We start from the raw sequence: 57,671 nt of genomic DNA, 5'->3' as shown, positions 1-57,671 counted from the left end.
TCCAGCTGATACCGTTGAATCGGCTAGTTGTCCTTGCTTTTTATCAAATCGGTAACCAAACCAGTGCTGAATGACTGGGAGTAATCCCAGTAATACTGCAACAACCATTAAACTCAGGGTGAGTGGACGCTCCCAAAGAAAGCTTAAGCTGCCATCACTGATCAGTAATGCTCGGCGCAGATTATTTTCTAGCATACCACCAAGAATAAACCCTAGTAGTAAAGGCGCCATTGGAAAGTTAAGCCTTCTTAAGCCAATTGCTGCTGCAGCAAATAGTGTCATGATTAAAATATCTACACTATTAAAACTCACTAAATAAACACCGGCTAAAGAGAAAAAGACAATTAAAGGAATTAACAACTGTTGTGGTATTGTTAATAAGCGAGCTAAATAAGGAATTAACGGTAAATTGAGTATTAATAATACGATATTACCCAGATACATTGAGACAATGACCGACCAAAAGACTTCTGGGTTATCTAGGAACAGTCGCGGCCCTGGTTGAATGCCATAGGAAATTAATGCACCTAGCATAATAGCGGTCGTTCCTGAACCTGGTATACCCAGGGTGAGAAGGGGAACGAATGAGCCGGTTGATGCTGCATTATTAGCGGCCTCAGGTGCAGCCAGTCCTTTAATACTGCCTTTGCCAAATTCTTCTCTGGCTGTTTTTTTAGCCAGATTACGTTCGGTACCATAAGCCATAAATGCAGCAATAGTAGCGCCAGCTCCTGGTAAAACTCCAATTAAAAACCCCAAAATAGATGATCTACCCACAACGGGAGCAACAGACTTAACTTCTTGTTTTGTCAGCGCCATATCTTTTAAAGTTGGCTTTTTAGTCAAGACAGATTGGTTTGCTAGGGGATTTTTTTTGTATTGCTGGGCTGCAATTAACGCCTCTGCTAGAGCAAAAGTTGCCATCGCTAACAATAAGAAGCTTAAACCATCAATCAAATCAAGACGGCCAAAGGTAAAGCGCTGAATACCAGAAGACTGATCAGTACCAATGGTTGATAGCATTAATCCAAGTACCACCATCATACAAGATTTTAAAAACTGTCCTTTGCCTGCAAAAGCGGCGATAGCTGTCAGGCCAACCACCATTAAGGCGAAATAGTCACTGGATTGAAAGCTCAAAGATACAGAAGCAAGCATGGGTGCTGCTACCAGCAAAATGAGGGCAGCTAAAGTGCCACCAATAAATGAAGAGTAGGCTGCCAATGCTAAGGCTTTACCTGCCTGGCCCTTTTGGGCTAAAGGATAACCGTCAAAAGCAGTAACAACAGTAGCTGAACAGCCAGGAGCATTGATCAAAATTGAAGAAGTAGAGCCTCCAAAAATTGCACCGTAATAAACCCCTGCCATTAAAATGATACCGCTTGCTGGATCTACGCCATAGGTTATTGGAATCATCAGCGCAATCGCGGAAATAGGCCCTAGGCCAGGTAACATACCAATCAGTGTGCCGACGAAGCAGCCAACAATAACCATCAAGATATTGGTTAGACTGGTTGCGGTACTAAACCCTAATACAATGCCATCCCACATTGATTTATCCCCCTAATCCATCAAACAACCGACCAGATGCTAGGTATACATCTAGTGCTTGGGTGAGAAACAGCCAAAAAGCAATAACAACAGGTATAGAAGCAAGTGATAAAACTTTGAGTCGTTTTTCTCCAAGGATGCGATAGCCGGTAATTAAAAATAAAATAGTGGCTAAAATAAAACCAATCCAGTCCACTATAAGACCATAAACGGCCATTGCTAGTAGTAAAGCAAGAGTCGTATACCAGTTAAATGGCTGAGTGTGTTTCTTATCGTTATTTTGAGCAGGGACAACAAGTAAGCAAAAAGCAACAATACAGCCTAGTACACTAAGAATATAAGGGAAGGTTTTTGCTGTCACTGGCTCAAACTCTGAGCCAGGATAGTCTGGAATCAAAGTGGTACAATAACCATAGCCCAGCGACAATGCTAAAAATACCATTCCGCCAATTCGATCGGTGGTGAGCATGGGGGATTCCTACATGTTATTATTATGAGAAGCTATACGGCTCTGGTTGATTGAGTGGTATAGCTTCTGAAAATTAACTTATTTTTTTAGAAAACCAAGTGTTTGCATGAGGGTGCGCATGGTTTTTTCTTGGTCATTAAGAAATGCAATAAAGTCATCATTGGCTTTATAGTTATCAATCCAGCCATAGCGATCACGGGTTTTATTCCAAGCAGGGGTTTGCTGCATATCTGCAAGTAATTTTGCCAGTGCTTCTGCTTTGTTTTTGGCAATATTAGGCGCTGCGAAAAAACCACGCCAGTTAGCAAATACAGTTGGATTGCCCATTTCTTTTAGGGTGGGAACATCGGGTGCTGCTTTCAAGCGCTCTGGTGCAGTAATCGCTAATATTCTCACTTGGCCTGATTTCGCTAGTTCCAATGCTTCACCAAAACCTGTAGAAAGAACTTGGGTTTCCCCAGAGAGTAATGACGCCATGGCCTTGGCTCCAGCATCATAAGGTACATAACGCAGTTGACGTGGGTTTAGTCCCTCATTTTGGACTGCCGCCGCTGCAATTAAATGGTCCATGCTACCACGGGTAGAACCACCAGCGAATTTCACTTTAGCAGGTGATTTTTGGTATTCTGAAATTAGGTGTTTCCAGTCCTTGTAAGGGGCATCATTTTTAACGATAAATGCACCATAGTCGGCAATAGTGGCTGCAATAGGGGTTAAATCTCTAAATGTTTGGGGAAATACGCCAGCCAATGAGCGAATCACAATAGGCGTAGAATTAACCATTAATGTGTTTTGCTGTTTTCTGGCTGTTTCTATTAGATAAGCAATGGCTTTGCCGCCGCCTCCACCTGAAAGGTTTTGATAGGACACTTTATTGATTAAACCGGCTTCTTTAAGCGTTGTGCCTGTGGCTCGGGCTGTTGAGTCCCAACCACCGCCAGCACCACCTGGAACAAGAAAGTGAACATCGGTTATTTTTTCCGCATAACTATTAACGCTTAAAGCCAGCGCTACAGCACAGAGAGAAGCTTTGAGTTGGTTAAAGCGACAGCGGAAAGATTGAGAAATAATTGGCATAGTGACTCCTTGCGTTTAATATTTATTTTTCAGCACTACAGTTGACACATTACCAACCAATGAGTAAATGAAAAGGTTATGTGCTTAAAGAGTGTTTTGTTCATAAAGTTCATAGGGCTCATAAAAAGCCAAGTTAGTTGACTAGGGCGTTAAATTAAGAGGGGTGGATACTATCAGAGGATGCATAACAATTTGAACGTTTATATTAAAATGTTACTTTGAGTCGTATAATGATTTAGGATACGCTGTTGTGCAAAATTTAATCTTTTATTTGTACGTCAGGTGTAGAGTGTGAATTAGAGAGCTAGATTTTTGACTTTATATACCTAATGCAAAAGGTATAGCTAAAATAAAAGGTGTAACCTTGTTGAGAAAGCGAGAGACTAATAATGAAGAAGATGTTTGTTGTACTGCTTCTGTTGTTTATTCAACCAGCATTAAGTTTTGCGAATATTAAAGTTTTGCGGGCCGATTTTCGTGAACGACCACCACTGATGTTTTTAGAAAATAGTCAATTGGCTGGTCCTATGGTGGATATACTTGAGTTGCTGGCTAAGCAGCTAAATTATCGACTAGTATGGCGCAAAGTCCCTTTTCAAAAAAGTATGACTGATGCCCGTAGAGGTCTGATTGATATTATTCCAAGGGTATCTTATTCCAAAGAAAGAGAGTCGATTGTTCACTTTTTAAAGCCTCTTGGATACCGGCAAAAAGATACACTTTTTATCGTTTTGCAAGATAGCCCAATAATGGTGAGCCAGCTTGAAACCTTAAAACGATTTAAATTGGGTGTTAAACTTGAAACATCCTATTTTGAAGCCTTAGATCAGTCAGCAGAAATCAGTAAAACGGCCTACCGTAGTTTTTCGGCGATGGTAGCCGGTTTAGCAAGTAAGGAAGTAAATATTATTGCTGTTTTAGAACAAGATAAAGATCAAATTGAACAACCTATAAACGAGTTAAGTTTACCTTATCGTTATTTAGATTATAAACATGAAAGCAAAATTCCAAATTATTTTGCAATTGCCAAGCGCTCTCCACATTATGTGGATAGGGATAAATTTGATTCAGCATTAAAGTTATTGATTAAGTCAGGAGAAGTTAAGCGAATATTTGATGAATACAAAGCACCCATCGTATTTTAGGTGTCAGTTTGGTCTGAACGAGTTGATGGTGCTTTAGCTAACTCTCCTGCGATAAGCCATAGTAGTTTGGCCAGTTGAGCACTGTTCAGCTCATTAGACTTTGTATTAGCAGGGGAAAAGTCCTGACTAGAAGCCGGAGAGTGATTATTTATGATATCAGCATGTAGAGAGGGATGGGGAGGGCGTATGTTCATTGCTTTGGCTCTTAGCTGCTGGTCTGCTAGTGTTGTTATTGATAGTTCAAAGTAGCACGAATCCTAATTCGTAATTATTAACTCATTTAACTGTGTGGCTTTGTTACAATCATAACGGTATTACTAGTCACTAAAAATAATAACTTGTTTGATTGAACTCACATTTTATTGGTTAGGATCACTAAAAGTGGTGGGGCAGTGCGAAGCTGGTCACAGGATTGATTGAGACAGAAAAAATTTGCAAGGTGCGTGGACTATTCCACTCACCTTACATCTATACTCTGCGCGAATGATTTTTATACCTAAAAATGATCCATGATAGGTATACCCTTCATGAATGATTTCTAGGTTTTGTTATCTTAACTCCTCGCCCCAATCACCTATTATTTATAGACTCATGGGGCCTCGTCATTCGATGGCCGCACCTAAAAACCAATTCGTATTGGGTATATATTAGGTTAAACCCTAAGCGTATGATTAAAGTTAACGTGCAGAATCTACGCAATGACCCAGCACTTCGTTATATTCGGTGCTACCTGGACAGTTACAGACACTTGGATTACCGAAGCGATTGATGTCGCGGGTACAAGCAGCAACAGAAGATGCTTTAATTGAGCAAGCGCTTCTAATTCCTCTTTTATCTACCCCAGCTACAGTAGCACTTTCTTTATCTGTAATGATGCAATAGCCAACAGCTGCATCATACTTATACCCATCAGGGCAACTACAGATACTTGAATTACCACACTGGTTGTAATCCATTGTACAGATACCATTTGGCTTGACGACAGCAGCTACATTTTCTTGTGCAGTAGCTGGCGTCATCTGTAACAATAGTTGTAATGCAATAAAGCAAGTGCCAATAGCTTTAACAATAGTTGATATTTTAGCCATACTTTTCTCCTTGAGTGAATGTTGGCTTAGGAACGCACTGATTTTCTTGAGAAGAAAATGCCTAATACTTGGCTGGCATGGTTACATTTTTCACTAAAGATAAACGACAATATTATCTTTAGTGAAAAAACTATATTTATTTGGGAGTTAACCCTTTATTGTGAGTTTATACCGCTTAATTTATATACCTATAAATGATTCATAATAGATATATAAATGAGTTGTTTATGGTAGTATTGGAAATATTTGATCTATCACATAGCTTGTTTCTTCATCTGCAATGCGAGGATCATCATCAATATAAACACTTGTTGGGTTGCCGTGACGTGAATTAAATTCAACATTAATCTTATGAGCATTTTTATTGGCTTTTACTAGGTCAACAAAAAGTCCATCAATGGTACTAAACATACTCATAAAGGATTCAGGCACTTCTTGGTTAGTATCTGTATAGGTGACTTTTTTAACTTTATTATCTCTTACATCAACCGTAAATGACTTACCTGCTTCTGCACAGAAGCAAAAATAGCGGTAAATATAAGTATAATCGTTGTAATTGTTCTTATACCATTTAGCTAAGTAAGTAGCGACTTCTGGCTTAAAGTCTTTAGTGAAGTCTTCACTCCAGGGATCAATGGAATTAGCTGAAACGGAAGCAGATAACGCCGTTGTTAGTGCAAGTGCCAACATTTTTTTTAGTGCCATAATTGAACCTCCTATGTTCAACTCCTGATTGAGTTGCACGAAGTTGTTATAATAATAGTCAATACATTTGTATAGCTATTTGATATTCATCGCGGCACTTTATAAAGTATCTTGACAAAATTTACAATATTAAATTTTCTATTGTTCGTGTTTTTAGAAGCAAATGTCGTATGGTTGACATAAAGCAATAAATATAAAAGATGAACATGAATTTTTAAAATAAAGTAAGTGATAACTTAAGTATGTTTTAAGCTGTTGCTAATGATCGATGGCGTTATATTCTTTGCGAGCTATTTATATAATTAGCTTTCTGAAATTTATCTTTGGCCAACTAACACTGCTCCAGTTTGATCCACGCAAATTGGTTTTATGATTGTCACCCCGTCCACTATTATTTACAGGGTTATGGGTACCGAAAGAGCTATGGATAGCTACTTAAATTGCTAAAAATATGCTACACACAAGCACTGATCATTTGGGGGGGGCACCTATAAAAGCTTCTCCATTGGGTATATATTTAAGAAACTTATAGCGAGATATAAGTACTTACTTTTTTGATAACGTGCTGTTTTGTCGTAATCACTGCTTGTAACTATCCATTATTTTAAAAGTTAGTCATTCAGTATTACACTCAGTAGCATTTGCTACACAGAGTTTTGGGGTTCTGCTATGGATGACTTTTGGTTACAGGTAGATGAGTGCAAAAAACTCAAAGCTCAAGGATTGACACAAAAGCAAATTGCCAGCCAGCTAGGGGTGTCCAGGTCGGAAATATCTCATTGGTCAAGATTTGCTACATTAAATCCGATGGTAAAAGCACTGCTTAAAGTCCATCGATTTAAATCTTCTTATATCAGGCATATTGTGACTTTAAAAGAGCCACAAATGCAGATGCAACTGATTCGCCTCGCTGCTCAAAATCATTGGTCAGTGAGAAAACTGGAAATAGAAGTTAAGCACTTAAAGGAAAAAAAGGATGGCTTATTCAGCGTTATTGATAAATCGTATCAAGATATTGGTAAAGCCGTTAATCAAAAGACTGGGTTGATGGTAGTGGTAAAGGAGCGTCCTGGCCATAAGGAGGAAGGACTAGTGGCAATTGTTTTCAAAAGCAAAGTTGAATTAGCTAGTATTTTAGAAAAACTAGCATACCATTAAAAGAACAATATTAAAGGGTAAGCTTTAAGAATAAGTTTTGTTTAGTTAATGCCTGAGAGACTTTAAATACTTATCAAATATTTTTTTGGATACCCCTTGATGCTGTAAAATTAAAATAGCTTGGTTAAGCTCTGTGAGTATTTTATGAGCACGTGGAGATGTTTTTGCAATATGGATATGGTAGTCAATGTTATCAACATTGACTAATGGGGCACTGGCAATATTACTAGGTAAGGTGTATTTACCTAACAGTACAGCGCCATATATAGGTTCAAGACTATTTTCAAAAATATCACAACGGTTATTCGCAATCATTGTGAGTACAGAAAAAATATTATTAGCGCCGGTATTAATGGTTTTGTTCTTATTAAGCCCATATTTTGTGTATAAGTATTCGTAATTGTAACCTAGTACTCCACAGAGTTTGAAGTTATTAAGGTCAGATGGCTGATTAATGACAGGGCCATCGGGGAACTTATCTTTTGAATAAAATATTCCACTGTGTAACTGATAGATTGAAGTTGTTGCATAGTACTTTTTCGCACGTTCCATGCTAAAGCTTGCATTGGTGAGTGCTTCAAAGTTACCTCGTTTTCCAAAATGATTTACTTCATCAAGGCAGCGCTGCCAAGGAAGTAGGTGCAAACTATAAGAGAAACTGGTTAGCTTGAACGCTGCATCAATCAGCTCAACAGAGGCTCCAGTGAGTTTACTTTTGTCTGGTTTACCATTAACTCTTTGGTAGTAAATAAAAGGAGGCCATTCCCCATCATCATCACAGATTTTGACAGTTTCATTTGCATAAAGATTGTGGCAAAAGATAATCGGCAGTATATGACAAATGGTAAAAAGTTTAGTCGCTTGGCAGAACCGTTGGGGAGTCGTGGAGGACAATGGCAGACATTTCCTTCAGAGGTTGGGCATTTATAAAATTATAGGCCAAGATTATTCTGGTGAAATAAGGAATCAGATAAGTAATAGGTAATGATATGAAACAAAGTGAGCTAACCCAGTTCCGCAATATAGGAAAAACAGTTGCCAAACGGCTAGCCAGTATCAATATTAAGACCTTTGACGATTTAGCAAAAGTGGGCTCAGCCACTGCTTACCAAATGTTATCTGCAGATACTGGACAGCGTTTGCCGGTCTGCTATTACTTGTACTCTCTAGAAGGTGCTTTGCAAGACCGGCATTGGGATGATTTTTCGGAAGAAGAAAAATATCAGTTACGAGTAGCTGCAGGGGTAGTAAGCTAACCTTATTTTTATGACGATTTTGTTACCAGTTGATAATGTGTTTGTGAGCTGGGGCTGACCAGATAATATATTAACCCTCCGGTTAGTGAGCCAGTAAACCAGCCATAGTCGTAAAACCAAGGTATGACATTGTACATGATGGCAACAAACGTGATGAGCGTGGGTATTATCAAGGCAATAAAGCCTGCTTTGTTAAATCGAGGATAATGACCATCCGTGGTATACAGTGAGCGAATATCGAGCCGTTGTTGCTTAATGATAAAATAGTCAACGATCATAATACCGGCGATTGGGCCTAATAAACAGGAGTAACCAATCAGCCAATTGGAATATAGGCTTTCTACACTTACTGTTGAGGCAATCAAGCCCAGCTTTTTTAATAACTCCCAGCTCATTAGAACTACCCCAATCAACCCCGTTAGTAGTACGCCTGTGGTTTGGTTGATATATTTGGGGGCAATATTTTGAATATCATTGGTGGGAGAAACCACATTAGCGGCTGTATTGGTAGAAAGTGTTGCAATAATTAAAATGCTCATAGAAACTGCAACAATCAGAGGGTTTTCTATTTTTCCAATTAAATGGATCGGATCTGCAATGGTTTCTCCGACCAGTGTGGGAGACGCAGCTGTCATGACAACACCCAGTGCAGCAAAGAAAAACATTGTCAATGGCAGCCCTATGATTTGGCCGGTAATTTGTGCTTTTTGGCTTTGGGCATAACGGCTAAAATCAGGAATATTTAACGATAGGGTAGCCCAAAAGCCAACCATCGCGGTTAACCCTGCAAAAAAGTAGTGCCAAACACTATCTGTTGCTGGACGTTTAGCAGGCTCTTCGAGTAATTGTTCCATTGAGATGTGGGGCATTGCCCAAGCCATTAACCCGATACCTACGAGTAATAACAGTGGTGCTGAAAGGGTTTCTAGCCACTTAATGGCGTTGGCACCTTTAATCACAACAATTAGGTTTAATATTAAAAAAATAAAGAAGCCAATGACTTCTCCTACTGATGCCAAACTTGCCCAGCCGTCAAAAAAAGTAGATAGCAGGATATGGATAGCTAGCCCCCCAAATAAAGTTTGAATTCCAAACCAGCCGCAGGCAACCAGCGCGCGAATTAAACAAGGTATATTAGAACCGACTATGCCAAATGAAGAGCGTAATACGACAGGAAATGGAATGCCATACTGAGTGCCAGGGCAAGCATTTAGCGTTAATGGAATAAGAATGACAATATTGGCGAGCAATATAGTTATTAATGCCTCGCCTACGCTTAAACCAAAGTAACTTGTGAGAACGCCACCTAGCATATAGGTGGGTACACAAATGGCCATGCCTACCCAAAGCGCAGCAATATGCCACTTTGTCCAGGTACGTTGGCAAGGCAAGGTAGGAGCAATATCAGGATTGTAGTAAGCGCTGTCATGTAAAGCCAAATGTTCTATGGTTGAAGTTGATTGGGAGTGGTTCGGTGACAAGTGAGAAGTGGCTGTCATGTCCGTTAGTCTCTATTTATGCTTGTTATTTTTCAGTGCATGAAGCGGTTAAGCTTACCCGGCATTATACTTAGATATCAACAAGGATGCATGGGATAGAACACGATGAAAAAACGACTTAAATATCTGACATCCGTTGTACTCATTTTGTCGGGAGTAATGATGACAGTGATTTCAGCAGTAATGAACAGCTATCTGGTAACAGAGAATAATGACAAAATTAAATCGCTTCACGACCAAGCTGAGTCAATAGAGCAAACTATTATGCAACTTTGGCAGGATTACCAGTTGTTTGAGCTGAAAAAAGATACGGCAATTTTATTAGTTGCTCAGGAAACCCCACAAAAGTATCTTATTAACTTTATTTCAGATGTGTTAAACACTATTAATGTTGCTATTCCCCCTAAAATTGAAGACAATAGTGAACAATTATATACTTTGTTTTTAAAGGGTGTTGCTCAGTATAAGCAACATACTACTGATCAAATTAATAGGATTTATGGTGAAAAACTAGACTTTTTAACTCAGGCTAGAGAACTAGAACAGAAAAATAATGATTTGAGTAATATTGCGTTATTTTTTCAAATAATGGGGTTGATTTTGGTGCTGTCAAAGCATTTTTTTGATTAGCGTTACTTTGAGTTTTGATATAAAAGTCGAATGATAAACTCAGCCATTTCAGATAGTTTGACAACAGCACTAACCGCCTTTCTTGATAAGGCAGCCTCTGGCATACCATATACGATAGCGCTGGGTTGATCTTGAATTATAGTATAACCATTTGCTTGGTGAATGGCCTCCATTCCAATAGCACCATCGTCTCCCATGCCTGTTAATAAGATGGCAATAGCATGTTGACCACAACAGACCGCAATAGAGTTGAACAGGTAGTTCACAGAAGGTCTGATCCCCTTAACTGGAGGGGCATCAATAAGTTGACAATATAAACGATTATTTTTTTTAATGACGGTCAAATGGCAATGGTCAGGTGCAAAATAAATATAACCTGGCTCAATTTTTTCACCATCTACAGCCTTTAATACAGAGAGTGCTGTGTAGCAATTTAACCATTCAATTAAACCATCGACAAAACCAGGAGAGATATGTTGAGTAATGAGGATAGGTAATTGAAAGTTCACAGGTAGCTTTTTTAACAGCTGAATAAGTGCAATTGGCCCTCCAGTAGAGCATCCAATGGCAATAAGTTCATAATGTTCAACTTTTAATGTTGCTAATTCCACTGGTTGGTAATGTGGACTGTTTATGAGTGACTTTAAATGCAAGTGGTGATGAATAACTTTTACTTCAGCCATTGCATGTAACGTATCTAGTAATTCCCGATTAATGGATTGATAAGCATTATTAGATGATAGCTGCGGCTTTTCGATAACGGATAAAGCACCAGCTTCTAAAGCTTTAAACGTTATTTGTAAATCTGAAGTGTTAACACTAGCACTCACAACGACGATAGGTGTCGGCTGTTCAGCCATGATAAGACGAGTCGCCTCAAACCCATTCATCACTGGCATACGAATATCCATAGTAATGATATCGGGTTTTAGTTGTTTTGCCAGAGCAACGGCTTCTTTGCCATTAAAAGCCTTGCCGACTACTTGGAAATCATTTGTGCTTTCTAAAATAGCTGTTAATAGCTCGACTATTACCTGAGAATCATCACAAATCAGTACCTTAATCATTGGTAAGGACTCTATTTATAAAAAAACATGATTATATGGCAAATGATTAGGCTGCTTGATATCCATAAGTTGTTAAAACCCTAGATACCGTTTCTAGTAATACTTTAGTTTCAAACTGGCCTTTAACGATATAAGCATCTGCACCAACAGCTAAGCCTCGACGTTGATCTTCCTCGTTGGCTAACGAGCTGACAATAATAACGGGTATAGAGGCATATTTCTCATTAGATTTAATCTTTTCAGTTAGCTGAAACCCATTCATTTCTGGCATCTCAACGTCGGCAACGATGAGATCAAATGACTCTTGCTGAACCAGTTTCCAGGCTTGCAAACCATCTACCGTTACACTGACTTTATAGCCTACACTTTCCAAGATATTTTGTTCTAATGTGCGTGTGGTAATGGAGTCATCGACAACTAAAATACGTGCTTGCTTTTTTTTCTCTTGAGTGATGGGCTTGGTAATGTGAGAAATGTGTATGATGGAATTTAAAGCCGAATCTACCAAATCAGCAGGGTTTAATACCATGACGATATTACCACTACCCATAAAGGCACCTCCAATGATATTTTTGACAGACATTAAAGGAGGTTGCAAGGGTTTAATAATAATTTCCCGTTCACCAATAACTTCATCTACCATGAGTGCGACCATGCTCCAACCTTTAGCGATAATGACAACTGAGTAATGATTGTCGTCTTGAGCTGTATTTTTTTCGGGTAAGTTTAAAATTGTTGTGAGTTTGCGTAAGGGAACCGCTTTATTTTCATATAAAATTGCAAGGCAAGCTTCTACTTGTATAATTTGGTGTTCGTCAATTTCTCTAACTCGCTCAACAGCCGTCGTGGGAATAGCAAAAATGGTTTCACTGGTTCGAATTAATAACCCATGCTCTGTAGCAAGAGTTACGGGTAAGTGTAATGTAAAACTTGTTCCTTTATTTTTTTCTGTTGAAACTAAAATATTGCCTTTTAAATTTTTTATGTTTTCCCGAACGATGTCAAGTCCAACACCACGACCAGAGATTTTTGTGATGGTTTCTTTGGTGGAAAATCCTGGACAGAAAATTAAGTCTATCACTTCATCATCGCTTAATTTTTCTAATGCTTTTTCAGAAATGATTTTATTTTTTAAAGCAACTTTAGCAATTTGAGGTACATTGAGCCCGGTGCCATCATCTTTAATGATAATAATGATTTCACTTCCATGGCTTTGGATGGTGACAGTTAATTGGCCTGCTTTAGATTTTCCTGTTTGTAGTCGATCAGCGGGTAGCTCTATACCATGATCAATAGCATTACGTAGTAAGTGGACTACAGGGTCATGAATACCTTCTAATACACTCCGATCAATTTCAATTTCATCCCCTGTTACAGATAAATTGATTTCTTTGCCAAGCTCTTTAGCGATATCTCGTACTGTTCTTGTTAAAGGCGTGAATAGGGTTGCAGCAGGAACTAACCGCATAATTCGTACATTACCTTGGAGTGCTGTTGAAAGGACACCTAATTGATTACTGGTAGAACGAAAATTTTTATATAAGGTTGATGTGATGTTATTAATCGTTGAAACAGTTTTATTACCATCGCAAAGTAATTGAGATATCTCCACGGGTAACTTCTCAGTGGCCATTCTACACCAAGCAGGCTGTGCTTTTTTCCAGATTGATAGAAAATCCCTTACGATTACTTGAAAATTGTTTAGTAATACAAGATTATTCTCCATTTCAATTTTAGTAACTTGTAATTCTTCAGATAATGCATCTATTTTTGTTAGTTTATCTAAGTTGATTTTTACAATTTCATTTTTTTTGAAAATAGGTGCTGTAGCACTACTCTTTGCCAAACTATTGGTTGGTTTTTCCGTAAGTTCTGGTGTTGGCTGGCGAGCGGTTGGTGGCTCCGCCGACAATGAGTTACCCGGCTCTTGTGTTGGTTGAACTGTATCCATTGCAGATTTTGTTGATAAAGCATCTGCTGATATTTTATGTTGAGCTAGCTGTTCAATAAGTGGTTTAACATTATCAGGGAAATCAATATTTTGCTGTTTTGCAGATAAAATGCTTTTCATTCCATCAAGCGATTTAAGGAATAAGTCAATTGTGTCAGATTGAGGCGGTTGTTTATTTTCTTTAAGCTGGCTAATGATTGATTCGATATGGTGAGCAATATCGGCTAATTCTTGTAGCTCTATACCCGTTGCAGCGCCTTTTATGTTATGCGCTGAGCGAAAAATAGTATTGTAATTATTATTCAGCTCTTCTTCGTTGCATGAATTTTGCTCGGTGAACAGCAGTTTATCTGTAATTATTTGGCATTGCTCTTCAAGTTCAACGGCAAAGGTGACAAGTAAACGTTGGATAAGGTCTTTATCTAGTGGCATAAAGCTACCTTAAAGCTTAAAAGCGCTTACATTTTGCCCGAGCTGTTCTGCCAGTTCCATTAACTTACTGGTAGCCTGTTTGGTTTGCTCTGTATCGCTGACAAACTGACTAGTGACTTCCTTTATTTCTCTCATTGCAATGGTGACTTGATCAATTCCTGCTACCTCTTGGCCAACAGCTGCAACGATTTGTTGGCTTGCCATTGTGGTTTCACGAATCACTTCGCCTAGCTTCTGCATGGTTTCTCCTGATTGAGCAACCAGTTCAACCCCTTGATCAACCCCTTTGCTTCCTTCTTCAGTGGCCATTACTGCTCGATCTGTTGCATGGCGAATATCTTGAAGGATTTTTTGTACTTGGGCTGTTGACTGTTGTGATTGCTCAGCAAGCTCTTTAACTTCAGAAGCAACTACGCCAAACCCTTTGCCTGATTCACCGGCTTTAGCTGCTTCAATTGATGCATTAAGCGCTAGCATTTTCAGTTGTTGTGCTAACCCGGTAACTGCTGCCGTAATATCACCAATTTGTTGGGTTTGTTCGCTAAGCGCTAAAATAGTATGCGCAATTCCTTCTACTCGCTCACGGATAGCATTCATACCTTCAACACAGCGTTTTACCGCTTCCAGACCTTGCTCGCTTTCCTCATGAGTGCGCTCTGCCATTTTTCCAAGCAGTTTTGCTTTTTCCAGCGTTTGACTAGAAGTTGCTTTTATTTCTTGCAGTGTTGCAGTGGTTTGAATAACGGCAGCAGCTTGCTCAGATGCACCTGAAGACTGGGAAGTAATGGCACCTTTGACTTGATTAAGAGTTTCAATAATTGCTTGACTAGCATCTTTGGTTTGACCTGCCATTGTAGCAAGTTTAGCTGTCATATTATTAAGGTTTTGCCCTAACAGAGCGACTTCATCATCGCCATTGATTGTAATGCGATCTTTTAAGTTTCCAGCAGCAACTTTGCCTATAAATGAGCCATATTTTTTAACATGGGTTTCTATATGTATTTTAGATTTGCTAAGATCAGCTATTAAATTATAGGTATAAGCATCCATCACGAGTTGTAAGTCAAGGCAGAATATTTTTCCTACCGCACTCATTGCCTGTTGGCGTAATTTAGATCGGAAGTGATACTTTTCTTCGATGATGTGATGAAAATGGTGAAGGTAAATTGGCATACTGCCGATGAACCAGCGGGGGGTAACGCCAATTTGACTATGTATGGAACCCATACGACAGCGGCTTTCAAAATAGCTAGCAGAATAGTTGCCTTGAAACATTTCAAGCAAATATTTGCGCATGGATTGTCTTAGCCGATCAATACTAGAGTCTGCATTAGTAATTATATTGTCCAGTTCAGGATAGCGTTGAAAGTTTTGATAGAAGTCATCAACAATTATCTCAAGTCGGTTTTTTACCTCTGGTAACATATCTAATAGTATATTTTCGTCTGCTTCTGAAAAGCTCATAAACTGCTTTCGAGCAAGCTGCTGCTTTGTATCTATTCCCATTTGTTCATTGAGAGACTGCACCCTCGTATCCATTACTACTACCTCAAAATAGTGATGATAATCTTATTGATTGACCTCTAAAGCTTTATCACTAAAGATAGCAGTAAGATCAATAATGGTGATAGTTCCTTTATAGATACCTTTAACATAGTCAATGTTGGTTACTCGTTCAGATGAAATAGGGGGAGCGAGCATATTAGGAGAGTACGTATTATTTTCTTCTATTTCACTGACCAGAATACCAGCAGTAATACTGCTTGCTGTAACAATGATTACTCGACTATCATCAGTTACCTCACTCGCTTCTATATTAAAAAAAATAGCTAGATTTAGCACGGCTAGTAAGCTGCCTCGCCAGTTAATGACGCCTGCGATGTGAGAGGGCACGCAAGGTACCTTTGATATGTTATTGGCATAAGTGATTTCCTCTAAATAATGATATGGAATTCCATACTGCTCGCTTTGGCCAAGTTTAAATCGGATATACTCTTCTTGATTAGTGCTTTTTAAGGCGAGTTCAGTTTTTGTTTCAGCAAGTTCAGTTGCTCTTTTGTTGAGAATACTCTTTTGCTTATCATCAACAGGTAATAATTCATTGGCACTGATATAAGGTTGTTGTGGGGGAGAAGAGGGGGAAGGACTATCACTATTATTAGTGTTTTTAGACATAACTACTTTTTTCATGCTGACTTTCAATGAATAACACTTATACTGCTTCTAATAGTCATTATAGCGGTAGGAATCATGTTATATTGATAAAATGATGCTTATCTAATTAAGGCTAGGCAATGGTTGAAGGAGATTCAACAAATTTAAGCTAGATATTTCTTCAATTCATTGAGTTCTGGCATGTAGGTTGATGGAGTCCATGCGAGCCATTCAATTAACTTTTAGCTACCTTATCAAGTGACTGATACATACTAATTTCTTCTTTGATAGTATGCGCAAGATGCTCGTAGGTTTCATCTACGGTATTATGGACGATATAATGCGCATTTTGCTGATTCACCAAGTTAGCTGCACATTCTAATATTTCAATGCCTTGCTTTATCTTCCCTAACCGAATTTGTAGTAGGCCGTAGTGGTAATAGGCTTCTAAAAATTTACTATCGATATAAATAGCTTTTTTAAGGTAGTCAACAGCATGTTGATACTCACCTTGTTCAATTAATATCAAGCTATAAATTAAATAGCCATGTTTATCAAGAGGTTTAGATTTTATATAAACTAAACATAAATTGCTGGCTTCATCAAGTTTACCAATATTTGCTAAAGCCTTTGCTTTATACTGTATTGCAACCGGGTACAGTGAGGAATTATTAAGTAATTGATCACATAGTTTTGAAGCTTCAACCCAATGCCCGGATGTCATCATGGTTTGAATTGTTACCAGCAACGTCTGATTATTATTTTCTTGTTGAGTCGAAGGTGGTTCTTTAGTGGTGGATTCTGAAGGGTAGTTGCTAGCGGAGCTGGGAAAGGCGTCATTGATGAAATCTTGTGTTAAGTCAGGCTGCTTTATTTTGACAAAAAACTCTCTATTTAAAAACTGGTATTTTGTTAACCACGGAGAGTGGTAATTAATTAGGTCAGACGCACTAAATATTAGTATGCCATTAAGTTTTAGGCAGTTTATAAATTTTTCAATTATTTTTGGCTTAGCCAGTTTGCTTAAGTAAATAAAGACATTTCGACACAGAATTAAATCTAGATTATTGGTTTCACTCCATATATTGGGGAACTGATCCTGAGATAAGTTTATAAAACTAAACTTGACTAAACTCCTTAGTTGGTCATTTATTTGATAAATTTTTTCGGTAGATAATGTATTTACATGAAAGAATTGATTGATGATAGCTTCTGGTGTAGAACGCATGGACCAAGCATTGTACTGTCCTTTAATAGCATCACTTAAATTAGTTTGATTGATATCTGTGGCTAGTAGATGAATATTCCAACTCTCTATATCCGGTAACAGTTTATGTAAAATAATAGCGATGCTGTATATTTCTTGTCCTTTAGCGCACCCCGCGCTCCAGATACGTAAACTTAGCTGCTGGCTTTCTCTATGTTGCCGAATGATACGAGGTAATAATTCTTCTTCTAATAACTGGTTTTGCTCAGTATCTCGAAAAAAGTAGCTCTCACTAATGGTAATCGCATTGATCAAGTGAGAAAGCTCAGGGGCGTCGTAATCGGCATTACTTAAGTCTAAGAGGTATTCAGTAGGGGATTGGTAGTTAAACTTTTCGCAAGCACTGCTTATAGCATCATGTAAATAAGGAATCTGATATGACTGTAAGTGAATACCGAACCTATTAGCAATAAAGTCAGTAACCGCCTGTTCTGTTAGATCTGTAATTTTCATAGTGAATATGAGGTTGTTAGAGAATAATGATATTACCTTATAAAATATGGCTATTTACATCTCAGTAATACCCTTATTTGTGAGTTACTTATTGATATTTAAATTGTTTCACAGCTTTGTGCTAAGTATTTGACATCCAGTATAAATGAAATGGTTTTATTAAAATTTACGGTGCCAATAAAGGGAGAATGTTTGCTTTCGATATACTGTAAGTTTTCTGAACCAAGAATATCAATATCCATCACCTGTCCAACGGCTATACCAAATAAATGTTTATTATAACGGCAAATAATAATGGTTGTTTCAATACTATAGGGTTTCGGTGTACCAAGTTGTAAATACATACAAGGATCAATAATTGGAATAGCCTGTCCATGTAGGTTTAACATTCCTACCATGTAAGAAGGGGCTTTTGGGGTTTTAAATAAGTCAGCTAAAGTAATAATGCGTTTAATATGATCAACAGGTAAACAACACTGTACATCTGCAACCATAAAATGAAGAACATATCTACCTTCAACGAGGGTTGCTAATGTTTTTTGTTCTGGTGCAGCAGGTTGGTGAGTAGTAATCATAATAATCGGCTTATGAGGAATTGATGATCTTTTGATACCAACTAGAAATACCTAGTTTCATTACCTTTTCTGTTAATTCGCAACTTTTTGATAAAGTAATTGACTCTTTGGGCATTTGAAATAATTTTGGTTCTGCTTTTAATAGAGCAATGAACTCTTTTACTAATTTGGCATCTCTTAATCCTTTTTTGGACTCCTCTTTTAAAATCTTAATAGTGGTTTCTTCTGAGAAAGCTTCCTTATACGGACGTTTGGAGCTAAGTGCATCATAAATATCCACTACTTGAAATATACGTGCTAATAATGGAATGTTTTTACCTGATAAGCCTTCTGGATAACCTGATCCATCCCAAGCTTCATGGTGGTATTTAATAATGTCGACGGTATCTTGAAGTGCTTTAAAAGGTTTGCAGAGTTGTTCACCAATGATGACATGTTGTTTCATGATTTCCCATTCACTCTCATTGAGTTGGGAAGATTTTAATAAAATATGGTCAGGTATTCCCAATTTCCCAATATCATGAAGAATGCTGCCTCGACATAACGCATCGATTTGCTGATAGGTAAGCTTTAAGTTTTGAGCAAAGACTAATGATAAGTGTGCTAAGCGATCATAAGGACCATTTTGGTGGGCATCTTTTGCCTCTATAATACGGGCTAAGGTAAAAAAAGCCGTTTCAATATCATCTAAACGATCAATAATGCGTTTATGTCTGACCGCTGCATTAACGCGGGAGACTAGTTCAGCCGGGAAATACGGCTTTTGTACATAGTCAGTTGCTCCTGCAGACATACCGCGAATGACATCATCAGGGCTTTCTAGGCTAGTTACCATAATGATGGGTAATAATGCAAAATCAGCTTCTTGGCGTAATATTTTGCAAACATCCAAACCATCAATATCTGGCATTAGGACGTCAAGTAAAACCACATCATAGTGATTGTTTTTAATTTTTTCTAATGCTTCTTGGCCATTTTCTGCTTCGTCAATTTGGTAAGCTGCACTGCATAAGGCAGTTTTAGCAAGCTCCCGATTGGTTGCCATATCATCAACGATTAATACCTTGGCAGAGGTGATAAATTCTCCATGCATAGGATATAACAGCTTTCGTTTGGAGGGTTTATAGATAAATATTTACCTATAATTATGTATGAAAACTAGGTAACGGCCTGATATTTGTCAATAGTAAAAATTGTGAAGAGCGTGTTTGAAGACAGGTATGAAGAACAGAGGACTTTATAAATGCCCAAAGAGGCATTTATAAAAAACACTCAAAAAGGAGTATTATAGGGTCCTTTATATCGCGTTAATGACTAAATCGCTATTTGCTAAACAACTACAAGCTAGTACTACATTATCAGTTTTTTCTTCCTCTGATAAAGGTGTGTCAGCTAGCCGTTGATAATGGCCAGATACCACTTTCACTTTGCACTGTCCACAAATACCCGCTCGGCACATATAAGGAATGGCAACTCCGGCCTGTTCCGCTTGTTGTAGAAGAGGCGTTTGATTATCGCCTTTGACCATTATGTCCCACGAGTCAAAGAGTATTGATACGGATTTTTTTGGAGTAGCAACTTCTTGGGTTTGTTGTGGAGTAAAGAAGCGTTCTTCATAATAATCTGTTAAACCGTGACCTAATTGTTGGCTAAGGGTTTTACAGTGCTCCATAAAGCTGGCAGAACCACAAACAAAAATAGCGCGTTCAGCTAAATCAGGTATACATTGTTGTAGCATGGCTTGATTGAGTCGGCCTTGATAACCTGGCCATGCAGGTATTTGAGTTGGTTGAGTCAATGTTATGTGAAGAGTAAAACAAGGGTTTTGTTCGGCCAGTAGTAGCAACTCATGATAAGCAATGATATCAGCTTGACTTCTTGCAGAGTAAATTAACACCACATCAACGTTTTCCAGGCGATCGGTTAACCAGCGAAGAATGGATAACATAGGGGTAATACCACACCCGGCAGCTAATAATAACAGCTTGTTATTATTGGTGCGTTGAAGATGGAAATCGCCACTGGGTAACTGAGCGGTGATTTGATCTCCTTCCATTAAATGGTTATGAAGCCAATTAGATACTACTCCATTTTCTTCGCGTTTAACTGTAATAGCGAAGTGCTCTGGCCTGCTAGGTGAAGAAGACAAAGTATACGTGCGGGTAATCGCTTGGCCATTTATAGTAGGTTGTATAGCCAAATATTGACCAGGCAAGTAGCTGGGTAAGCGCTCTGTACTAGTAAATAAAAATGTTTTAGTGGTAGGTGTTTCTTCAATAACACGCTGACAGGTTAATTGTATGTCAGTTGTGGAGTGGTTACCTTGCTGGGTGGTTTGGGTGGGTTTTCGCTTGATTGGCGCATTGTCAATATAAACCGCAGGTGCTTTGGTTTTTATCACCTCAACAGAATCACCTATAACTATTATACCTTCGTTTAATGCAACCAGGTTTTGTCCAAAGAAGATATTATGACTTTCATCGCTGCGATAATTAGCCAATGTAGTAACAGGTTCTTTCAGTGGGCTTTTGGTAGCATTACTTGGGTTAACAGTTGTAAAAATACAGCGAGCACAAGGAGAAACTACATCAAAACGTACTTCACCAATTTTGATCTGCTGCCAGCTGTCTTCAGTAAATGCCTTGGTACCATTGACTACAATATTTGGCCGAAATTGGGCCATTTCAATAGGTTCAGCGGTTCGACAGTTTAAGTCAATTAATGATGCTTCTGAAATGAGCAGTAGAGGATAGCCATCAGCGAAGCTAACTTGGTCATTAGGGCGTTTTTTTACTGGGCGTTGTGAACGATCACCATAAAAATATAAATGGCAAGGCTTACCTAAAAACTCACTAAACCATAGGTCATACTCTTGGTAACAGTATTGGGCCTGAATGGTGTCTTTCCAGATAGTAATCGGCTCGTATTGGCTGGTAAATTGAGAATAGTTAATGGTTAAGGTTGGCATGCCAGGGGCTGAAATTTGCATGCCTACAGGAATAATGGCTGATTTAATCAAGGTCAGTTGAGGGTATTGGCGTCCAGTTATAAACAGCCCATTGTCATCTACCAAAACAAACCGCCGGTCAAAGACTAGTCCTTCGCGATTAGCCATTGCTTGGCTGACGGAAAGGCCTGCGGTTGATTTGATGGGGTAAACGGTGATTGCAGATAAACGGGCAGTTTGAGACATGAAACATCACTCTAGCATAGTCAAGAAGTTTACCTTAATCGATTCCCCTAGGTTAGGCAAACACCTCAAATAGTAAGCTAATGATGGCAATACAGCATAAGCAGAGAGTGAATTGGCGAATTTGCGCTTTACTAATAAAGTGAAGTATTCGATAAGCAAGCCAGTTGCCTAATAAAGTCGCCGGGACCAATGGCAGACCAAGTTGTAAGTGTTGCCAATTAAATCTGCCCATTATTACCAGGATAATTAATGAAGTAATACAGCTATAAAGAAAAAAACCTGCTAGGTTGGCTCGAATAAAGCTGGTGCTTTCATTTTGCACAATCAACGCCATTGGTGGCCCTCCAATGGAGGTGCTGGTACCGGTTAAACCGGAGGCAAACCCTGCAATAAACAGCGCTCTAGGGGTGGCTTGAAAAGACCAGTTTGCAAGACTAGTCAGCAAGGCAAAAGCGATCAGGATGGCCAGTGAAGCGGCAATTAAGGAGGGGGATAAGATGAGCAATATACCACCACCTGCGATACAGCCGGGGATACGGCCTAGCATGGCAGCGGTTAAGCCTTTCATTGAAATTGAGTGCCGGAAGTAATAAGTATTTGCTAAGCAATTAAATAGTGCTGCCAGGATAATGGGGCCAGGTACATAGTCAGGGTTTATCAAGAATAATAATGGCGCGGCGATTATAGCCATCCCAAAGCCTATTGCCGTTTGCACTGCTGAGCCGATCAAAATAATCACAAAGGCGAAAGTTGTCGTAAACCAATAGTCCATTGATCTATAACCTGTTACGGTATGAGAAGGCATGAGATAAGTAGTTTAAGCTGAATAGCCTATGGTTGGGTAGTCAATGTTGATATGAGTTGATGTTTGCTTAAGCTGTAGCTACAAGTGTTGCTTAAAAAAAACCGCTGTTGATGATAATTAAAAAGCTTTGATTATGTTAAAATTTTGGTAACAAGTGAAAAATTCAAGGCCAAGTGCTGAGGAAGTTATATGAATGCTGAAGTAAGGCTACGTATAAAAACCCTGCTCAATATGTTAGGCATGGGCGATGTTGAGCTACCAAATGAACCTGTAGTGAGCTTAAGTATAGATGACAAACTCACCATTAACATTGGTATGACAGATAATAGCCAAATTATTACCTTTTTTAGTAGTGTCGGTAAATTAGTGGATGGTGATTTTTTGCAAGCAAAACAGCTGCTGAGCAATAATTTATTCAATGCACAATTTCCTCCCATGCTGACGGCCATTGATGAAATGAGCAACGACATTATCCTATGGACTCAGCTTAATCTGGGAAGCACCGATGATGCTGAGCTTTTCCAAATGTTAGAAACCTATATTAATAAGGTGGAAGAACAGGTGCAGACAATAGAAATAGGTAGCAAACCACCAGTAGATCAAACTCAATCCTCCACAATGAGTACTACATTTGGTGTTAAAGTCTAAGGTTTTTTATTCGATTGAATGTACAAGCGCTACGTTATGAAGTGTTTGTACATTGTTATACCCTTCACGAATGATTTCTAGGTTTTGTTATATTCACTCCTCACCCCAATCATCTATTATTTATAGGCTCATGGGGTCTCGTCACTCGATGGCTTCACCTAAAAACCATTCGTATTGGGTATAATCGTTACTTGCTGTATTCCAACCTTTTGTTTGTAAGTGTAAAATTACTTACTATAAAATGCTTTGACTGCGGCACTTCTATTTATCATTATTGGAAAAACTACCGATCGGTTAGAATGGTATTAACCTTATTAATACGACATATATTAGTCAAAGCCTTTAAAAAAACGGACGTTCGGATTAAAATCTAGCCGCGTAAAATAGTCATAAGCATGTTGATATTCCCATTGCGAAAGGTTTTCGCTGGCTGCAAGTAACGGCCAGGTAGGCATTTATAAAAAATGATTCGCGAAGGATATAGCATGCTTTCATATACAGTTGTAATGAATAAGTTGGATTTATAGTTGTCTGATAGTAAACGTTTACAGATATGGGTGATTTTGGCGCAGCTTTTTGCAGAAGTAATACCATCAGAGCGTGTGTTGGAGAGTATTGCTAATGAACTACAAGCAACGCAAGTCGAGCGACAAATGCTATATACCATTTATCGTTATGAAGTCGCCCCTTGCTTTTGGCGAGAGCACTGGCTAGCTATGAATCAGCCACCCATTGGTTGGTATAGCCCAAGGCAAATTACCTATAGAGTGGGGATTCATGTAAAAAGCCTGTCTCCACGAAAAAAAAGGTGGATTGATATAAAGTGGAAATTACTGGGTAAATGGGTTCCGAATCATTGGCAACAGCTAGAAAAGTATTTAGCCTGAAGCTATATTCTTTGAGAAAAATTATTTGGCTTCTTCTATTTTTAATTAGCTAATAGTATGCTTAATATGTATTCCAGTAAATTATTGCTGGATTATGATTAAACTTTAAAAAAAGCCATTAACACATTTAACTCTTTAGCGGCATCAAACATATTTTGGGCGCTTCGGTGACTTTCTACAACGTTGCTATCAATTTCAACAATTTCTTTATTAATACTCTTCAGGTTTTTGCTGACACAAGTTGCTTCTTCAGATGCTTGTTTTATAAGCTCAACTATCGCCATCACATGACTCTCACACTCACTGGCATTCTTACTCATGGTTTTGGTGGCTAAAAAATTATTTTCTACTGACTGAGATATTTCTTTAAAACTGTTAATGACTCTATTAGTAATTACATCTGCATTAGTGCATGATGCTGATATCGACTCTATATTTCGAGAAACAACCACTATGGTTTCAGCTTGTTGTGCCATCATTTTAGCTATTTTTTGATTGTTATCATTGACTTCTGCGGAGCGATCAAAGGCATTATCACAGTTTCTCATGACAATAGTTAATCTAGTTTGTGCTGTTTTCACGAGCCTAGCCAGTTTAACATTGGCCTGCTGAGTTTGAGCGGCTAGCTTTTTTACTTCACCTGCAACTACTCTAAATCCCCCCATATCATCAGCTGTTTGACAGGCTTCTATCGCTGCATTCAAGCTAAGTACATTGGTTTGGGTAGAAATTTCAGCGATTTGGTCGATGAAGCCAAAAATTTCATCTGTTACGCTTTCGAGTTCGCCGAGCACTTTGATTGTTGACTGTACGCTTGCTTGGGAACGGGTAGCCGCTTGACTTGAATGTTCTGAGAGGGCGTTAATGGTACTGATATCATTTGAAAACTGATTCATCTGCCCCGTTACTTGGTGAATACTATCATAAATACTGTTTGAAATTTCACTTAGCTCATCAATATCCTTTACACTGGTTTTTGTTAATTTATCTAAGTTATTAAGGAGTGATACAGACTTTTCTATTGAAAGATTGACTTCACTAATATTTTTAGAAGTACTGACGGTTGCATCGGCAACGGACATTACATTGGTTGCCATGAGATTAGAGCTATCTGATATTTTGCCTGATTGTGTTTTGAGCGATTCTGAGCTTGTTGCAATGTCTTTAAAGGATTTAGCAAACTCACTAGCCTGTTGGGCTTGGCTGTTTGTTAATGATTGGGTATTACGTATGACGGGGGAAATACGATCATGAAATAGGTCTTGAAGAGAGCGAGTCATCATGCCAACTTCGTCTTTTGTTGATACAGAAACCACTGAAGTCAAGTCTCCTTGTTTGGCAATTGAGACCATATTTGATAGCTGCTTTATTGGTTTTATAAAAACTATTTTTATATAAATAAAAATACAAATATAAATTGTTAAAGTTATGCAGCCAATTAAAGCTAATGATTTAGCCAGTACTTTGTTATTGTTTAACACAGTTTGCTTGTTTTCATCGATTTTCAGGCGATGTATATTCTTCATTTGTAATACTAAATCGCCAGCACTTTCCAGCTGTAGTTTGCCTTTCCCAAGTAATAAGTTCAGCCCTGCTTCTTGGTCAAAATTTTTGTTATAATGAATCGCTTGATCTATTGTTGTATCCATCTCATGAATTATTTCAACATAATTATCTATCTTTTTTTTCAGAAGTATGCTTTTTATGTTGCTTCTGTAATCATCTACATAATTTTCAAATAGACGACGCTCTTCTTCAATAATTTGTTCTAGATCTAGCATGCTTTGCTCTTCAGTTAATGTCATATGAGTAATGGCATAGAGCATGATTTGAGTAAAGTGAGTATCAAGGTTTTGTGCAGAAAGGATAGGGTCGACTTCTTCTTCAATAATGGCAACCGTCTTTTCAGTTGATCTGGATGAAAGGGTATAACTAATAATCGCTACACTAAGAATAATCAGTATATTTAAAATACTATAAAGAGTAACCTTGGGTAATATGTTCATATTAATTAAAGCAGGTGCTCTACTTATTTCATCATTGTTTGCCAAGTAGCAGGTGCGGCAGGTATATATTGGCCATCCTTAAGTTGACTAACAATAACAAGGTTGGAGCCTTGATAAGGATTGCTGGTAAAGTCGATATCTAGCCCTCCGAGGTTGAGTTTGGTGATTTTTACTTGCTTCATAAAGTTTTCACGAGTTAGCTCGCCATCAATATTATTAAGAATAGTCAATGTCATTTTACCAACGATGTAACCTTCTAGAGATACAAAACCAAAGTCACTTTTTAAAGCTTGTTTAGCCTCAGCAACAATAGGCAATTTGGAATCAAGTAAAGGCACTATTTGGGTCATCAATACTCGATCTGTTGCTTTATACTTGGTTAAGTCAGCTTTGTAGTTATCAGCGCCAGTAAATGATACAGCCGAAATAATCCATTTTTCTTTATTCACTACATTTGCAACCCGAACGAAATGAGCAATATTGCTATAGGCACCAACAGTAACAACTAATTTACAACTTTTTCCAGTTTCTTGTTCCCACTCAACAAGCGACTGGTAACCTGGACGAACTTTATTAGTGTTTCTTTGGTAAACGCCAATAGGTCCAATACCATTTCTGGCGGGAATAACGCCTTCCATTTTGATTATTTTATCGTATAGATTTAGCACGTTAGTATCTGTATTGTGTTCAGCAAGAGCTTGACGAATACCAATTAAACCAGCCATCCCATAAGCATCATTTTGTACATAGGCACATACTTCACTGGGTTTCAGTCCATTAGTAATTCCCTGGTTTATGACAGCAGCTGTTTCTTGAACATAGCTTGCTCGAAAATTAACGACAGGCCCCAGTGCTGGACGCAAAATACCTGCGCCAGTAAAAAAACCAACAGCAGGAACATTCGCTTTTGCAAGTAAGGGTAATGTGACTTTGGCTGTTGGCGTACCTACATTGCCAATCATTAAAAATATTCCCTGGTCAATTAAAGTGATTGTGGCATTTCTTGATTTTCTGGGTTCATAAAAATCATTGAGGTATTTTATTATGATATTTTTGCCTTTGACGGTTTGATCTTCCAATGCCGCGTTGAGCCCTTTTTGCATACCAAGGCCCAGTCCTTTCGCTTTTCCTTTTAGGGCAAGCACAGATCCAAAAATAAGCTGTGAATCCGTAACGCCTGGGTCTGCTGCCCAAGTAGAACTAGCAATCGTCATGCTTAATAGTAATGTACAGTGAATAAGCCTCATTTTTCTAACCACTCAGTAGGGTTGCTAATCGACAAGTATAGACAACAACTTCTTTTATATAAGTACTGGGGCCCCTAATAATGAGTGATTTCGTCAGTAAGTAGTGAGGATGACTCATCGTGTAGGATAATTATTAAAACGTGATTTGATACATATTATTTTGTGATGTATTTCAAAAAGGTGTAGTGATGGGCTAAGAGTGACAAAATGGGTCACTTTTAAAAACGACATAATTTGGTGCTTAATCTTAGCTATCCTTATTTTTCTATGTATATCTGTATATTTTTTATAGAAAATAAGTGTAGCGTTACAGGCTTTCAATAAAATCTAAAATTTGGCATAAATTATGCTGTCTGTTGGATAAGGTTTAGTTGTATGAGGAATATCAATATGCAGCAGGCAATTTTCCAGTGCTGGTCTGTTATTGTGCGTTGGATGGAAGTGTACTACCCCTCTGGTTTAAAAACATTGAGACCAGCAGCTGAAAATAAAGCATTGGCAAGATTGACTAGCCACTTTCCTTTATTACCTACGGTTTTAGTTGAGAGCCTCGCATTACATGATGGTGAGGATGAGCCGGGTATTCTATATGGCCATTATCAATTACTTTCTGCAGAGGCCATTATTGAGTATTGGTATGAATTGCTACAATTTTGCTCAGTCAATGATTGTTTATTCCATTCTAATGATAAGCAACTATGTGGAGGGCGATTTGGTATAGGAAGGGTACCCTTTGCAGTCAATCGAAATACCCAAAGTCAATATTTGTGTATTGATTTAAATCCAGGTATTGAAGGCATCATGGCTCAGGTCATTGAGGTGGACTTTGATCACTTAACGCTGTTTTACTTGGAGAAGAGCTATACTGGTTTTTTAGCAACCTATGCGAATGGCCTTCATACTGGACGTTATGAAATATCCAAGCAGGGTAATCAACTGGTGTTAAATAAACACTTTGTTAGTTTTTTTTATCAGCACCTATCATCTTTCCAATTAACTACTGATTCTCTTAAGGCTTGTTTTTATTAAGGACAAGCCTCTTACCTGATTACGAATGACTTTTAGGATTGGTTGTTATTGCTTCTATACTCCTCGCGAATGATTTTTAGGTTTTGTTACCATCGCTCGGTGGTCTCGTCTAAAAAATAAACGATGATGGACCCACTTCGATTAAACATACCAAGGAAATTAGCTTGAATTTATTACACCCACTTTATCCGGTCAGGCAGCGTCAAATTAACTGGTTTTTGGATAGATTAAATAAGGAATAAATGGTCAGTTAACGGGAAGATGACAGTATTTGATTCATGTATTAATGATCATTAATTTGGTTTATATAACGCCGATTTTTTATCATATATGTGTTTAAAATTATATGTAACGTGAGAACTGGTTCAAAGTAAACATGTGTTTGTTTAATGTAAAGTTCACTTCGAAGTTCATAAGTAAAACCACTGAGATATAACCTGACAATTTTTACTGCTCGAGTAAAAACGACCTACCGAATCAGATAAATATTAATTTTGGCTGTTTAAGGACAACCGATTAGCAGCTGAACCGAACACATCAACCCAGTTTCTTGATGTAATTAGAGAGGATAAAATGCGCTTGTTGAATAAAGCTTTTATTAGCCCCCTGGTTCTGGCAATTTCATCTATGAGTAGCCACATTGTTACAGCCAACGAGGTTGTCGATGGACCCGTTATTTTGGATGTAATGGCTGTGTATACAAACAATACAGCAAAAAATAATGATATGGCTGCTAAATTGAGCCAGTTTATTACCTATGCGAATAAAAGCTATGAAAACAGTAACATTAATATTAAGTTACGTTTGGTTCACCATAGTGCTTTACCTCAATCAGAAGGCTTTTCAGATAATTTGACTGGCCCTTTATTGAAAAAATTAAAAAATAATGAGTATGTTGCTGAGTTAAGGGCAAAGCATGGCGCTGACTTTGTTACTTTAGTTGGCCCTTCTAATCAATATTGTGGACTAGGTTATTTACCTTGGGGTAATGGTAAGACTGGTAAAATAGATGTGAACTCAAAGGGAGTTGCTTATAACTGGGTTTCTCTTGATTGTACAAGCTCCTATGCTCATGAGTTAGGTCATAATATGGGGCTAAGCCATTCTCGAGCACAAGAAAGCCGGGGTTCAATTTTCGATTGGGGTGTCGGTCATGGCGTTAATGGTTTATTTGTTACGACAATGGCTTATCAAAGTGCTTATGGTAATGGCAAGTGGGTTCCCAGGCTTCAATATTTCTCTAATCCGAATGTTTATGATTGTAAAGGGTTAGCTTGTGGGGTGAAGAATAGTGAAGCTAACAGTGCTGATGCAGCGCAAGCATTAAACCGTGTAGCGACTCAATTAGCTGAATTTATGCCGGCAGCTTACGCGACTAGCCAGGTCAACAATAACAAGACAGAGACAACCTCAAATAAAACCCAAACGACTAATAGAAAAAATACAACAACAAATAAAACGCAAACAACGACTACAAACACGACCGAAACGAAGGTCGCAACAAGAACGGTTGTTAATAATAAAGTCTGTAAAAAACCTGAGGTGAAAGGAAACTTAATTAAAAACCCTGAGTTTTCAAATAATCAGCATCAATACTGGGGAGCAAGTTATGCAAGCCAGCTCAATGTTGAAACTATTACCAAATCCTGTGGTAAGGATCAGGTATTAAAAGTGACTAATCATCAGTACGGCGCTGGTACTTATACAAAAGTAACTGGTTTAGAAGTCAATAAGCGCTATGATTTTTCTGTTAAGGTTAAGTTGGCATCCAGCCAAAATACTCGCGCAGATACCAAAGTATTACTTTATATTCCGGGTCAAAAATATGTAGAGTTAGACTCGCAGTCTGTTACTGATCGTGAATTTAGCCAAATAAAGGCACAATTTACGATTAAGCCAGGCCAGGCTCAACAAAGTAATGAAGCTTATTTGTTTGTTTATATTCCACGTAGTGGCATTCCATTTATGCTAGATGAGGCGGTTGTAAAACAAGCTTCTCATCAACCAACCGTTGTAAAAAGAAAAACGCCTCAAGTGTTGTTGAGTAACTTTGAAAGTGGTTTGCAAAGCTGGCATGAAGGCTTCAGAAGTAAAGTGTCTTTATCGAATTTAGCCAGTGAAGGTCGTTATGGTTTAGCTATAACGCAACGTCCATATTGGTATTCTGGTGCGGCGTATGATGTGCGAGGACTGTTGAGTCATGGTCAAACCTATAAAGTTTCGGCTAATGTAAAAGTGACAGATACGACTGTAGGTCATCAATACGCGGACATGCGATTGTACTATATTGATGATAGTGGTCATCACTGGGTCGTAATTAAGCGCCAATCAGTGTCTGCGGGTCAATGGCACACAATTAATGGCACGATAAAAATCATGCCAAAAGGTAAAGTACGCTATCAAAAGCTCTTTCTTTTTGGACCTCAGGCGGGTGTCAATTTCGCTATCGATAATGTTCAGATTGAGCAATAAAAAATGGTTAGCCCGATTATTTCTCCAGGCTACAGCAAACTTTCAGGTAGTTTCATGATATTCGGGCTAGGGCTGCTTTGCAGCCCTGTCAATTTCGCTCAGTAAGAGGTTTAAAACATGCTAAAGCCAATGGTGTTAGGACTAGGTGCACTATCTATAGGCATTAGTTCTGTTTTTATGATGAAACAGGATATTGATGTTTCACCACAAACAAATCCGGTGATACAAGCAACTGCGCAAGCAGTCCCTTCCTTACAACAGATAATGACTCATGATGCAGACATTGCTAAAGCGGTTGAAAAAAATGCGTTAGCTGAATTTAAAGCCGCAGACCCAAGTGAGTTAAAGTTGCCTGTAGATGAATGGGTAAATGATTTTTCTGGCCAGGCTGAGCCTCAAGTAGCTTGGGTAGTTGATGCAGAGAACCCAATTATTGAGGAAGGGGGTATCCATGTTGCCCATGTGCAGATGAACCCTGGTGTTTTAGAGCAATTAAGCCTTGGTCAGACCCTAGTATTGAATTTACCTCATCTTAATGAATCTGTTCAGGCGGAAATTACTTCAACCCATAATACGCAAGATGGTGTCGAAGTATGGCAGGGCCAAATTGAAAATGGCCAAGTTTATGAGAATGTATCAATCAGTCGTGGTAATCGACAAACCTATATTACGGTAGCAACAGGCAGTGGGGTGTATTCAGTAAAAGTCGATAACCAAACAGGGCTGGCTACTATTATTGATGATGGTGAAATCACCAGTCGAAAGTCTCAAGGTAATACAGATACGATTAAACCCAAGCCGCTTCAAATAGTACCACCGCAGTTAACGATTTAACCCAGATGTTGAGCCCTCTTAGTTGAGGGTTTTTCCTTTTTATATCTACACTTATCTAATAATCTCTTGATAGTGAATATCCATGCCACTTAGGTAAAGCACTTAGGTAATGATAGGTGTTGTGCTGTAAATCGATATTGTCTATTTGGTTATCATTACTGGTTTTGTATGTGATCGCGAGTAGTGATGCGTCAGCAAAAGAGGTATTTCTCATCCGGCCCCACAGTGCTGAGCAGCCTTTAGAAGAGAGCTTTCGTTATCAGCTATTTGACCTGGTATTGTCTGTTACTAAAAAACAGTTTGGTGATTATTCCATTAAAGGATACCAGGGGAAAATATCTCAAGACCGCGTTATGGACTTAATTAGCCGCGGGATAAAGTTTAGAATTATTGCGACAATGACGTCAGAAAAACGAGAGAATATCTTACAGCCTATCCGAATTCCCTTACTAAAAGGCTTGATTGGCCATCGTATTTTTATTATTAAAGCGGGAGAGCAGGCTATCTACTCTGGTATTCAGTCGTTAGCTGAATTAAAAAAACTAAGAGCGATTCAGGGGCATGATTGGCCTGACACTGAAATTTTAATTGCAAATGGCTTTACAGTCGTCAAAAGCCCAGATTATTTAGGCATATTTGATATGCTTCAGTTAAATCGGGCCGACTATTTCCCGAGAGGGGTGGGTGAGCCTTGGACTGAGGTTATTCAACATGCAGATAAAAAGTTGCAAATTGAACAAACAATTATGCTGCAATACGACGCGCCTTATTATTTCTTCGTAAGAAAGAACGATATGTCATTATATAATCGAATTAAAACAGGGCTACAGATCATTATGGCTTCTGGCCAGTTTGATCGGTTATTTTATAACTACCCAGGTCATCAATCGATGATAAATAAGGCTAATATGGCTCAACGACGTTTATTTAGAATCAAAAACCCGTTTCTTAAAGTTAATCCTTTTAAAGGGGGAAGGTATCGTTATCAACCAGGGGAAGAAAAACGTTTTATGCATTCTGCTGATTAGTAACCTATTCAATATGATAGAAGAGAATTACATTTAGGGTGTTTTCACTTTAAAGATAGATTGCCTTGGTGATTAAAATAATAATAAAAGAAAGTAGAGTAATGATAAGCTAAAATTGAAGTTAACTAGCTTTATAGTAATAAGGTAGAGCGAATAAAGTAAGCAGGTTTAGCTATATCAGTTATGATTAACTTGTACTAGTATAATGGCAGTCTGATAAAGACTGAGGGAAATGTGTAGTATCCCAAGATGAAAAACCCTCTGGCGCCTATCTTAACTCACCGTAAAGATCATCCCTTAACTTATCGTTTGTTGGGCTATATTATCCTCTGTAGCTCAGTTTTTGCCTTGATTTCAACTGCATTGCAACTGTATTTTGACTACACCAAGGATATTAGCGTTATTGATGAGCAGTTTTCACAAATTCAACATAGCCATTTACCCAGCTTATCGGTTGGCCTATGGCATGTGAATATGCCTCAGGTGCATAGCCAGCTTGATGGTATTTTACAGTTTGCGGATATTGTTCATGTGGAGCTGGATAATGAGCTAGGAACGGTGATTAAACTGGGTGAGCCGACAGATCCTGTGTATCAAATCGAACGAAGCTTTAAAGTGGTCTATGACGATGTCCATTTAGGAAAGGTTGAAGTAGGTAAACTGGTTGTACAAGGTACGTTGGAGAATGTCTATAACCGATTATTTGATAAAGCATTGGTGATTTTATTTACCCAGCTCGGTAAGACTTTTATCGTTTCTATTTTTATCGTGCTCATTATTTTGTCAATGGTAGCCATTCCACTCAGTCAAATGGCACGGTATGCAAGAAAATTGGGGCTGGCCAATTTAGCAAAAGAGCTGAAGCTAGTTGGCAAGCAGCCCTCAAATCCTCCTGATGAAATTGATGAAGTGGTAAATGCTATTAATGATATGCGAATGTCTTTACAAAGTGACATGATCAAACGAGAGCGAGCTGAGCAAGAGTTAAACCATTACAGAGAACACTTGGAGGACTTGATAGAGAGTCGTACTGCTTTACTTCAGCGGCGGGAACAAGCTGAAAAACTGGTTGCTCGACTATCAACGAAATTTATCAGTTTGCAAATCGATGCGATTGAACAAACAGTTGATCATGCCCTTAGCATTATTGGTCAGTTTTTTGAGTCTGATTATAGTTATATTTATTTGATTAGTGATGATGGCCAATATCTTTATAAAGCATTTGAATGGCGCAATAATGAAATTCAACATACAAAGTCATTACCTAAAGTAATATTTATTGATGATTATCCATGGCTTCAAACCAGGTTAGGTCATAACACTCAGATCCCCGATGTGAGTTTATTAACGGGTGAGGCAAATTTAGAAAAAGACTTATTTGAAAGTGCAGATGTAGGTTCCTTTGCGATGGTACCGTTACGTATCCAAGAGCACTTACGTGGCATATTTGGTCAGGCAGTAGCCAATACAGCAAAAACCTGGACCATTGATGACTTTGTATTAATGCGTTTGTTTGGTGATATGGTCGTGAGTGCATTAATCAGGAAAGATATGGAAATTAAACTGAGAGATGCAAATGAAAAATTAACTAGGCTGGCTATTCAGGATGGATTGACTGGGTTGAGCAATCGTCGCCACTTCGATCAAACGTTAAAAATGGAATATATCCGTTTTTCTCGTACGCAAAGCCCTTTGTCACTGATTATTTGTGATGTAGATTATTTTAAAAAATATAATGACTTTTATGGTCATGATGCTGGTGACCGCTGTTTAAAACAGGTTGCTCATATCTTAGAAGATATCTTTAAGCGAGAAACTGATTTAGCCGCACGTTATGGTGGAGAAGAGTTTGCCGTGATTTTACCCTCAACAGGGCCAGAAAATGCGTTGGAGCTGGCTAATCAATTAAGGGAAAGGATGTGTGACTTACAAATACCGCACGCGGCTTCCCCCATTAGTTCCTGGGTGACTGTTAGTGTGGGTGTATTGACCGTTGATGAGTCCATTATTACGGATTTAGACCAATTAATACCAACTGTTGATAAAGCACTGTATCGAGCCAAAGATAATGGACGAAATCGTGTTGAGGTCGCTGTTGCAACCGCAGCCTAAACATGGCCAAGTATAGCGTTTCTTCTCTTCAATCCATTTTAAAAATGAGCATGATCTTCTACCAACGATGACTGAAAATATTGATGAGCTTTTAGAAGACACGGAGTCACATGAACAGCGGGTGTTTCCTCGTCGAGAGGTGAAATGGAAGGCGGCTATTAAAGATAAACAAACTGGACAGATAGTACGTGCAATAACCATTAATGTATCAGAGCAGGGTGCACTATTGGAAACCGATATCTGTTTTAAAAAGATGCAAGTATTGCCAGTGATGATTCAAGTGATTTATGGCAGTAGTAAGTTAGTGATTTATACAACGGCTGAAGTGCGCCATGTAGTCATAAGAAAAACAGATTTTCACTTAGGGCTTCAGTTTAAAGAAATAGACCCGAAATCTCAGAAATTTTTAGCGAGATTTGCTGAGCGGGCCATATAGTGATGCATAGCTAAAGCGACTTATTGTGGAGGATCAAGCGGGCTAGACGGTAGAGGGTCGGACTGACAGCATTTGTCTCCTTGAACCCAGCGACAACTAAAAACAGCAATACTGGTTCCAATTAATGGGCCTGCAATATAAGGCCATAAACTCGCCAAATTACCACTCATTAAGGCAGGCCCAAAAGAGCGAGCAGGATTCATCGAGGCACCACTGATAGGGCCTGCAAACATTGCTTCAAGGGCCACAACGCCTCCCACCACTATGCCAGCAACCAACCCTTTTTCTTTAGCGCCTTCCGATACACCAAAAATTACGGTCATTAACCACCAGCTTAAAATAATTTCCAGGATAAAGGCTACTAGTGTTGAGTTCGCTGGTAAGGTGGCACCTAAAGTTGGATGTTGAGGAAAGAAGGTTAATAATACAAAAGAGGCTAAACAAGCACCTAGCAGCTGACTGATAATATAAGGCAGTAGCTGTTGGGTGGGAAAACGTTTGGCCAGCCAAAAGGCAAATGTGACGGCAGGGTTAATATGAGCCCCGGAAACATCACCATAGGTATAAATAACTGTACACACAATCAGACCAAAGGTGGCGGCAATGCCGACATGAGTAATAGTACCTTGGCTGACATCATTGATGATAATTGCCCCAGTACCGGCAAAAACCAACATAAAACTGCCTAATAATTCAGCTAGCCAAAGCCGCCATGATGCATATATCATCCATTTCACCCAGTTGAGTCAGTGTTTTAGCAGGATATTATAAAATTAAAGGCGATAAATTGGTATGGCGATAAGAAAGGCTTCTCTAAAAAACCTGCACTTTGGGTATATTATATAAGGTGAAAGCAGCAGATTATAAAGCGAATTGAGCATATCATGGGCATTCGTTAGTATATGGGTTCCTCTAATAACTGTTTATGGCCTCTGCGCAAGCTGGCGGGGTCTTGAACAAGACGGCTTGCGAAGTGATAAAAATCAAAAACTAAACTGATTAGGAAGGAAGCAATTTTCATGACAACCTCACAGTCACCAGGGGCTCGCTTTAGACAGTTGGTTAAAGATCAGTTTCCCGTACAGGTGGTCGGTACGATAAACGCTTACTGCGCTATGTTAGCAGAACAGGCGGGTCACCAGGCTATTTACTTATCTGGCGCAGGGGTTGCCAATGCCTCTTTTGGTTTGCCTGATCTAGGGATTACCAGCTTGAATGATGTGTTAGAAGATGTTCGTCGGATAACTGCTGCTAGCTCATTACCCTTATTAGTTGATTGTGATACTGGATTTGGTGGCGCATTCAATATTGCTCGTAGCATAAAAGAAATGGAACGGGCAGGAGCGGCAGCCATTCATATCGAAGATCAAGTGGCACAAAAGCGTTGTGGTCACCGCCCAGGAAAAGCCATTGTTAGTGCTGCAGAAATGGTCGATAGAGTGAAGGCGGCAGTAGATGCACGTCAAGATGCGGATTTTGTTATTATGGCACGCACCGATGCCCATGCGGTTGAGGGAATGGATGCTGCCATTGAGCGCTCGTTACTGTGTGTTGAGGCTGGTGCGGATATGATATTCCCAGAGGCTATGCACTCACTAGATGAGTACCAAAAGTTTGTAGCTGCTGTCAAAGTACCTGTATTGGCAAATATCACTGAATTTGGTAAAACGCCTCTATTTTCTACCAAGGCGCTGGCTGCGGTTGGTGTACAACTAGTGTTGTATCCGTTGAGTGCGTTTCGTGCAATGAGTAAAGCTGCACTTGATGTGTACCAGACATTGTTGAGTGAAGGAAGCCAGAAAACACGCTTAGAAGATATGCAAACCAGAGAACAGCTCTATCAAACCTTAGGTTACCACGCTTATGAAGATAAGCTGGACCAGTTGTTTGCCAAACGGCAGACAGATAACGCTTAATTAAATAAATACCACCCGCAAAGATACCATTCATGGTAGGCATAGCACATTTATTAAGGAACATTTGTTAAGGAACATTAACAAGACAGTGCCTAACAAACATTATATAAGGCAATAATTAAACTAATAAAAAACAAGATAGCAAAGGAAATAATGTAATCATGACAGAAAAAAAACTATCAGGAGCAGGCTTAAGAGGTCAATCAGCAGGTGAAACAGCGTTATGTACAGTGGGTAAAACGGGGACAGGGCTAACCTACTGTGGCTATGATATTGCTGACTTGGCAGAGCATGCACAGTTTGAAGAGATTGCTTATTTATTGTGTAATGGTGAACTGCCCAACCAAGATCAATTAGCTGACTATAAGCAGACAATTAAAAAGCATCGCATCCTGCCTGATAAGTTGCGTCAAGTATTAGAAATTTTACCTGCTTCAGCACATCCGATGGATGTGATGCGAACCGGGTGTTCCGTATTAGGGAATTTGGAACCAGAGACAAACTTTTCCCAGCAGCAGGACTGCTTTGATCGGTTATTGGCTTTATTACCTGCCATTATTTGTTATTGGTATCGATTTAGCCATGATAGAGTGCGGATTGAAACAGAAACCGATAGCGATGCGTTAGGCGCGCATTTTCTACAGTTATTACATGGGAAGAAGCCAAGTGCGTTACATGCGCAGGTTATGAATGTTTCCCTTATTTTATATGCAGAGCATGAGTTCAATGCATCCACATTTACAGCACGTGTTTGTGCTTCTACCTTGTCGGATATGCACTCCTGTATAACCGCTGCTATTGGCTCGTTGCGAGGTCCGCTTCATGGGGGGGCAAATGAAGCAGCCATGGCAATGATTTCACAATGGCAATCTGCTGATGAAGCCGAGCGTGAGATGTTAGCCATGCTGGCGCGTAAAGAGAAAATCATGGGGTTTGGTCATGCAATTTACCGGGAGGCTGATCCACGAAATGCAATTATAAAACGCTGGTCACAACAACTCGCTCATGAAGTAGGTGACAAGGTATTGTATTCTGTGTCTGAGCGCTGCGAGCAAGTGATGTGGCGTGAGAAAAAACTATTCCCCAATGCGGATTTCTTCCATGCCTCTGCTTATCACTTTATGGGCATTCCTACCAAATTGTTTACGCCTATATTTGTTTGCTCTCGGGTGAGTGGCTGGGCCGCCCACGTGATGGAGCAACGTAGTAATAACCGGATTATCCGTCCCAGTGCTGATTATGTAGGGCCTGAGCATCGTGAGTTGGTGCCCATTGAGCAACGCTAAAGAAGGATAACTGCTGAAAACCTTTGTTTTTATCGTGTAATACAAATGACGAGTAAATGATGACAAAAAATGTTGATGTAAATGTACGACCTGAGCCGGATGAGGTGTTAGTGGCCATTGCTGATTATGTGGACCAATACAAGGTCAGCAGTGAAGAAGCTATGCAAACGGCGCGTTATTGCTTGATGGATACCTTGGGTTGTGGGTTATTAGCGTTGCGTTACCCTGAATGTACCAAGCATTTAGGGTCTATTGTAGAGGGTACAATCGTACCGAATGGGGCAAGGGTACCAGGCACTCAGTTACGCCTAGACCCTATTAAAGCGGCTTGGGATATTGGTTGTATTATTCGCTGGTTAGATTATAACGATACCTGGTTGGCGGCAGAGTGGGGTCATCCATCAGATAATTTAGGCGCTATTTTAGCGGTCACTGACTATTTGTCCCAGGTGAAACAGACTCGTGGACAAGCGCCGTTTACCATTAAAGATGTATTAGAGGCGATGGTTAAAGCGCATGAAATTCAGGGAGTGTTGGCCTTAGAAAATAGCTTTAATCGGGTTGGTTTAGATCATGTTGTGCTAGTAAAAGTCGCTTCTACGGCAGTTGCTGCCAAGCTGAAAGGAGCGAGTAAAGATCAAATTATTGATGCACTATCTCATGCTTGGGTTGATGGTCAGTCATTACGGACCTATCGTCATGCTCCAAATGCAGGGTCTCGAAAATCTTGGGCTGCGGGTGATGCTACTTCTCGGGCGGTGCGGTTAGCGGATATTGTGATGCGAGGGGAAATGGGCTACCCAGGGGTGTTGTCTGCGCCAACATGGGGTTTTTATGATGTGCTGTTTAAAGGCAATACCTTTAAATTAGCGCAGTCTTTTAATAGCTATGTGATGGAAAATGTTTTATTTAAAATTTCTTATCCGGCAGAATTTCATGCGCAAACTGCCGTAGAAGCAGCCATGGCACTCCATCCTCAAGTAAAAGACCGCATTCATGATATTGAAAAGCTGGTGATTACTACCCATGAGTCGGCTATTCGCATTATCAGTAAGTCAGGACCATTGAATAACCCGGCTGATCGTGATCATTGTTTGCAGTATATGGCAGCAGTGCCATTATTATACGGCAGTTTAACGGCTGATCATTATGAAGATAGTTTTCATCAGGCCCATCCTGAGATTGATCAGCTACGAGAAAAAATGGAAATTATTGAAGAGCCACGGTTTAGTCAGGAATACTTAGAAGCAGATAAACGTTCAATTGCGAATGCTATGCAGGTATTTTTCCGTGATGGCAGCAAGACTGAACAAGTGACGGTAGAATACCCGGTGGGCCACAGACGTCGTCGCGAAGAAGGTATTCCTTTATTATTGGAGAAATTTAAGCAGAACTTACACACTCGTTATCCAGCACAGCGAGTTGAGCGGATTTATCAACTTTGTCAAAACCATCAGCAATTATTGGAAACTCCCGTTAATGAATTTATGGATTTATTGGTGATTTAACAGGTTTTTAATGGCTTGTATCCTCTTTTATTGAAGGGGGGGGGTGTGAAAGGGATTTTTACTACAAATAAGACAGAGATAGCTTAAATGCTCTGTCTCTTTTAAATCCCACCTAGCTTCTCCTTGTTAGAGGCTGTTGCAAAAGGGTGTTGAAGTCTAGTGTCTGATATGGAATAACAAGTTATTCCTCGCCGTTCTAAAAGGCCATCCCTGGCCTTTAGAGCTAAAGTTGTTCCTGACAGCAGCGCTTGAATACCCTGTCACTCCATATCCGCTAGCTTTCTGCGACAATCTGTTAAAAGGAAACAGTGGTTTTAGAGCAACCTGTGCAGGGAAGAAGGAACTGAGTTTGGCGTAATTAAATTAAAACTACCGCTCAATTCCCACTTGTGACAGAATCCGGGTGGAAATTTCTTCCACGGATAAATGGGTGGTATTAATAAATGGAATACGCTCTTTTTGTAGTAGTAGTTCGACTTCTTTGGTTTCTTGCTGGCATTGGCGTAATGAGGCATAACGGCTGTTAGAGCGTCGTTCCTGACGAATGGCTGATAAACGTTCAGGCTCAATAGTTAAGCCAAATAGTTTGTTTTTATAGGGTTTTAAGCATTCAGATAACTTCAAATTATCCATATCATCCTCTGTAAAAGGATAATTAGCTGCTCGAATACCAAATTGCATAGCCAGGTATAAACAGGTTGGTGTTTTACCACAGCGAGAAACACCAATTAAAATTAAATCAGCTTTATCATAGTCTCGTGTACGACCGCCGTCGTCATTATCGAGCGCGAAATGAACCGCATCTATGCGTTGGGTATAGCGAGGATTGGAGTCGATTTCTCTTACCCTGCCAATATGGTGAGTGGAGTGTTGTTTTAATTCCTGCTCTAAAGGTGACAAATAACTAGAAAAAATATCCACCATAAATGCATCAATTGCTTTGAATAACTGGCTGATTTGTTGGTCAACAATAGTGCTGATGATAACAGGACGGTGGCCATTACTGAGACCCATTTGTTTAATATCTTCAACCACTTTTTGGGCTTTATCAATGGTGTCAACAAAAGGAACTGTATGGTAGTCAAACTCAATATGCTCAAACTGGGTCAATAAACTTTGACCCAGTGATTCGGCAGTGATGCCTGTACTGTCGGAAATAAAGAAGACACAACGTTTCATAATTAATATAAGGCTAGTGGTTAAAGGGTTACTATAAAGCGTTATTGCAAAGGATTGTTGCAAATAAGTCCATAGTTTATACCTATTCACGTAGATACATAAATTAAACAAGTAATTTTTGTCAGTTTAGTTATACTGATGCCGACTCCTAATCGTTGTTTTGTTAATGGTCACTTGACTTATTAGACAGGATTTAGGACGACCACAGCCTTGTAATTTTGTAAATAAACGACCCTCAAAGAAAGGGGAGATTCGATCTTGGAAGCTTATGTTGTTTCACTGGCCGAACTAGGTGCCAATGATGTGGAAAAAGTGGGAGGAAAGAATGCCTCCCTTGGGGAAATGATCAGTCAACTGACAGCGGCAGAAGTTAAAGTACCTACTGGTTTTGCGACCACAGCGGAAGCCTATCGTGAGTTTTTAGAAAAGAGTGGACTAAACCAGCGAATTCATGATGAGTTAGATAAGCTCGATGTAGATGATGTGAATGCGTTGGCTAAAACCGGTGCGCAAATTCGTCAATGGGTTATTGATGAGCCATTTCAGCCTGAACTGGAGCAAGCGATTCGAGAAGCCTATGGTAGCATGTGTCGTGATTTGCCTGAAGTCGCTGTGGCGGTACGTTCATCTGCAACGGCAGAGGACTTGCCTGATGCATCATTTGCTGGTCAGCAAGAAACTTTCTTAAATATTCGTGGCGTTGATCAGGTGATTCATGCGGTAAAAGAAGTCTTTGCTTCCCTGTTTAATGACCGAGCTATTGCTTATCGTGTGCACCAAGGTTTTGACCACAAACTAGTGGCTTTATCTGCGGGTATCCAACGGATGGTTCGGAGTGAAACCGCTGCCTCTGGGGTAATGTTTACTCTGGACACCGAGTCTGGTTTTAATGATGTAGTGTTTATTACTGCAGCCTATGGTTTAGGCGAAACTGTCGTACAAGGTGCAGTGAACCCTGATGAGTTTTATGTACACAAGCCGACCTTACAAGCAAATCGCCCAGCGGTATTGCGCCGTAACTTGGGAACTAAAGCGATTAAAATGGTTTACAGTGATGATCAGGAAGTGGGCAAAACGGTTGCGACAGTTGATGTGGATACGGCTGACAGACAGCGTTTTTGTATTACTGATGAAGAAGTCACTGAGTTAGCTAAGCAAGCCCTGATCATTGAGCAGCATTATGGCCGTCCAATGGATATTGAATGGGCTAAAGATGGTGAAGATGGTCAGCTTTACATCGTGCAGGCACGCCCTGAAACAGTGAAAAGCCGTTCCCATGCCGCCACCATGGAGCGTTACCTGCTAAAAGAGCAGGGTAAGGTGATTATTGAAGGTCGGAGTATTGGCCAGCGGATAGGCAGCGGCCCGGTAAAAGTGATCCATGATTTAACGGAAATGGACAGGGTCCAGCCAGGCGATGTGCTGGTAACAGATATGACGGACCCTGACTGGGAGCCGATCATGAAGCGTGCCTCTGCCATTGTCACTGACCGAGGTGGTCGTACTTGCCATGCAGCTATTATTGCTCGTGAGTTGGGTATTCCTGCGGTAGTGGGGTGTGGCCATGCATCCAGTAAATTAAAAGATGGCCAACTGGTAACAGTCTCTTGTGCTGAAGGGGATACTGGTTTGGTGTATGACGGTCAGTTAGCATTTGATGTGAAGCACAGCTCCGTAGACTCTATGCCAGAACTGCCATTCAAGCTGATGATGAATGTGGGTAATCCCGACCGTGCGTTTGATTTTCAGGCGATTCCCAATGAAGGGGTAGGCTTGGCCCGTTTGGAATTTATCATCAATAGAATGATTGGGGTTCACCCTAAAGCACTCCTTAATTTTGATCGGTTGCCAGAAGATGTGAAACAAATTGTTGAACAGCGCATTTCAGGCTACGCCAGCCCGGTTGACTTTTATGTGGAAAAATTGGTGGAAGGGGTTGCGACCATTGCTGCAGCCTTCTACCCGAAAAAAGTCATTGTGCGGCTATCTGACTTTAAATCCAATGAATATGCTAACTTAATGGGTGGTGATCTTTATGAGCCCCATGAAGAGAACCCAATGTTAGGCTTCCGTGGCGCATCTCGCTATATATCCGATGACTTCCGTGATTGTTTTGAGCTGGAATGTCGGGCGATGAAGAAAGTCCGTGATGATATGGGCTTAACCAATGTGGAGCTAATGGTGCCATTTGTTCGCACCGTGGGTGAAGCTAAGCGGGTATCTGAGCTATTAGCCGAGCATGGATTAAAACGGGGTGAGAATGGCTTACGCTTGATTATGATGTGCGAGTTACCAACCAATGCACTGCTGGCTAAGCAGTTTTTAGAATATTTCGATGGGTTTTCTATCGGTTCTAATGACATGACTCAGCTAACGTTGGGCTTGGACCGTGACTCTGGCATTATTGCTCACTTGTTTGATGAACGGGATGAAGCAGTAAAAACTCTGCTTTCTATGGCCATTCAAGCTTGTCGTGAAGCAGGCAAATACGTGGGTATTTGTGGGCAAGGTCCATCAGATCATCCAGATTTGGCGCGCTGGCTAATGGATGAAGGCATTGAGACGGTGTCACTGAACCCTGACTCAGTATTAGATACCTGGTTTTATTTAGCTGAAAATAATTAATGATTTTAATCACTCATTCCGGTAGAGAATCGGAATGAGTGATTAAATTACAATGTAATAGGCAGGAAGCCAATTAAACCATCAAACCAGAGGACGGTTATGAAATCTATTCTCTCGATTTTTTTATTAATTACCTTTTCTTTCTCTGTATACGCTGCAGGCAAAACGGTGACCTATCAGGTTGACGGTAAACCCTATGAAGGCTACTACATTGGTGCAGCTGCTCGCTCTCCTTTGGTGTTACTTATCCATGACTGGGATGGGCTGACTGACTATGAGCAAAAGCGTGCCAATATGTTAGCCAAGCTAGGTTATGCCGTGTTTGCAGCCGATTTATTTGGAGCAGGTGTTCGACCAACAGCAGTGAAAGATAAGCGTCAGCACACAGGTGAATTATATAAAGATCGAAAAAAAATGCGCGCTCTATTACAAGCAGCGTTAGATACTGCTAAACGTAATGGAGCAGACATTAACAATGCCGTGGCAATGGGATACTGTTTTGGCGGAGCGGCGGTACTAGAGTTGGCTCGATCAGGGGCTGATTTAAAAGGGTTTGTTACTTTTCATGGTGGTTTAAGTACGCCAAAAGGGCAGAGCTATACTGATACTAAGGGTAAATTGTTGATTTTGCATGGTACCGCTGATGATGCAATTACCATGGAGGATTTTGCCAAACTGGCTAAGGAGCTGGAAACCAATGGTATTAAGCATGAAATGATCACCTATAGTGGAGCTCCCCATGCGTTTACCGTATTTGGCTCAAATCGGTATCGCAAAGAGGCTGATCAACAGTCATGGAAACGTTTTACTGGGTTTTTAGCCGAGGTTTTTAATCCATAGCCAATGCAAGGGCATTATACTGGGTTGGTTTTAAGCTGGTATGGCAGGCTGTGCCATAGTGTATTTTATGGATATTCGTTATCAGCGATATAGGCGTTTATTGTGGACTATAGGCACTAAATTAAGTTTTTGTTTATTGGTTTGGCAGAATGCTGGATATTCAGATGAACTGATGTCAAATAAAGGCTTTATTTCTACGCTTATAGGAAACTGGCGTGGAGAAGCCTTGCAAACGCCAATAGGGCCAAGGCCTTACAATATAAGCTTTAATCGGATATCCGCTCAGTGTATTTCAGGTGTAGCCAATAATGGAGTCAGTCGCCATACCTGGACGTTTTGTCAAAATAATAAGAGTCACATGGCGCTTACCTTTTTATCTGACTTTGCAGGTAATAGTACGCCCATTCATTTTAAAGTAATTAATTCTGATAAAGAGCAGCTTGTTTTTAAAGCAGGTTCTCATCCCTTTATGGAAGTCACTGTTAGTCGTTATGGTGATCTGCGTTGGATTAATGTCATCCATCATGGCAAGCTGCATGTCCGTATTTTACTAGCAAGAATACACGCCGACCCCCTATCTAACCGAAGCTCTTCCTTCCTTTCTTACAGTGCAATAGCTTAGCTGACTTTAGTGCTATGCTGAAATAATAGTGTTTAAACGAACGCCTATTAGTTGTAGTCATTTGATATATGTTGCTTGCTTTTACTGTTGCTTGTTGGCTTGCCAGCTGGCCAATGCCGTAGAGCGTATAACCATCGCTGTGGGTGAGTGGCCGCCCTATATCTCAGACAAGATGAAATACCAAGGTCGAGGGCTTAGTAAACTAAAGAGAAGTGGTCAGTTTGATAAGTACTTTGACGAGTTGCTTGAAGGAAAATATGTGGAAATTGGAGCAGATGATTGATCAAGCATACAGTGATTTATGTATACTTGATCTGCGGCAGTCAATACTTGTTAATCTAATTTGTTTTTAATGGAAAATGGTCGCGCCACCTTTTAAAAAAGAATAATTTTTATATCCATACTCTTTCAAATAATAATGTAACCAACGGTTTTGCTTGCCAACTTTATCAATAAATAACAAGTTGTTGTCTTTTATGATACGTCTTTTCAATAGTGGAATAATTCTAGAGAGTGGTATGCGTTTTCTGGCTTTAAAGGGTATCTTATCTTCTGTTCGTTGAAATGAATCCCGGATATCAATAATATGCAGACTGTTCTGACGAGCAAGGGCCTGTTCTTTTTCCATTAGCGCATTGCTGTATTCATCAGGTGAAATAAGTTTGTTTTTATTATCAAGGGTTTTATCCAACAGCATGGTAAGATGATTATAGTCTTGAGCCCAGTCAAATATACCGCTGTCATAGGCATAGCTGGGTTTGGCTTCATTACCTATTTTTCTAACGGCTTTATATGATTTTTCGCAACTATGTCCATTGCAGTAGAAAACAACACAGGCTTTGCCGGATTGTTGATAGGTAGATTTCACTTTATTGACAAAGCTTCTATTTCCTAGAGAAATATTAACCGCATTCTTAATATGAATGACATCAAATTCTACACTGCTTCTAACATCAATTATAAGGCAACTGTCGTAATTTTTATGTAATTCCTGTGTGCTGATAACTTCGACATCTTTATATTTTTCTCGGTGAGGAAAGTGGTTGTTAGCGTAACCGTTACAATAAATAAATAAGCTGAGTAGTAGTAATGAAACAGTGGGTAAATTGCTAAAGTAGGTCGTTTTTATATTTGATTTATTTATCGATATCATATCAAAAAATCCTTTTTTAACTGCCAAACAGAAACAATTCAATAGCCTGCCTGAAAGGCATAAGTACAAGTAGCCATACTACTATGAATTAGACTATGTTATAACCTTAAGTCAACATGAAGTAGCTGGGGTAGCATCAAACTAATGTAAAACAAGTGAATTTGTGTGTGAATTGCCAGCTTTTTTGAATATGCCTAGATTGAGCTTTGTGATCTTAGTTATAAAGACACTTTATTTTTATGAAAATTGCTAGTTCATGAGCATGACAAACGGTAAAATTATTGACGTTTTATAGGTAATATATGGCTTTTGCAAAATAAAGTAGAGAGTTTTTATGGCGTCATTACTAACCCACCCAGTTGTGCCTATTGTATTAGGATTAGCACTGAAAAATTCTAAAATTACATTTCCTTTGTTATTGGCTGCCGCGGTTGCCTCTATTTTGCCTGACTTAGATGTGATTGCATTTTACTTTGGTATTCCCTATGCCTCTCCTTTTGGTCATCGAGGGTTTACCCATTCTATTAGCTTTTCAATACTCGTGGGCCTGATTGGTATGATGGGATACCGGGTGTTGAACACAACCCCGCTGTGGGCGTTTATTGGCTTGTTTATTGGCTCATTATCTCATCCATTTTTAGATGCTATGACTAACGGTGGGTTAGGAGTTGCCTGGTTATGGCCATGGGATGACCATCGTTATTTTTTTCCTGATCGTCCTATTCAAGTATCACCTATCGGGGTATCTCGATTTCTGTCTGAGCGAGGATGGCACGTGCTGTGGTCAGAACTGCAGTGGGTGTGGCTACCTATGATCAGTGCTGGGCTGATAATATATGGGATGCGAGTGAGTTGTAGTCGATTTTTCAAGAAAGAGTTATAGAGCCAGAATAGCGAAGATCAGCTACAGCTGCTTCAAGTTGATCCTGTCAAATTGATTTGGTCTTATTATCCGCTGCATCTGACCTTAAACGCTTACAATTGATAGGCTATTTCACTGGCCTTAATGGCTGCCTAAATAAGTTAATTTATTATGAATTGTCTTTGTGATCGCTTGTTGAGTGGGTAATGGCAATTCGTCGTGCTCATCCCCAGTGAAGCGTAGCCGAAATAGGTGAATAAAAGGTCGTTGGGATTGGAACCCTCTTAGATCGGGGTTTAACAAAACCGGTAAAAAGGGAAGGTTGTGCTTTTCTCTAAATCGGTTAATAACAACTTGCCCCCCTATATGAAGGGGTAGCAACCTGAAGGTATTTTTTTTGTTTTTTGGAACAGCAATGATAATTCCTTTTTTATTGAGGCACTCTCCGGGTAATAATAGAATGCCAGTATTAATAAGGTGTTTTTCATTAATATGATTAAAGCTGTTATTGAAAATGTAAGGGTTTGGTAAAATAATTAGATGTTCATGATTGTCTTTTGGTAGGACTACCTCAAAATGACTATATAGTTTTTCTACATTAGGACTGTAAACACAAAATCCTGTTGTTAGCTGTTTAAAGAAATGTAATGCTGATAATTTATTTCGATTTATATTGAGATCCCAATATAAGTTAATATTAGGGCTTGCGATTGGCGTGGTCGCTTTTGAGGATGCTTGAGGTGATATAACGGCTATTGTCTGAGTCATTATTGCTGTCCATCCTTAGACTATTTAATGCAACTAATACAATGTCAATTTAATGAAATGATGAATAGCGGATAAAGTGCTCTCCTTTCTTGTACTTGGCTATTTATAATTATAGCAATGAGCTCCCCTATCATTAACCTGTTGTTTGATTGACAACAGGATGCTGTTCTTCATCTTCCCATACTTTTTGAGGAACATACTGTAGGGTTGTTTGATAACCCATGTCATATAATGTGAGTTTATCTGTTTCTGACAGGTTAAACTCCACTGGGGAAAAGTGTTTGGTATCAACAATAATGGTTGAGTGCCAAAAAGCTTCATTAATATATTCCCTGGAAATGGTTGTCATAAAAGTACGAATAAGCATACTTAAATAATCTTTAATGGGAATTAAGCTATTAGAGCTAATTTGAGTATGCTTTTGGCTACTGCGCATACGAAAACAGATAACAGGCGTATTATCACCAGACCAGTCACGATGCAAAGCATCTTCAGACAGGATACTACCATCGACTAAAACATGATCATCAAAGTGTTGGAAGCTGAAAATAAGTGGAATGGAAATGGAGAAGCGTACAGCTTTAGCTACTTTGAGGTCAGGAGTATTAGCCCGATTAAAAATAACAGGCTGGCTGGAAGCCACGTCTGTTGCAACAATGTGTAAATCTAATGCTAAGTCTTGGAAGGTGACGCCTCCAAGCTGATCATCTAACCAGTGTTCAAATACATGTCCATTGGATAGGCCGCCAGACCGAATCAAACTGATGATTGATTGACCTCGAAACTGTTGAAAGTCTACATGGAGTGTCAGCTCTTTCAGTTCATCAACACTTTTTCCAGTGGCATATAGTGAAGAAACAATACTACCACCTGATACACCCACTACGTGTTGAAAACCTATGCCTAGTTCTTGTAAGCCTTGCAAGATGCCAACATGAGCGGGTAAGCGTGTTCCCCCACCGGCTAAAATGGGGACAATGGTTGTAGAGTGTGTCACTGCTGCTGCTACTGCCGTTATTGGTTAGATTACAATTTCATTATGTAACTATAGAATAAGTGTAAACAGTCTGAGTGAAGTAAAGCATAATAATACGGCATGGATGAATGGTGTTTAATAACTAGCGTTGCACCTATGAGTAAGAGATACTTTACAGATCAATTGGGTTATTGGTACTACTAGGAACTCTTTGGTTGCATGCTGTAAAAATTTATACTTGCATTTTACTGGGGAATTAGGCAGAATGCGCAGCCGTCGGCAGTGCACGACAAACGCGTTATGGTGGCCTTTATCGGTCCTCTCGCAATGAATATCTGTAAACCCCGCCAGGCCCGGAAGGGAGCAACGGTAGCAGGGACTTCATGTGCCGAGATGTGGCTGGTAGAGGCTGCCGCCATCTCCAACCCAGCATCTTATTTAATTCCATTAGTTAGTTTTTATCAGGTTGCTTTTGCTCCTGAGCTGTTTCTTGGTTTTTCTGCCAAGCTTTTTTGATAATGATGGAATCAACAGGGACATTTTGCATCCCTTGCTTATTACCGGTTTTGGTCTTAGCTATCGTGTCAACCACTTCCATGCCGGCAGTCACTTTGCCAAAAACAGCATAACCGAAATCTCTGGCTCCATGGTCTAGAAAGGCATTATCTTTTAGATTAATAAAAAACTGGGAAGTGGCGGTATCAGGAGAAGGTAAGCGTGCCATGGCAATGGTACCACGCAGGTTTTTTAAACCATTATTAGCTTCGTTTTTGATACTGGGTTGAGTGCTTTTCCGATTTAATTGAGGGTCAAAACCACCGCCTTGAATCATAAAACCTGGAATGACTCGGTGAAAAATTAATCCGTTATAAAAATCATTGTTAACATATTGTAAGAAATTTTTGACAGAAATTGGTGCTTTATTTGCGTAAAGCTCAAGTTCTATGGGGCCTTTGTTTGTGTCAAATACAACAACAGGATTGGCAGCGAATGCATGGCTGATAAATAACCAACTACTTAATAACAAGGTATTCACTATCAAATAGGTGTTTTTCATGAGGATCCTCATTAGCATCGATTGTGGGAGTGTGAACATAAAAGCTTTTGCTTGGTCAGGCAAGACAGGTTGTTAAAAATATCTATTGTTGAGGCGTGGTGCAATTCACTTGATTACAAATAATACGAGTGTAGTTGCTTTGATGAGTTTGGTTTTATTCAGGAGTGCGCCTAGACAAAAATTTGGGCTTAGTTGACGGCTAATTGGGATGACCTACATTTATAGTAACTAAGTTCTGATAAATACTATATTGGGTCATGGAAGACAACAATTGTCGAATATATAAGCATAATTATTATGTGACTGTTAGCCGACTAGTTGGGTGGGCTGCTCGGGCTTTATTATATTGTGTTAGTTTGTGTTGCCTAAGTGTGTTCAGTTGGGGGGCTAGCCGCTGTGTGATGACTCCAAAAACATTGTTTAAGCCAGGTAAAGTCGAGTGTAGCTATAAGGTGTACGCTGTACCTGTCAATCAACACCTTTCTCGTGAGGTAAAGTACCAACTTCCTCTTGGAAAACCTCCCAAGGAGGGATGGCCTGTCGTGTTATTTTTTCAGGGCAACTACTTTCCTATCCAGTTTAAACGTTCAACAGATGACCCGCTAGGAAGTTACTATGAAACGTTAGCTGTAAAGAGGCTGCTTGATCAGGGGTTTGCTGTTTTAGCACCTAAGGCTGAAGCGGAGCTTGACTGGTTAACGAACTCTGCAGGACCATTTACTCAATATGAGCTAACCAGTGATTACCGTTTTTTTAAAAATGTACTATCAGCCATCAAGCAAGGAACGTTTGGGCCAATTAATGATAATCGGAAGTATGCCACTGGCATGGCCAGTGGCGGTTATAATACCAGCCGGATGGCCATTTCTTTTACCAATGAATTTAAAGCATTAGTTATACATTCTGCTTCATATGCTACCTGTACAGGAACAACCTGTAGTGTACCTCAGTTGTTGCCTGGCGCTCATCCACCTACCTTATTTGTACACGGCTTTTTAGATACTGTGGTGCCTTGGTGGACAATGGATCAATACTATGTAAAGTTACAGGAACAAAATATTCCTACCAGTCGAGTAACTGACTATTTGGCTGGACACCGATGGGTGCCTCAGTCACCTACAGCCATGATTACTTGGTTCCAGCAGTACCCTTAATAGCAGCCTTAATGGTTGTACAACAACTACTATATTATCTAGCTGCTTATTCAAATAATTACTCTTTTTTCTCCTCCGGTTTAACTGATAAATGGCTAGTATCGGGTGCGGGTGGTGGCGTTTTTTTGCTTGGCTCAACAATATAGCCTTTCATTGGTGCAATTGAGAGTTTACTGGTATCTGGAGGAGGTGGTGGTGCTGTGTTTGATTGTTCCTTCATCAGTGAACCAGTAGGAGCAATTGACCACTCAGGCGCATCAGTGGAGGCTTCATTACTTTCTGTCTGGCTGGCCTCCTGGTTAGATGGTTCTGCTGGCTTAGCAGGTGGCTGCTGAGTGGGAGGTGGTTGATTAGCCGATGAAGTAGGCTGGCTGGATACGGTCGACTCGGCGGCACCCATCTCTGTCAGTTGACAGTTTAAACCTGCTTTCTTTAAGGCCTGTAAGTATTTTTCGCCTGTGGCTTGGTCTAGCTGGTTTTTAATCACTACCCGCTTGCCAGAGAAGAAAATAGCTATCTGCTGCTCATTAGCTTTAAATAGTTTCGCTACATTTTGTTTGGCTGCTGCTTCTGTAAAGCCTGCGATCAGCTCACCATGAAATACCAGTTCGTATCGTTTACTCATATTAGATAACAGTGAAACAGAGAAAAGGGGTTAGAACTGTTGAATATTTGCTTGAAGGAGTGTCCCTTAAGAAAACGTCAGCAGCCTTTGGAATAGTTATAAGCTGTTATTAGGATTTGAGCAACCTTTGATATGAAAGCAAAAATAGTTGTTAGACAATTTGATTTGTAGAGTAGTTTGAATTGCCGCCTTATATCAGTGCTTGTGTTTCTTGTGAATCATTACTACAAAGAAATTAGTACCTTTCTGTCATATTTCTGTAAATTGAATTACGTTGAATAAGTATATAGTTAGTTTGACAGAGGAAGTATCAGTTTGATCGCAGTATATCGGCATAAACGGAGAAGAGGGGCTTTGTACCAAAAAGTAATCACTTTAGCCGCCCTTCTAACGAGCTGGTCAGTCAGCTCATTTTGCTATGCACTTGAATTAGCCCCATTACCAGATTTTTCTAAAAGCCCTCAGCCTAAAATCACTTTATTTACGATTGCTGGCTCAAACACGATTGGTGCTAAATTAGGGCCCGAACTTGTTCGTCAGTATCTGGTGGATAAAGGGTTAACTGACATTCAGGAAAAAGAATTAGCAACTAATGAAAAGGAAATCGTTGGGCTTGCGAAACAGCAAAATAAAACAGTAGCCATTGTTATTAAAGCGCATGGATCATCTTCTGGGTTTAAAGCGATTGGGGCAGGAAAAGCAGATATTGCTGCTGCATCTAGGTCTATTAAAGCTAAGGAGCAAAAGCTGCTCAGCGCCAAAGGTGACTTTAAATACAATGTAGCAGAGCATATTGTAGCGATTGATGGGTTGGCGATTATTGTAAATCAATCTAATCCACTCAAGCAGTTGTCTGTGGAGCAGGTGGGCAGGTTATTTTCTGGTGATATTTCTAGCTGGAGCCAGATGGGTGGAGCACCTTTAAAGGTTATTCGCTTTGCACGAGACCAAGCTTCTGGTACTTGGGATACCTTTAATGGACTCATACTGAAGAATCAGCCACTTGTAGCAGGAACTGAGCGGTTTGAGTCAAATACGGAGCTATCCCGTAAAGTGGCGGCAAGCTCAGGGGCAATCGGCTTTGTTGGTTTAAACAGTATAGGAAACGCTAAACCACTAGCGATTTCGGCAGGGGGAGATAATTATTTAGAACCAAGTTTACTGAATGTGGCAACTGAAGATTATCCCTTAGGGCGTCGGTTATATTTTTATGTAAGCCCTAATACGCCATCAGCACTAGCGAAAGAGTTTGTTGAATATGCTTTGAGTGCAAAAGGACAAGAGATTGTGAATGAAGTAGGGTTTGTTGGGCAAAATATAGCTGTACTTAACCAGCAACTAGCTACGAAATTTCCCTCTGACTATATTGACCAAGTGAAAGGCTATCGTCGTTTATCTGTCAACTTCCGGTTTGAGGCAGGGAAAGCCAAGCTAGACAATAAAGGCAACCGTGACTTAAAGCGGGTGAAAGCCTTTTATGAGCAGCAAAGAAAAAATGGCCCTGTGAGCTTTATTGTGCGGGGGTTTGCAGAAGAAGCGGGTAATGAAAAGAAAACAGAGTTATTAGCTAACTTACGGGCAAAAATCGTCAAGCGTGAACTCATTAAAGTTGGGCTGGACCGCAACTCGTTGAAGGTTATTGGTTATGGAGCACTCCACTTAACCCAGTCCAGTAATGAACCAGGGACTAAGGTCAAAAATAGTCGCGTTGAAGTTTGGTTGAAAAACAACCCGTGATGGATTTGAGAGAATAAAAAAGGCCATTTAGAATGGCCTTTTTTTATTTTTACTTCTTTTTAGACTTATGAAACTTGGGTTTTTCTTCAGGAGCTTGAAATATTAAATAAAGCTCAGTCACAACATCAGCCAGTTGGTTAAACATGTCTTCTACCAGCTCAGAGTCTTCTCTCATTTCCACAAACTCAGGTTGATCACTAAATAATCCAGATAGCACCATAATTGGCAGTAATAATTCGCTGACTTCTTGGTGATCTTTGTTAAACCAAAGCGCTTCTGCTTCAAAAACGGTGGTCATAAAGCCAATTGACCAGGCTTCAGCTGCCTCCAGCCACTGCTCTTCTTCAGTGAACTGGAGGGGGAGCAAAGGTGGTTCAGCAAGATACAACTGGCGTTGAATTTGCTCAGTCAGTTTATTTAAAGCTGAGGTTAGTTCATCTCGCGGAAACGACTCAGGCAGAGTTGATTCACCAATTACAACCTGGCAAACAGCTTGCTCCTCAATACTGGGAATGATGGCGTTTGCTGTGAGTAGACCTAAGCACTCTAAACCTGTTAAACCATCCTCTTCCAAGGCGGGGTGGTCTAACAATTGCTCAAGTTGGTCAATGTGTTGTTGAAAAGAGGTGTGTAGCATTTTGTCTCAACTATCAAAAAATAAAATCTATTTTAAGTGTATTGGAGTGAATTGGAAATGCTGGTTTTTCGTTTAGCTATTTTTCTTGTTTGCTATTCAGGACTACTGACTCACTATATACTCTTGCATTTCCTGAAAAGACTAGTCCTGCAGAAGAGCGCCTTGCAGTTAACAACTTAGTGGCCTTTAAAATGTCACTTATTTATAGAGTGCAGCACTAGGTTTGCATAAACAGTGGGAGTAAAACTGGGTGAGCCACACTACGCAAGCTGAATTAAAGATCTTACTAAAAAAAGTGTTTGGCTACGATGAGTTTAGAGGGCAACAAGCTGAAATTATAACCACATTGGTTAACAATCAAGATGCGGTTGTGATTATGCCAACAGGTGCAGGTAAGTCGCTTTGTTATCAACTACCTGCTATTGCGCGTGCTGGTACAGCCATTGTGGTGTCACCTCTCATTGCACTGATGCAGGACCAGGTAGCTGGACTGGTGGAAAATGGTATTAATGCAGCAGCACTTCATGGGCATTTAACCAAGGAACAGCGTCAGGCCACGGAACAAGCATTATTGGCAGGGCAGCTCGATATCCTTTATGTGGCTCCAGAGCGTTTAAAAAGTGAACGGCTTAGGCGTGTGTTTCAGCAAATTCCTCTGGCACTGTTTGCTATTGATGAAGCCCATTGTGTTTCTCAATGGGGGCATGATTTTCGGCCTGACTATTTAACACTTGGCTGTTTAGCCCAGGAATTTCCGCATGTACCTAGAATTGCGTTAACGGCAACGGCTGATAAACGAACCCAGCAGGAGATAATTGAGCGCTTACATTTACAACAAGCGCAATTATATTGTTCAGGGTTTGATCGTAAGAATTTATTCTATCATATTGAACCCAAACAACAGCCCAGACAACAACTGTTGGATTTTTTATCACAACAGTCGGGAGAGGCTGGAATTATATACTGTGCCAGCCGTCGAAAAGTGGAACAAACAACTGAGTGGCTACAGCAGCAAGGTTATGCGGCACTGGCTTATCATGCGGGGCTGGATGCAAAGATCCGCGAAACCAACCAACGACAGTTTATTTATGAAGATGGTCAGCTAATGGTGGCGACAGTTGCTTTTGGTATGGGCGTAGATAAGCCAGATGTGCGATTTGTTGTCCACTTAGATATGCCACGCAGTATCGAATCCTATTATCAAGAGACTGGCAGGGCTGGGCGCGATGGCTTACCTGCAACAGCATGGATGCTTTATGGCCTGCAAGATGTGTTATTTAATCGCCAGTTACTAGCCCAATCAACTGCAGAACCTAGGGTGAAAGCAGTAGAGCAGCATCGCTTAGATACCATGTTGGCTTTATGTGAAAGCACCTGTTGTCGGCGCCAAGTGTTATTACGCTATTTTAGTGAAAATTACACTAAGCCTTGTGGTCAATGTGATTGGTGTGTTAACCCAGCCAGTACTTGGAATGCAACGGAGTCTGCTCAAAAAGCCTTATCCTGTGTTTATCGAACCCATCAACGCTACGGGGTCAGTCATGTGATTAATGTGTTGTTGGGTAGAAATAATAAGCAAATTCAGCAATGTGGACATCAGCAGCTGAGCACATGGGGAATAGGTCAAGAGCTTAATGAAGCACAATGGCGGTCGGTGTTTCGTCAATTAATTGCACAAGGTTATTTAGCGATCAGTATGGATGGTTATGGCACTTTGCAATTAACAGAGCGATGCCGCTCTTTACTGAGAGGTGAAATTGCTTTGTATCTGCGCTCAGATCAACGAGCAGTTAAACGACCGAAAGGCCGCTTTGAACTGGAAGTATCCCCTGATGATTACCCCTTATGGCATGCATTAAAACGGCTAAGGCGCCAGTTGGCAGCTGACCACCAAGTGCCCCCTTACCGAATCTGTAGTGATGCAACGTTATTTGCGATGTTACAACTGAAGCCAACCCAGCAAAATCAGTTATTACAAGTGCCAGGTATTGGCACTCATAAAAGACGACAGTTTGGTAATCAGTTTATCGAATTGTTTGCCGCTGCTGAATATGCTGGGGAAGAATTTTTAAACTAGTTTTCACTTAGCTGGGCTATTTTTCCCAAGGCCATTTTTGACGATCAGGAACAGCGCTTTTTACACCTTCCTCTGAGAGTAGAGAGTCATCAATAACTGGATTAGCAAGTTGCTGTTTAACCCATAATTGTGTAACCACTAATAGGCAGAGGAAATGATAAACCAAGTCGAAGTATGCCAGCCCTAAAAATGCACCACCTGTAGCATAAGCAATAATACTGACTTGGATCATTCGAGCTAGCTGGTTTGCCCATAACATGTCAGATCTATTTTTGGTATGACGAATAATCCAACTGCCTGTTCGCCAAGCAAAAGTAAAAAGTAGTAAAAATAAAAAGAGTCCTATAAAGCCTTGCTCACCCATCACCTCAAAATAAATACTATGGGCATCATGGACTCGTTCAGGGTTTGAGTAAATGGCAAAGTTTTCAGGAGTCCAGATTTTAAAACTACCCCCTGTAACACGACTTTTGGCTAAGTTAAAAGCCATTTCCCAGGCGCTTAAACGGCCAAGTCCAGAGTCATCAATCTCAGGGCCTTCATCCGCATTAGTAATGTATTTACCTACCACTGGAATAGACCCCATACGTTCAAACCAGTGACTAGGTAAAAAGGGTGTGATTGTTAATAGGCTCACTATGAAGACAATGGCTAGGGGAAGTTTATGGTTGCTTTTGAGCCATAAAAAACCAAGCATGCAGGCAAAAGCTAAGAATGCACCTCGCGAAAAAGTACTGAGAACTGATAAGGCGCATAACATTATACTGGCTAGCAGAAAGCGTTTTACCATTTTTTTGGAGCTGTTTTGGTAGAGGTAGACAAACAAGGGGATAATCATCAGGAGTGCAACCCCCAGCTCGTTATTACCTTCTATAACTGAGCCTGGAGGTCCCCATACGCGATGACTCAATCCAGTTAGTAGCGAAAAAACGCCACCCTTGATACCGAAGAATCCAACTGAGAGAGCCATCACCCAAACTAAGCCATGAATTCTCTCTTTGGATTGAATTAAAATCATGGATAAAAATACGAAAAACTGTACTTTCATCACTTCTATATAACTAACTAAAGCATCTTCAGGGTATATGGCAAATAGAGTGCTGATGTTAATCCAGATAATAAAAAGGATTAATGTTACTGTGACAGGGGTAACAGGGAGTTTTTTATTTTCTTTTGAAACAAGAAACGCGAATATGGTAACAATAGCCACAATGTAGGCAAAGGGGAAATTATAGGCAAAACCCCAACCTAGCCGGTGGGGGTTCATATAACTAATCCAGGCAAATAAGAAAATGCCGATATGTGGTCGGCGAAATACAAGCGGTAAACATCCAAAAACAATCAGCGTAACGATAATGTCGCGCATTTTCTATTCCCTTAGGCGTTACTTGACCAAGGTGGGCAATCGATTTACCCAACAGCTAATTAACAAACTACTTGATAGGAGATTAAGTTGCAGTAGAGAGGCTGCATCT

Annotated in this window: 51 protein-coding genes and 1 other RNA gene (1 of these 52 running past the window's edge); 24 read left to right on the top strand and 28 right to left on the bottom strand. The window is 39.9% G+C overall.

Features of this window, described 5'->3' with window-relative positions:
* From OQE68_RS28250 to OQE68_RS28240, 3 genes are all read right to left on the bottom strand, one after another.
* Nucleotides 1–1,551, bottom strand: partial view of a tripartite tricarboxylate transporter permease gene (locus OQE68_RS28250; protein WP_180566702.1) — the 5' portion only. Its footprint begins 3 nt before the window's first position; 1,551 of the gene's 1,554 nt are visible here — the first part of the coding sequence; the start codon lies at nucleotides 1,549–1,551; the stop codon falls past the left edge of the window.
* Between the two features lie 4 nt (nucleotides 1,552–1,555).
* A complete protein-coding gene (locus tag OQE68_RS28245; RefSeq protein ID WP_180566703.1) occupies nucleotides 1,556–2,020 on the bottom strand; it encodes a tripartite tricarboxylate transporter TctB family protein in 465 nt (154 codons plus the stop codon).
* A 78-nt stretch (nucleotides 2,021–2,098) separates the two neighbouring features.
* Nucleotides 2,099–3,097 (bottom strand): tripartite tricarboxylate transporter substrate binding protein, encoded by a 999-nt coding sequence (locus OQE68_RS28240; protein ID WP_180566704.1) that lies wholly within the window; start codon nucleotides 3,095–3,097, stop codon nucleotides 2,099–2,101.
* Between the two features lie 389 nt (nucleotides 3,098–3,486).
* Here OQE68_RS28240 and OQE68_RS28235 point away from each other — a divergent pair, with 389 nt between their 5' ends.
* Nucleotides 3,487–4,242, top strand: coding sequence for a substrate-binding periplasmic protein (locus OQE68_RS28235; RefSeq protein ID WP_180566705.1), 756 nt, complete (start codon nucleotides 3,487–3,489; stop codon nucleotides 4,240–4,242).
* Here the strand turns inward: OQE68_RS28235 and OQE68_RS28230 are convergent.
* The 3 genes from OQE68_RS28230 to OQE68_RS28220 all read right to left on the bottom strand — a co-directional run bounded on the left by OQE68_RS28230 (nucleotide 4,239) and on the right by OQE68_RS28220 (nucleotide 6,035).
* Nucleotides 4,239–4,436, bottom strand: a complete 198-nt coding sequence (locus OQE68_RS28230; protein WP_180566706.1) for a hypothetical protein — start codon at nucleotides 4,434–4,436, stop codon at nucleotides 4,239–4,241. The two genes, OQE68_RS28235 and OQE68_RS28230, sit on opposite strands and share 4 nt — an antisense overlap.
* Before the next feature lie 483 nt (nucleotides 4,437–4,919).
* Complete coding sequence (locus OQE68_RS28225) at nucleotides 4,920–5,330, bottom strand: hypothetical protein (RefSeq protein WP_180566707.1); 411 nt, start codon at nucleotides 5,328–5,330, stop codon at nucleotides 4,920–4,922.
* Nucleotides 5,331–5,555: 225 nt separating this feature from the next.
* Nucleotides 5,556–6,035: a DUF6174 domain-containing protein gene (locus OQE68_RS28220; protein WP_180566708.1), complete on the bottom strand. Its 480-nt coding sequence runs from the start codon at nucleotides 6,033–6,035 to the stop codon at nucleotides 5,556–5,558.
* A gap of 669 nt (nucleotides 6,036–6,704) precedes the next feature.
* On the opposite strand from OQE68_RS28220, the gene OQE68_RS28215 reads away from it, so the two are divergent.
* Nucleotides 6,705–7,193, top strand: a complete 489-nt coding sequence (locus tag OQE68_RS28215) for a ParB/RepB/Spo0J family partition protein (protein ID WP_180566709.1) — start codon at nucleotides 6,705–6,707, stop codon at nucleotides 7,191–7,193.
* 45 nt (nucleotides 7,194–7,238) lie between these two features.
* Here the strand turns inward: OQE68_RS28215 and OQE68_RS28210 are convergent, their stop codons facing one another.
* A complete protein-coding gene (locus OQE68_RS28210) occupies nucleotides 7,239–8,087 on the bottom strand; it encodes a substrate-binding periplasmic protein (protein ID WP_180566710.1) in 849 nt (282 codons plus the stop codon).
* A 95-nt stretch (nucleotides 8,088–8,182) separates the two neighbouring features.
* On the opposite strand from OQE68_RS28210, the gene OQE68_RS28205 reads away from it, so the two are divergent.
* Complete coding sequence (locus OQE68_RS28205; protein ID WP_180566711.1) at nucleotides 8,183–8,449, top strand: TfoX/Sxy family DNA transformation protein; 267 nt, start codon at nucleotides 8,183–8,185, stop codon at nucleotides 8,447–8,449.
* An 8-nt stretch (nucleotides 8,450–8,457) separates the two neighbouring features.
* Here the strand turns inward: OQE68_RS28205 and OQE68_RS28200 are convergent, their stop codons facing one another.
* Nucleotides 8,458–9,948, bottom strand: coding sequence for an NCS1 family nucleobase:cation symporter-1 (locus OQE68_RS28200; protein ID WP_180566712.1), 1,491 nt, complete (start codon nucleotides 9,946–9,948; stop codon nucleotides 8,458–8,460).
* A 105-nt stretch (nucleotides 9,949–10,053) separates the two neighbouring features.
* Between OQE68_RS28200 and OQE68_RS28195 the strand changes: the two genes are divergently transcribed.
* Complete coding sequence (locus OQE68_RS28195) at nucleotides 10,054–10,578, top strand: hypothetical protein (RefSeq protein WP_180566713.1); 525 nt, start codon at nucleotides 10,054–10,056, stop codon at nucleotides 10,576–10,578.
* A 2-nt stretch (nucleotides 10,579–10,580) separates the two neighbouring features.
* On the opposite strand, the gene cheB is transcribed toward OQE68_RS28195, so the two are convergent.
* From cheB to OQE68_RS28150, 9 genes are all read right to left on the bottom strand, one after another.
* Nucleotides 10,581–11,645, bottom strand: coding sequence for a chemotaxis-specific protein-glutamate methyltransferase CheB (cheB, locus tag OQE68_RS28190; protein WP_180566714.1), 1,065 nt, complete (start codon nucleotides 11,643–11,645; stop codon nucleotides 10,581–10,583).
* A gap of 46 nt (nucleotides 11,646–11,691) precedes the next feature.
* Entirely contained in the window at nucleotides 11,692–14,028 is a 2,337-nt protein-coding gene (locus tag OQE68_RS28185) for a hybrid sensor histidine kinase/response regulator (RefSeq protein ID WP_180566715.1), read from the bottom strand.
* A gap of 9 nt (nucleotides 14,029–14,037) precedes the next feature.
* Nucleotides 14,038–15,567, bottom strand: coding sequence for a methyl-accepting chemotaxis protein (locus OQE68_RS28180; RefSeq protein ID WP_180566716.1), 1,530 nt, complete (start codon nucleotides 15,565–15,567; stop codon nucleotides 14,038–14,040).
* 30 nt (nucleotides 15,568–15,597) lie between these two features.
* Nucleotides 15,598–16,218, bottom strand: a complete 621-nt coding sequence (locus OQE68_RS28175) for a chemotaxis protein CheW (protein WP_180566717.1) — start codon at nucleotides 16,216–16,218, stop codon at nucleotides 15,598–15,600.
* 199 nt (nucleotides 16,219–16,417) lie between these two features.
* Nucleotides 16,418–17,902 carry a CheR family methyltransferase gene (locus OQE68_RS28170; protein ID WP_180566718.1) on the bottom strand — a complete coding sequence of 495 codons (1,485 nt, stop codon included), beginning with the start codon at nucleotides 17,900–17,902 and terminating at the stop codon, nucleotides 16,418–16,420.
* Nucleotides 17,903–18,000: 98 nt separating this feature from the next.
* On the bottom strand, nucleotides 18,001–18,477 hold the full coding sequence (locus OQE68_RS28165) for a chemotaxis protein CheW (protein ID WP_180566719.1): 477 nt from the start codon (nucleotides 18,475–18,477) through the stop codon (nucleotides 18,001–18,003).
* Nucleotides 18,478–18,487: 10 nt separating this feature from the next.
* Entirely contained in the window at nucleotides 18,488–19,570 is a 1,083-nt protein-coding gene (locus OQE68_RS28160; RefSeq protein WP_180566720.1) for an HD domain-containing phosphohydrolase, read from the bottom strand.
* 204 nt (nucleotides 19,571–19,774) lie between these two features.
* Nucleotides 19,775–21,670 (bottom strand): hybrid-cluster NAD(P)-dependent oxidoreductase, encoded by a 1,896-nt coding sequence (locus tag OQE68_RS28155; protein WP_180566721.1) that lies wholly within the window; start codon nucleotides 21,668–21,670, stop codon nucleotides 19,775–19,777.
* A gap of 52 nt (nucleotides 21,671–21,722) precedes the next feature.
* Nucleotides 21,723–22,442: a sulfite exporter TauE/SafE family protein gene (locus OQE68_RS28150; RefSeq protein ID WP_180566722.1), complete on the bottom strand. Its 720-nt coding sequence runs from the start codon at nucleotides 22,440–22,442 to the stop codon at nucleotides 21,723–21,725.
* 222 nt (nucleotides 22,443–22,664) lie between these two features.
* On the opposite strand from OQE68_RS28150, the gene OQE68_RS28145 reads away from it, so the two are divergent.
* Nucleotides 22,665–23,123 (top strand): type III secretion system chaperone, encoded by a 459-nt coding sequence (locus OQE68_RS28145; RefSeq protein ID WP_180566723.1) that lies wholly within the window; start codon nucleotides 22,665–22,667, stop codon nucleotides 23,121–23,123.
* 527 nt (nucleotides 23,124–23,650) lie between these two features.
* Complete coding sequence (locus tag OQE68_RS28140) at nucleotides 23,651–24,010, top strand: DUF7079 family protein (protein WP_180566724.1); 360 nt, start codon at nucleotides 23,651–23,653, stop codon at nucleotides 24,008–24,010.
* Nucleotides 24,011–24,108: 98 nt separating this feature from the next.
* Here the strand turns inward: OQE68_RS28140 and OQE68_RS28135 are convergent, their stop codons facing one another.
* Together OQE68_RS28135 and OQE68_RS28130 are read right to left on the bottom strand one after the other, a co-directional pair.
* Nucleotides 24,109–26,016 (bottom strand): methyl-accepting chemotaxis protein, encoded by a 1,908-nt coding sequence (locus OQE68_RS28135; protein ID WP_180566725.1) that lies wholly within the window; start codon nucleotides 26,014–26,016, stop codon nucleotides 24,109–24,111.
* Between the two features lie 23 nt (nucleotides 26,017–26,039).
* The gene (locus tag OQE68_RS28130) at nucleotides 26,040–27,263 is read right to left on the bottom strand and encodes an ABC transporter substrate-binding protein (protein WP_180566726.1); all 1,224 of its coding nucleotides are present in this window, start codon (nucleotides 27,261–27,263) and stop codon (nucleotides 26,040–26,042) included.
* Nucleotides 27,264–27,653: 390 nt separating this feature from the next.
* On the opposite strand from OQE68_RS28130, the gene OQE68_RS28125 reads away from it, so the two are divergent.
* The 6 genes from OQE68_RS28125 to OQE68_RS28100 all read left to right on the top strand — a co-directional run bounded on the left by OQE68_RS28125 (nucleotide 27,654) and on the right by OQE68_RS28100 (nucleotide 35,174).
* Nucleotides 27,654–28,292 (top strand): SMI1/KNR4 family protein, encoded by a 639-nt coding sequence (locus OQE68_RS28125; RefSeq protein ID WP_180566727.1) that lies wholly within the window; start codon nucleotides 27,654–27,656, stop codon nucleotides 28,290–28,292.
* A gap of 627 nt (nucleotides 28,293–28,919) precedes the next feature.
* Nucleotides 28,920–30,764 (top strand): biofilm-associated metzincin protease Mep72, encoded by a 1,845-nt coding sequence (gene mep72, locus OQE68_RS28120; RefSeq protein ID WP_180566728.1) that lies wholly within the window; start codon nucleotides 28,920–28,922, stop codon nucleotides 30,762–30,764.
* 117 nt (nucleotides 30,765–30,881) lie between these two features.
* Complete coding sequence (locus tag OQE68_RS28115) at nucleotides 30,882–31,598, top strand: protease inhibitor BamI-like protein (protein WP_180566729.1); 717 nt, start codon at nucleotides 30,882–30,884, stop codon at nucleotides 31,596–31,598.
* A 116-nt stretch (nucleotides 31,599–31,714) separates the two neighbouring features.
* Entirely contained in the window at nucleotides 31,715–32,626 is a 912-nt protein-coding gene (locus OQE68_RS28110; RefSeq protein ID WP_180566730.1) for a type 2 periplasmic-binding domain-containing protein, read from the top strand.
* 249 nt (nucleotides 32,627–32,875) lie between these two features.
* Entirely contained in the window at nucleotides 32,876–34,738 is a 1,863-nt protein-coding gene (locus tag OQE68_RS28105; protein WP_180566731.1) for a GGDEF domain-containing protein, read from the top strand.
* Nucleotides 34,739–34,805: 67 nt separating this feature from the next.
* Entirely contained in the window at nucleotides 34,806–35,174 is a 369-nt protein-coding gene (locus OQE68_RS28100) for a PilZ domain-containing protein (RefSeq protein WP_180566732.1), read from the top strand.
* Between the two features lie 20 nt (nucleotides 35,175–35,194).
* Here the strand turns inward: OQE68_RS28100 and OQE68_RS28095 are convergent, their stop codons facing one another.
* Nucleotides 35,195–35,902, bottom strand: a complete 708-nt coding sequence (locus tag OQE68_RS28095) for an MIP/aquaporin family protein (RefSeq protein ID WP_180566733.1) — start codon at nucleotides 35,900–35,902, stop codon at nucleotides 35,195–35,197.
* 291 nt (nucleotides 35,903–36,193) lie between these two features.
* On the opposite strand from OQE68_RS28095, the gene prpB reads away from it, so the two are divergent.
* From prpB to OQE68_RS28080, 3 genes are all read left to right on the top strand, one after another.
* A complete protein-coding gene (gene prpB / locus OQE68_RS28090) occupies nucleotides 36,194–37,090 on the top strand; it encodes a methylisocitrate lyase (RefSeq protein WP_180566734.1) in 897 nt (298 codons plus the stop codon).
* A gap of 161 nt (nucleotides 37,091–37,251) precedes the next feature.
* The gene (gene prpC / locus OQE68_RS28085; RefSeq protein WP_180566735.1) at nucleotides 37,252–38,376 is read left to right on the top strand and encodes a bifunctional 2-methylcitrate synthase/citrate synthase; all 1,125 of its coding nucleotides are present in this window, start codon (nucleotides 37,252–37,254) and stop codon (nucleotides 38,374–38,376) included.
* A gap of 59 nt (nucleotides 38,377–38,435) precedes the next feature.
* Nucleotides 38,436–39,884 carry a bifunctional 2-methylcitrate dehydratase/aconitate hydratase gene (locus OQE68_RS28080; RefSeq protein ID WP_180566936.1) on the top strand — a complete coding sequence of 483 codons (1,449 nt, stop codon included), beginning with the start codon at nucleotides 38,436–38,438 and terminating at the stop codon, nucleotides 39,882–39,884.
* 369 nt (nucleotides 39,885–40,253) lie between these two features.
* Here OQE68_RS28080 and ppsR read toward each other — a convergent pair whose 3' ends face one another.
* Nucleotides 40,254–41,063 (bottom strand): posphoenolpyruvate synthetase regulatory kinase/phosphorylase PpsR, encoded by an 810-nt coding sequence (ppsR, locus tag OQE68_RS28075; protein ID WP_180566736.1) that lies wholly within the window; start codon nucleotides 41,061–41,063, stop codon nucleotides 40,254–40,256.
* A gap of 258 nt (nucleotides 41,064–41,321) precedes the next feature.
* On the opposite strand from ppsR, the gene ppsA reads away from it, so the two are divergent.
* From ppsA to OQE68_RS28055, 4 genes are all read left to right on the top strand, one after another.
* Entirely contained in the window at nucleotides 41,322–43,688 is a 2,367-nt protein-coding gene (gene ppsA, locus OQE68_RS28070; protein ID WP_180566737.1) for a phosphoenolpyruvate synthase, read from the top strand.
* Between the two features lie 99 nt (nucleotides 43,689–43,787).
* Nucleotides 43,788–44,528: a dienelactone hydrolase family protein gene (locus OQE68_RS28065; RefSeq protein WP_180566738.1), complete on the top strand. Its 741-nt coding sequence runs from the start codon at nucleotides 43,788–43,790 to the stop codon at nucleotides 44,526–44,528.
* Nucleotides 44,529–44,568: 40 nt separating this feature from the next.
* Nucleotides 44,569–45,150: a hypothetical protein gene (locus tag OQE68_RS28060; RefSeq protein WP_180566739.1), complete on the top strand. Its 582-nt coding sequence runs from the start codon at nucleotides 44,569–44,571 to the stop codon at nucleotides 45,148–45,150.
* A gap of 28 nt (nucleotides 45,151–45,178) precedes the next feature.
* Nucleotides 45,179–45,433, top strand: a complete 255-nt coding sequence (locus OQE68_RS28055; RefSeq protein ID WP_180566740.1) for a hypothetical protein — start codon at nucleotides 45,179–45,181, stop codon at nucleotides 45,431–45,433.
* 66 nt (nucleotides 45,434–45,499) lie between these two features.
* Here the strand turns inward: OQE68_RS28055 and OQE68_RS28050 are convergent, their stop codons facing one another.
* Complete coding sequence (locus tag OQE68_RS28050) at nucleotides 45,500–46,303, bottom strand: rhodanese-like domain-containing protein (RefSeq protein WP_180566741.1); 804 nt, start codon at nucleotides 46,301–46,303, stop codon at nucleotides 45,500–45,502.
* A 334-nt stretch (nucleotides 46,304–46,637) separates the two neighbouring features.
* Between OQE68_RS28050 and OQE68_RS28045 the strand changes: the two genes are divergently transcribed.
* Entirely contained in the window at nucleotides 46,638–47,186 is a 549-nt protein-coding gene (locus OQE68_RS28045) for a metal-dependent hydrolase (protein ID WP_180566742.1), read from the top strand.
* 120 nt (nucleotides 47,187–47,306) lie between these two features.
* Here OQE68_RS28045 and OQE68_RS28040 read toward each other — a convergent pair whose 3' ends face one another.
* Together OQE68_RS28040 and OQE68_RS28035 are read right to left on the bottom strand one after the other, a co-directional pair.
* Entirely contained in the window at nucleotides 47,307–47,933 is a 627-nt protein-coding gene (locus tag OQE68_RS28040; protein ID WP_180566743.1) for a hypothetical protein, read from the bottom strand.
* Between the two features lie 133 nt (nucleotides 47,934–48,066).
* Entirely contained in the window at nucleotides 48,067–48,930 is an 864-nt protein-coding gene (locus tag OQE68_RS28035) for a patatin-like phospholipase family protein (protein ID WP_180566744.1), read from the bottom strand.
* Nucleotides 48,931–49,220: 290 nt separating this feature from the next.
* Between OQE68_RS28035 and ffs the strand changes: the two genes are divergently transcribed.
* Nucleotides 49,221–49,317: signal recognition particle sRNA small type (gene ffs, locus OQE68_RS28030), an RNA gene on the top strand.
* A gap of 43 nt (nucleotides 49,318–49,360) precedes the next feature.
* Here the strand turns inward: ffs and OQE68_RS28025 are convergent.
* A complete protein-coding gene (locus OQE68_RS28025; RefSeq protein WP_255490746.1) occupies nucleotides 49,361–49,966 on the bottom strand; it encodes a peptidylprolyl isomerase in 606 nt (201 codons plus the stop codon).
* Nucleotides 49,967–50,367: 401 nt separating this feature from the next.
* On the opposite strand from OQE68_RS28025, the gene OQE68_RS28020 reads away from it, so the two are divergent.
* Nucleotides 50,368–51,120, top strand: a complete 753-nt coding sequence (locus OQE68_RS28020) for an extracellular medium-chain-length polyhydroxyalkanoate depolymerase (protein WP_219339902.1) — start codon at nucleotides 50,368–50,370, stop codon at nucleotides 51,118–51,120.
* 58 nt (nucleotides 51,121–51,178) lie between these two features.
* Here OQE68_RS28020 and OQE68_RS28015 read toward each other — a convergent pair whose 3' ends face one another.
* The gene (locus OQE68_RS28015; RefSeq protein WP_180566745.1) at nucleotides 51,179–51,745 is read right to left on the bottom strand and encodes a hypothetical protein; all 567 of its coding nucleotides are present in this window, start codon (nucleotides 51,743–51,745) and stop codon (nucleotides 51,179–51,181) included.
* Between the two features lie 315 nt (nucleotides 51,746–52,060).
* Between OQE68_RS28015 and OQE68_RS28010 the strand changes: the two genes are divergently transcribed.
* Entirely contained in the window at nucleotides 52,061–53,482 is a 1,422-nt protein-coding gene (locus OQE68_RS28010; RefSeq protein WP_266195856.1) for a substrate-binding domain-containing protein, read from the top strand.
* A gap of 49 nt (nucleotides 53,483–53,531) precedes the next feature.
* Here OQE68_RS28010 and OQE68_RS28005 read toward each other — a convergent pair whose 3' ends face one another.
* Nucleotides 53,532–54,119: a YecA/YgfB family protein gene (locus tag OQE68_RS28005; protein WP_180566747.1), complete on the bottom strand. Its 588-nt coding sequence runs from the start codon at nucleotides 54,117–54,119 to the stop codon at nucleotides 53,532–53,534.
* Between the two features lie 250 nt (nucleotides 54,120–54,369).
* Here OQE68_RS28005 and recQ point away from each other — a divergent pair, with 250 nt between their 5' ends.
* Complete coding sequence (gene recQ / locus OQE68_RS28000) at nucleotides 54,370–56,196, top strand: DNA helicase RecQ (RefSeq protein ID WP_180566748.1); 1,827 nt, start codon at nucleotides 54,370–54,372, stop codon at nucleotides 56,194–56,196.
* Between the two features lie 16 nt (nucleotides 56,197–56,212).
* Here the strand turns inward: recQ and OQE68_RS27995 are convergent, their stop codons facing one another.
* Nucleotides 56,213–57,562, bottom strand: a complete 1,350-nt coding sequence (locus OQE68_RS27995; protein WP_180566749.1) for a putative O-glycosylation ligase, exosortase A system-associated — start codon at nucleotides 57,560–57,562, stop codon at nucleotides 56,213–56,215.
* Between the last annotated feature and the right edge of the window lie 109 nt (nucleotides 57,563–57,671).

The sequence above is a fragment of the Spartinivicinus marinus genome, from assembly GCF_026309355.1.
Lineage (GTDB): Bacteria > Pseudomonadota > Gammaproteobacteria > Pseudomonadales > Zooshikellaceae > Spartinivicinus > Spartinivicinus marinus.
Note: the sequence above shows the minus strand (reverse complement) of the source record. Positions and strands in the feature narration are given on the sequence as shown.

Bases quoted from the DNA above. Each gene is read 5' to 3' on its own strand.
- OQE68_RS28115 (WP_180566729.1), top strand. From the start codon at position 30,882: ATGCTAAAGCCAATGGTGTTAGGACTAGGTGCACTATCTATAGGCATT.
- OQE68_RS28215 (WP_180566709.1), top strand. From the start codon at position 6,705: ATGGATGACTTTTGGTTACAGGTAGATGAGTGCAAAAAACTCAAAGCT.
- OQE68_RS28225 (WP_180566707.1), bottom strand. From the start codon at position 5,330: ATGGCTAAAATATCAACTATTGTTAAAGCTATTGGCACTTGCTTTATT.
- mep72 (WP_180566728.1), top strand. From the start codon at position 28,920: ATGAGTAGCCACATTGTTACAGCCAACGAGGTTGTCGATGGACCCGTT.
- OQE68_RS28125 (WP_180566727.1), top strand. From the start codon at position 27,654: ATGCAGCAGGCAATTTTCCAGTGCTGGTCTGTTATTGTGCGTTGGATG.
- OQE68_RS28060 (WP_180566739.1), top strand. From the start codon at position 44,569: ATGGCAGGCTGTGCCATAGTGTATTTTATGGATATTCGTTATCAGCGA.
- OQE68_RS28015 (WP_180566745.1), bottom strand. From the start codon at position 51,745: ATGAGTAAACGATACGAACTGGTATTTCATGGTGAGCTGATCGCAGGC.
- OQE68_RS28165 (WP_180566719.1), bottom strand. From the start codon at position 18,477: ATGATTACTACTCACCAACCTGCTGCACCAGAACAAAAAACATTAGCA.
- OQE68_RS28245 (WP_180566703.1), bottom strand. From the start codon at position 2,020: ATGCTCACCACCGATCGAATTGGCGGAATGGTATTTTTAGCATTGTCG.
- OQE68_RS28170 (WP_180566718.1), bottom strand. From the start codon at position 17,902: ATGAAAATTACAGATCTAACAGAACAGGCGGTTACTGACTTTATTGCT.
- ppsR (WP_180566736.1), bottom strand. From the start codon at position 41,063: ATGAAACGTTGTGTCTTCTTTATTTCCGACAGTACAGGCATCACTGCC.
- prpB (WP_180566734.1), top strand. From the start codon at position 36,194: ATGACAACCTCACAGTCACCAGGGGCTCGCTTTAGACAGTTGGTTAAA.
- OQE68_RS28180 (WP_180566716.1), bottom strand. From the start codon at position 15,567: ATGGATACGAGGGTGCAGTCTCTCAATGAACAAATGGGAATAGATACA.
- OQE68_RS28135 (WP_180566725.1), bottom strand. From the start codon at position 26,016: ATGAACATATTACCCAAGGTTACTCTTTATAGTATTTTAAATATACTG.
- OQE68_RS28240 (WP_180566704.1), bottom strand. From the start codon at position 3,097: ATGCCAATTATTTCTCAATCTTTCCGCTGTCGCTTTAACCAACTCAAA.
- OQE68_RS28200 (WP_180566712.1), bottom strand. From the start codon at position 9,948: ATGACAGCCACTTCTCACTTGTCACCGAACCACTCCCAATCAACTTCA.
- OQE68_RS28020 (WP_219339902.1), top strand. From the start codon at position 50,368: ATGACTCCAAAAACATTGTTTAAGCCAGGTAAAGTCGAGTGTAGCTAT.
- OQE68_RS27995 (WP_180566749.1), bottom strand. From the start codon at position 57,562: ATGCGCGACATTATCGTTACGCTGATTGTTTTTGGATGTTTACCGCTT.
- OQE68_RS28150 (WP_180566722.1), bottom strand. From the start codon at position 22,442: ATGGACTATTGGTTTACGACAACTTTCGCCTTTGTGATTATTTTGATC.
- OQE68_RS28025 (WP_255490746.1), bottom strand. From the start codon at position 49,966: ATGAAAAACACCTATTTGATAGTGAATACCTTGTTATTAAGTAGTTGG.
- prpC (WP_180566735.1), top strand. From the start codon at position 37,252: ATGACAGAAAAAAAACTATCAGGAGCAGGCTTAAGAGGTCAATCAGCA.
- OQE68_RS28220 (WP_180566708.1), bottom strand. From the start codon at position 6,035: ATGGCACTAAAAAAAATGTTGGCACTTGCACTAACAACGGCGTTATCT.
- OQE68_RS28105 (WP_180566731.1), top strand. From the start codon at position 32,876: ATGAAAAACCCTCTGGCGCCTATCTTAACTCACCGTAAAGATCATCCC.
- OQE68_RS28005 (WP_180566747.1), bottom strand. From the start codon at position 54,119: ATGCTACACACCTCTTTTCAACAACACATTGACCAACTTGAGCAATTG.
- OQE68_RS28040 (WP_180566743.1), bottom strand. From the start codon at position 47,933: ATGACTCAGACAATAGCCGTTATATCACCTCAAGCATCCTCAAAAGCG.
- OQE68_RS28080 (WP_180566936.1), top strand. From the start codon at position 38,436: ATGACAAAAAATGTTGATGTAAATGTACGACCTGAGCCGGATGAGGTG.
- OQE68_RS28050 (WP_180566741.1), bottom strand. From the start codon at position 46,303: ATGATATCGATAAATAAATCAAATATAAAAACGACCTACTTTAGCAAT.
- OQE68_RS28230 (WP_180566706.1), bottom strand. From the start codon at position 4,436: ATGAACATACGCCCTCCCCATCCCTCTCTACATGCTGATATCATAAAT.
- cheB (WP_180566714.1), bottom strand. From the start codon at position 11,645: ATGATTAAGGTACTGATTTGTGATGATTCTCAGGTAATAGTCGAGCTA.
- OQE68_RS28175 (WP_180566717.1), bottom strand. From the start codon at position 16,218: ATGAAAAAAGTAGTTATGTCTAAAAACACTAATAATAGTGATAGTCCT.
- OQE68_RS28065 (WP_180566738.1), top strand. From the start codon at position 43,788: ATGAAATCTATTCTCTCGATTTTTTTATTAATTACCTTTTCTTTCTCT.
- OQE68_RS28160 (WP_180566720.1), bottom strand. From the start codon at position 19,570: ATGCATGGAGAATTTATCACCTCTGCCAAGGTATTAATCGTTGATGAT.
- OQE68_RS28155 (WP_180566721.1), bottom strand. From the start codon at position 21,670: ATGTCTCAAACTGCCCGTTTATCTGCAATCACCGTTTACCCCATCAAA.
- OQE68_RS28235 (WP_180566705.1), top strand. From the start codon at position 3,487: ATGAAGAAGATGTTTGTTGTACTGCTTCTGTTGTTTATTCAACCAGCA.
- OQE68_RS28185 (WP_180566715.1), bottom strand. From the start codon at position 14,028: ATGCCACTAGATAAAGACCTTATCCAACGTTTACTTGTCACCTTTGCC.
- OQE68_RS28205 (WP_180566711.1), top strand. From the start codon at position 8,183: ATGAAACAAAGTGAGCTAACCCAGTTCCGCAATATAGGAAAAACAGTT.
- OQE68_RS28130 (WP_180566726.1), bottom strand. From the start codon at position 27,263: ATGAGGCTTATTCACTGTACATTACTATTAAGCATGACGATTGCTAGT.
- OQE68_RS28195 (WP_180566713.1), top strand. From the start codon at position 10,054: ATGAAAAAACGACTTAAATATCTGACATCCGTTGTACTCATTTTGTCG.
- OQE68_RS28100 (WP_180566732.1), top strand. From the start codon at position 34,806: ATGACTGAAAATATTGATGAGCTTTTAGAAGACACGGAGTCACATGAA.
- OQE68_RS28095 (WP_180566733.1), bottom strand. From the start codon at position 35,902: ATGATATATGCATCATGGCGGCTTTGGCTAGCTGAATTATTAGGCAGT.
- OQE68_RS28045 (WP_180566742.1), top strand. From the start codon at position 46,638: ATGGCGTCATTACTAACCCACCCAGTTGTGCCTATTGTATTAGGATTA.
- OQE68_RS28145 (WP_180566723.1), top strand. From the start codon at position 22,665: ATGAATGCTGAAGTAAGGCTACGTATAAAAACCCTGCTCAATATGTTA.